Source organism: Sorangium sp. So ce363, assembly GCF_051520435.1.
Lineage (GTDB): Bacteria > Myxococcota_A > Polyangia > Polyangiales > Polyangiaceae > Sorangium > Sorangium cellulosum_B.
The window spans coordinates 11,225,562-11,283,232 of the sequence record NZ_CP150333.1 but is presented as its reverse complement, the minus strand read 5'-3'; the positions used below and the strand labels follow the sequence as shown (position 1 = coordinate 11,283,232).

Here is a 57,671-nt window from a genome sequence, read left to right as displayed (position 1 = left end):
TGATTTCTCACAACCTCGGGGCTGGTCACCCCTTGAACGTGACGACGTCTCGCTACGAAAGGGCGAGGCGCGCCAAGGTGGCCTGCGCCGCGGCGAGCGATGCCGGCGCTGTTGGAGCGGCGCGCGGCATCACGACAGCGCCGGATGCAATGCCGAGCGCAGCGAGCTCCCCCGCGTTCGTGCCGGTGGATGCATCGGGCACTGTCGGCGGGTTCAGCACGATCACGGCTGGGGCAAGACCAGGGGCGAGCGCGCGAAGGGCGAGCGTGCAGCAAGCGACCTCGTGAAGGATGCCTAGCCGGTCGAGGCCGACCAAGACGACGGCATCGGGCGAGAGTGCGCGCACGAGGTCTGCGTTCGTCAGTCCTGGTCCGAGCGGGGAGAGGAGCGCGCCGGCGCTCTCCACGATCGCGAGGGGAGCGGACTGCCTGTCGACCCACGCGGTGGCGACGTCCAGCGAGATGGCGTGTCCGCAACGGCGCGCTGCCAGGTGAGGGGAGAGCGGTTCAGCGAAGCGGTAGGGGGCTGGCTCGGGTTGGACCGAGCTGACGAGCGCCAGCTGCTCGGCGTCGGTCGTCGAGGTGCCGTCGATGCCCGATTCGATGGGCTTCAAGCCGCAGACCTTGTCGCCGCGAGCTGCCAGCGCTGCGACCAGCGCGATCGACACGTGCGTCTTGCCCACCCCGGTGCCGGTTCCGACCACGGCGACCCGGATCCGTCCTGTTTCACGTGAAACAGGATGTCCCCTCATCGCATCGCCTCCCGGAATCCTGCGAGGGCACGCTCGACGTCCGACTCGGAGAGCGACGCGTTCGCCACGATACGGAGCCGCGACGTACCCGCCGGCACCGTCGGTGGCCGGATCGCCTGGACGAGGACGCCCTCGCTCGCGAGGCGCCGAGACATCTCCACCGCGGCCCCCGGCGACTTCAGAAGCCAGGGGAGGATCGGGCCCAAGGAGCCAGGAAGCAGCTCGGCTCCCAGCGTCAGCAGACCAGAGCGAAGCCGGTGGGTGATCATCGCCAGACGCGCCCGAGCCGGGTCGTCCGCGGCGGCGCGGCGGACCCGCTCCACCGCAGCGAGCGCCACCACAGGGCTGATGCCGGTCGAGTAAACGAAGCTCCTGGCGCGGTTCCACAGGTAGGTTCGCAAGGTCGACGAGCCCGCGACGAAGGCGCCGTGGAGCCCGAGCGACTTGCCGAGCGTGCCAATGAGCACGTCGGGGCGAACCCCGGCCTCGGCGCAGAGGCCAGCCCCGCGCGGTCCGAAGACACCGAGGGCGTGCGCCTCGTCCACGATCAACGCGGCATCGTGACGATCGCAGAGCTCACGGAGGCGGCCGAGGTCGGGGGTGTCGCCATCCATGCTGAAGAGCGATTCGGTCACCACCCACCGGCGGCGCGCGCCCCTGGCCCGCACGAGGGCGCTCTCCACCGCCTCCACGTCGACATGGCCCACCACCTCGACGGTCGCGCCGGAGAGACGACATCCGTCGATGAGCGACGCGTGGTTCAGCGCGTCCGACACGACGACATCTCCCGGCCTGGCCAGCGCAGCGACGGTGCCGACGTTCGCCGCATACCCCGAGGAGAACAGCAACGTCGCTTCCACGCTCAGCCAGGCGGCGATCTCTCTCTCGGCCATCAGGTGGGCCTCGTGGGTCCCGCTCACCAGGCGGGACGCCCCCGCACCGCTCGCGGTCCCGACCTCGGAAGGCAAGGCGAGCCCGGCGTAGCCGAGGTAGTCGTTGGAGCACAGGACCAGCAGCCGGTCAGAAGCTGGGGCAGCAGGGGGCGTGCGAAGCAAGCCGGCGCGCTCCATCTCGGAGAGCTCGTCCTGGAGATGGCGAAGGGCGTTCATGCCTCCAGGCGTGGGGTCGAGGGCCTGGAAAGCTTCATCCATGGGTGCAGGCATGCCATCTCCAGACAGCGGCAGGGCCGCTCAGAGGGGACCTCGCCAGGTACGGGCACTCCAGCTCAGCGCGTGCTGTCGTTCGCTCCGCTGGACGAGGGCGACTCGGGACCGGCGCCGAGGACCGCGTCGACCCGCTGCAGGATACGGCCAAATGCGTCCCGCGCGCGCCCCGCGATGACCGACGCCCGGGTCCGCTCCTGCTCGAGATCGTGCGCGAGCGCGATGGCGGCGAGCAACATGGCCTGGGGGGTCACGGCGCGGCCGGCGGGCACAACGGTAGCGAGCTTCTGATCGACGACCGCGGCGAGCCGCTGGAGCTCTTCGTCGCTCGCGGACGTCACCACGCGGTAGGTCTGACCTCCTACCCGTAGCTGCACTGTGCGTCGCGCCATTGCCCCCGGACGCTACCATGAACGCCAGCGGGCGCGCAGGGCGGGCTGCGCGGCGCGAACGGAGGGACTCACCCGCGACGGACGCGACGGACGCGACGGACGCGACGCACGCGACGCACCGAAAACGAACTCCGGAGAGCCTCACGCAGGGCGGGGCTCCGTGCAGAAGAATTCAGGCGCGCTCCCCGCCAGCGCCCTGTAGCATCGCTCCATCATGGCCACCGCGGGCCGCCCAGCTGCCTTGGTTGCCGCGCTCCTCGGAGCCGTTCTCCTCCACGGCACAGCCCGCGCCGAGCCCCAGGCGAGCGCCGGCGTCACCGTTGGCCTTGCCGGCGTCGGCCTCGATCGCCAGCTGTGGGACTCCACGGTCTTCCACCTCGGGCTGCGCGGGGATGTCCTGTTCGGCCGCGCTGCCAACGACGACTTCGGCGTCGGTCCCTACGCCGAGGTGCTCACCCACGCGTTCGATGAGATCCAGACCGGCGCGGGCGTCTCCGTGCTCGCGCCCATCCACGACTCGTTCCCTCTGGTCCTCTCCACCGGCGCCTACGGCCGGTGGAGCGACGACGCCCGCGGCGTGGAGCCAGGGATCGCCGCCGCCATCTTCTGGGGTGGACGCAGCTACAACTTCCACTCGCGCTACGGGATGAGCACAGGGCTGCTCGCCCAGGGGCGGTTCGGGCTCGGCGGCTCGAAGGAGACCGCGGTCGTCCTCGCGGCGCAGCTCGATCTCGCGCTGCTCGCCCTTCCGTTCGTCTACCTCTTCGAGGCTGCGAAAGGGCCGTCGCCCGAAGCGGCCCCCGTGCACCGCGCCAGACCGGCGCGGTGACGGCGGCTCGGGCCTGCGGTGAGCGCTCTACAGGCCGAAGCTTGCGATGTGATCGGCGCAGGGCTGACCGAGGTCACGACAGTCCTGAGGGCCCCGGGCGCCAGGGCAGGCGCCCTCGAGCTCCTTGGCGTCCTCGCACTCCTCGTTCGCGGAGCTGTAGCAGCAGTCCGGCGGAGACGTGTCGACGCACCGGCTGCAGGCGAAGCAGACCCTGACGGGGTAGGTCCACTCCGTGGTCTCGACCTCCTGGCCGCCCAGCGTCCTGCCGCGCAACACCACCGTCGCCCACACCTGGATATCGCGCCGGAGCTGCGCGGCCTGCCCGCGCAAGGTGTCCATCGTGGCGCCGTCGATCAGGAGGACCTCGGTGCAGTTGTAGCCCGGGTCGCCGGACGAACCCGGGTCGACCGTGCCGGTGATCGGAACGACGTAGCCCGGCGTCACGTCGTTGCCCTCGATGTCAGCGACACGGACCTCGGCCTCGTAGAGCTGGACGCGGGATGTCTCCGTCCGGAGGACATCGGGGTCGCCGCGCTCCACGATCTGGTTGCCCACCAGGAGCAGCGCGCTGTGGCTGCCCGCATAGGCCGAGTCCACCGCATCCTCGGTCCAGAACGGTTCGCTGGGGCCGCAGCTCACGCTGCAGTCCCCCGTCTCTGCCATCCGCATGCGGATGAACACGCTGCTCTCGTTGTCGGCGCATGCAGACCCGAGCAGGCCACCCGACGTCGCGAGCAGCGCCAGCGCGCACAACCTCCTCGCGAGGCCGGGCGTTGCGTTCACGGACCCTTCTCCTTCATCAGTCATGTCCAACGCCTCCACCGCGGAAATGAACATCAGCAGCGAACAACGAGCGCCGCTGATGCAAGTCGACCTGCCGGATCGTACTGCGCGAGCCGACCCACGGCCGGGGCGAAAAGAGTAGCGGGTCAGGCCGCCGACCGGCAAATTCGCGATGGCCGGCGCCGTCCGAAGAGCGACATCACCGCGCCTCGCGGGAACCACGCGTGAGCTCCAGATACGCTACGATGCCGCCGGCCAGATGAGCAAACCCGAGGAGAGCGGCGCCGTCGGCGAGTGGAGTCGCCTCGCGATCACCGAGCGCGCCGAAGGCGTCCGCATCTCGGTCCAGGTGCGCCCGAAGTCGTCGCGCTCGGCCATCGTCGGGGTGCGCGAGGGCGCGCTCGACGTGTCGTTGACCGCGCCGCCCGTGGAGGGCGCCGCCAACGCGGAGCTCGTCAAGCTGCTCTCGCGCGCGCTCGACGTGCGCCAGAGCGATGTCCAGATCGCCCTCGGCGCGAGCGGCAGGAGCAAGGTCGTCGCCGTCCGCGGGCTCAAGGAAGCCGAGGCGCGAAAGCGGCTCGCCGAGGCGAAGCGATGAAGGAAAACGTCGTCCGGTTCGAGAAGTGGGAAGGTCTTGGCAACGACTTCATCCTGGTGGAGGCGGTCCCGATGACCGCCGAGGCGGCGCGGCGCCTCTGCGACAGGCGGTTCGGCATCGGCGCCGACGGCGTGCTCGTGATCGATCGCGAGCAGCCGCGCATGCAGGTCTGGAACGCCGACGGGAGCCGCCCCGAGATGTGCGGCAACGGGATCCGCTGCGTCGCGGCCTACCTCGTCTCCCGGGGGACCCCCCAGAAGGCGCTCACCATCGCGACCGACGCCGGCGACAAGCGGTGCGAGGTCACACGGGCGGGCGATCGCTTCGACGTGCTCGTCGGCATGGGCCGGGCCCGCATGGGCGAGACGCTCGTCGTCACAGCGCTCGGCGCGGAGCACCGGTTCGCCTGCGTCGACGTCGGCAACCCGCACGCGGTGACGTTCGATCCCTACACGGAGGACGCGATCGACGAGCTCGGGCCCATCGTCGCGACCACGCCGGCCGAGGGCATCAACGTCGAGTTCTGCCGCGTTCGACCGGCCGACCACGGCGAGGCCGCGCGCATCGACGTGACCGTCTGGGAGCGCGGGGTGGGCCGCACGCTGGCGTGCGGCACGGGCGCCTGCGCCGTGGCGGCCGCGGCGTGCGCCCAGGGCCGCGCGCCGTACGGAGCACCTCTCCGCCTGGCGCTGCCGGGCGGCTCGCTGCGCATCACCGTCGCCCCCGGATCCCTGGAGCTGCTCATGCAAGGCCCGGCGCGCCGGGCGTTCTCGGGCGAGGTGGTGATCGCGTGACCGCCTCGCTCGAGGGGGTCTGGAGTCCTGGCCGGGCGCCGGCCCACGAGTTCTCGCTCAAGGTGCTCGCCGTCATCGCCGACGAGGCGACCCGCACGCTGTTCTCGCGGGTCATCACGTCCGATGAGCTGATGCTCGCCGGCGATCTCGCCGAGGGGATCGTCCTCGCCGAGACCGCCGCGCCCGACGTCGCCTTCATCGATGTCGGGCTCGGGGACGGGGCCGGCCTCGCCATGGTCCACCACCTGAAAGCCCTCGCGTCCGAGGCCACCGTCTTCGCGCTGGCGACGAGGGCGGAGCTCGAGGCGGGCGCCCATGCGGTCGCGCTCGGCGGCGCCGGGCTCTTCCTGCTGCCGCTCGGTGGGGACGAGGTGCTGAACGCCGTCGGCTCGGTGCGCCTGCGCTTCGCCGAGCGGGCTCTCCGGATGCAGCTCGAGCAGGAAGCCGCGCGCAGCGCGCGCGCTGCCGGGTGGATCGCCCGCGTGGCCGAGCTCGCCGATGCGCGCGACCGCAACGCGGCGGCTCAGCAGCTCGCCGAGGTGTTCGTCGAGGCGACGGGCGCGGCGGCGGCCGCCGTCTACCTGGTCGCCGGAGAACGCTCCAGCGAGCTGGTCCGCTGCGCGGCGATGGGGCCGCTCGACCGCGCGCCCGCCTACGGGACCGAGACGGACATCCTCGATTTCGCCCGGCGCGAGCAGCTCATCGTCGTCCCGCTGGCGCTCCGCAAGCTCGCCGCGGGGCATCTCCTTCTCCAGAAGGAGCCCGGCCGCAGCTCCGCGTTCCCTTCGGTCAGGCGCCCGGACAGCGCGGCCTCGACCCCGCGGCGCGCCCCGCTCCTCGACGGCCTCGTCAAGCTGCTCGCCACGCAGGCGACGACGGCGCTTGCCCTCCTCGGCGAGCGCGAACGCTCGACAGGCGGCGCCGCGATGAAGGATCCGGCGTCGAGCGCCTACTCGTTTGCCTACTACGTCGACGTCGCCGGCCGGGAGATCGACAAGGCCAGGCGGTACGGCCGCCGGTTCACGATCGCGACCATCGTGATCGAGCCGGATGCAGCAGCCGCACCGGAGCGCCCAGGCGACTTCGCCTTCTGGAGGACCACGCCGGCGCCCCCTGCGAACACGCACAACCCGGGTCAGGTCGTCGAGCACCTGCTCCGCGCCGTGCGCGACACCGACATCCTGGCCCGCGTCGACGAGAACGAGTTCCACCTGCTCATGCCCGAGACGGCCGCGCTCGAGGCCCACGCCTGCCATCGACGGATGCTGTCCCACGTCGCCGAGAGCGAGAAGCGGGCCGGGTACCTGCCGAAGGGCCTGCTCGTCGGAGTCGCCACCTTCCCCCAGGACGGCCAGAGCCTCGCTCAGCTGCTCCGCATCGCCCGGCGGCGCGCCGACGCCACCAAGTCCTCGATCGTCCACCGCGTCCCTCAGGACCGGCGGAGCATCGGCGAGATCGTCAGCCTCCTCGTCCGGGAGTCCCCCGCGGCCGGCGGAGCTTCCGCGATCTCGGCGCCCCGCGCGCTCGATCTGTCGGTGTCCGATACGATCCTGCTTGCGACGTCGGTCGTCAGGAACGCGCTCCGCGGGGGCGCCGTGTTCCTGCTGGTCGCTCACCACGACGGGCTGAGCCTGGGAGCGCAGGTCAAGGCGCAGCTGGCCTCGCCGCGCGACGACGTGGTGGTGCACACCGTCGACCTCCGATCCTCGCCAGGGTGCGACGACATCGAGGCGCTCTGTGTCCTCGCGGAGCACGGCGCGTATGCCCTGGTAGGGCGTAATCAGGGGGGGTTCGTGAAGGGTATCCATGCCGCCGATCCGCTGCTCGCGGACTTCCTCGCCGAGCGGCTCGGCCGCGCGGCCGGGCTGCGGGTCTTCGGCTGACTCGGAGGGCGCCGATCCAGTGTCTCGCAGGGTGCTGTTGGTTGATTCGGACGTGGACGCGCTCGGCGCGCTCGCGTCGGCGCTCAGGGCGCGTGGTCTCACCGTGACCAACGCGAACGGCGCGTTCGAAGCCGTGGAGCAGGCGTTCAAGCGCCGGCCCGACGTCGTGCTCGCCGCCAGGGCGCTCGACGAGGACAACGCGCTCGCGGACGCGTTCGCCGCCGTCCCCGACCTCGCCGATACCCCGATCCTCTTCCTCGTCGACGGCGCCGAGGGCGATCTGGGCTTCGACGAGGTCCTGCGGGGCGACGTCGATCACATCGTCTCGCGGATCACCGAGGCGTCGCCGCGCGGCTCCAAGCCGACGGTGCCGCAGGAGATCCGCGGCGACCTCCAGCAGGTCCCGCTCGTCGACCTGCTCCAGCTGCTCGCGATGAACCGCCGGAGCGGCATCCTCGGCATCACCACGCCGACCGGGGCAGGGGAGCTGCGGCTCTCGGCAGGGGAGGTGATCGATGCCGTCTACCGCCGCCTCGAGGGGGAGAAGGCGCTTTACCGGCTGCTCGGCGAGCGGGACGGACACTTCGCGTTCTCACCCGGCGAACCGGCGAGCGCGCGCCGCATCATGGCGCCGACCTCGCGCCTCCTGATGGAAGCGCTCCGCCAGGTCGACGAGGTCCAGCGCCGGCGATCCGAGCTCGCGCCGGCCGGTGAGGCCTTCCTGGTGACCGAGCCCGCGAGCGACGATCTCGACCTGTCCCCGCTCCCGGACCACGAGACGTTCAGCGTCGACGCGACCTTCGGCGACAGCGCCGCGGCGGACCGAGGGAGCGCCGCGCCCCTGGCGAGCGCCATGACCTCGCTGCCCGACTTCACCGCCCCGCCGATGCCGGCCAGCGACGTGAAGGGCAACCGCGGCGGGTCGATGCCGCCGCCGCCCACGCTCCGCGCCGCGGAGCCGGCCGCGTTCAGGCTCGAGGCGCTGCGCACCCCGACGACCTCACCGCCGGCGCCCCTCGGGGAGCCGGCGGAGCGCGCGGCCGTGGCCGAGAAGCTGGCGGCGCTGCTCCAGATGCCGCACAACCTCGACGAGCTGCTCGACGAGATCAGCGGGCCGGATCTCCTGATCCTCGAGGTCCTGATGGAGCTCACGGCCTCCGGGAAGATCCGCCGCATCTCGCTCGCCGACCTCACGACGCCGTTCGCGCCGTCGGAGCACCTTCCGGTCCTCCGGTCCCTGGTGACCCGTCTGGCCCGGCCCGGCTTCGCCCCGCCGCCCCACCTCGTCATCGCCGCAAGCACGCGCCGCATGGCGACGCTCTCTCATGCGGTCCGCCGCATCGGAGACGCCATCGTCCCCGCCGAGCCTCCGCCGCAGGCGGCGATCCCGAGGCCGCTCGGCGTGATCCGGCTCGGCGACGGCGTCGAGCTCGCGCTGGTCGGCCTCCCCATCGAGGAGAGCTTCGCGCCAGCCTGGCCGCTCGCCCTGCACGGCGCGGCCGCGGTCGTCCGGCTCGGCGACGGCGGTGAGGACGCGCTGGCAGCGCACTGCGAGGCTCTGGAGCTCCTGCTGCTCGACGCAGAGGCCATGATGGGGCCGCTCGATCTCGCCTCGCCGGGACAGATCACGCTGCTCGTCCGCGCCGCGCTCGAGGCCGCCGCGGGCGTGTGACCGGCCGACGAAAACGTAGCTTCAGAACGGATCTTCCGGGTTTCTCGCCTCGGAAACCGGCGTTTGACTCGGTGGCTCACGGCGTTGCGAGGGCAGGTTTCTGCTATCGTCGCACACGCCTCGCTTCAGCAGTTCGGCGAGGAGAGGAGCGCGATCGTGCTTATCGGAGTCCCCAAGGAGATCAAGACACGTGAGTACCGCGTCGGCATGACGCCCGCGGGAGTCCGGGCCCTGGTCGGGCACGGGCACAAGGTCCTCGTGGAGTCCGGCGCCGGCGAAGGCAGCGGGATCTCCGACGAAGCCTACGGACGCGCGGGCGCCCTCATCGCGAGGTCGGCAGCGGAAGCGTGGAGCGCCGACATGGTCGTGAAGGTGAAGGAGCCGCTCCCCGCCGAGTACGGCCACTTTCGCCAGGGTCTCCTCCTCTATACCTACCTGCACCTGGCCGCCGAGCCGGATCTCACGCGGGAGCTCGCCAAGCGAGGCGTGACAGGCATCGCGTACGAGACCATCCAGCACGAGGACGGCTCGCTGCCGCTGCTGCGGCCCATGAGCGAGGTGGCCGGCAGGATGGCCGTTCAGGTCGGCGCCTCGTGCCTGGAGAAAGAGCGGGGCGGCAAGGGCGTGCTCCTCGGTGGCGTGCCGGGGACGCGGCGCGGCCGCGTGGCGATCCTCGGCGGCGGCGTGGTCGGCCGGAACGCAGCGACCATCGCGGTCGGGATGGGGGCGCAGGTCACCGTGCTCGATGTCCGCGCCGAGACGATGAGCTACCTCGAAGACGTGTTCGGGGGCGCGATCGAGACGCTCTACTCCAACGCGGAGAACATCGAGATGATGTGCGAGCGTGCCGATCTCGTGGTCGGCGCGGTGCTCGTGCCCGGCGCCAAGGCGCCCCAGCTCGTGACCGAGGAGCACATCCGCCGCATGGAGAGAGGGACAGTCGTCGTCGACGTCGCCGTGGATCAGGGCGGGTGCATCGCGACCTGCCGCCCGACGACCCACGACAACCCGACCTACGAGGTGCACGGGGTCGTGCACTACTGCGTCACCAACATGCCGGGCGCGGTCTCGCACACGAGCACCTGGGCGCTCACGAACACGACGATCGGCTACGCGGTGGCGATCGCCAACCAGGGCATCGTCGCCGCGGCCAAGGCCGACAGGTCCGTCGCCCTCGGCATCAATACCCACGGCGGCCACGTGACCTACGGCCCCGTCGCAGCGGCCCACCGGCTGGAGTACGTGCCGGTCGAACGCGCGCTCGGCTGACCCGGAGCGCGACCTCGTGGCAGCCAAAAAGAAGAAGAAAATCGCGATCATCGGCGGTGACGGCATCGGCCCGTCCGTCATCGCCGAGGCGAAGCTCCTGCTCGAGCTCTATCAGGAGCGAGCAGGGCTGCCGATCGACCTCTGGGAGCTCGATCTCGGCGCCGACCGGTACCTGCGCGACGGGACGACCTTCCCGAACCAGATCCAGATCGCCATCCAGCGCGAGTGCTCGGCGGTGCTGCTCGGCGCCCTGGGTGATCCCCGCGTGCCCAACTTGGAGCACGCGCGCGACATCCTCTTCGGCATGCGCTTCGGCTACGACCTCTACGCCAATGTGAGGCCCGTCCGCGCGCTGTCGGACCGGCTGGTGCCGCTCAAAGGCCGCACGGCGAAGGACATCGACTTCGTGGTGTTCCGCGAGAACACCGAGGGGATCTACGTCGGGATGGGCGGGCAGTTCAAACGCGGCACCCCCGACGAGGTCGCGATCAATGAGGACGTAAATACGAGGAAGGGCGTCGAGCGGATCATCCGCGCGGCGTTCGACTACGCGCGCGCGAACGGCCGGACGCGGGTCACGATGGCGGACAAGTCGAACGCGATGCGGCACGCGCACGAGCTCTGGCTGCGCGTCTTCCACGAGGTGCGCGCCCAGTATCCGGAGATCCAGTCGAACCACGTCTACGTGGACGCCCTCTGCCTGTACGTCATCCAGGATCCCGCGCAATTCCAGGTGATCGTGACGAACAACCTGTTCGGCGACATCGTGACCGATCTCGGCGCGGCGCTGCAGGGGGGGCTCGGCATGGCGGCGAGCGCGAACGTGCACGCGTCCGATCCGGCGCGGGTCGCGCTGTTCGAGCCGGTGCACGGGTCGGCGCCGCCGCTCGCCGGCAAGGACATCGCGAACCCGTTCGCGGCGATGCTCACCGCGGGGCTGCTGCTCGCTCACCTCGGGTGGCCCGAGGAAGAGCGCCGCATCGAGCGCTGGGTCTCCCTGGCGCTCGACCAGGGGATGTGCACGGTCGATGTGGGCGGCACGCTCGGCACGCGCGCCGCCGGCGCATGGGTCCGGGAGCAGATCGCCGCCGAGCTGGGGCCGCCGTGAGGTGACCTTGGGGCGCCGGCGCGCGGCCGGGAGCCACGGGCGCGGGGGCGCGATCGCCGAGAAGTTCGGGTGTCCGATCCTCCTGTGATACGGGACCGCCAATGGGCGTAGGATCGAGGGCAGTGGAGCACGCGGGGCCGCGCAGCAATCCAGCGAGCGAGGCTCGGCACGAGCGGCTGGGCGGAGCGCGCGCCGAGTTCGTGGCGAACCTGGGTCGCCGCGTGGCGGAGCTCCGCGAGATGGTCCGGCGGATCGAGGCAGACGGCGATGCGCCGCGGCTCGTCGAGGAGCTGAAGCGGCGCCTGCACTCGCTCGGCGCGGGGGCGCGCCTCCTGCGCTTCGTGCGGGTGGCCGAGCGGCTCGCCGAAGGGGAGTCGCAGCTCGTCGCCGCGAACGGCGCGCGGCTCAGCGGCGAGGCCGCGGCGGCCCTGCGGAAGCTGCTCGAGGAGCTGCCCGCCCTGGCCTGGGGGCAGTCGGCCATGGGCGAGCAGGCGCCGGCGCCCGCGCGCGCCGCCGCGCCGCCCGAGCAGGCGTCGGCGCCGCCACGCGCGCGCGCTGCCGCGGATCAGCCGAACGCACGCAGCGCCAGCGCGCGGCCGGAAGGCGCGGGTGTGGCCAAGGGCCAGGCCACGACGTGGATCGCGGGCGTGAGCAACGGCCGCGCGCTCGCCGCCGAGCCGCTCTCGCTCGAGGAGGAAGAGGAAGCGCGCGCGTCCTCGACGCGCGGCGTGGAGCAGGCGCCCCCCGCCGAGGCGCCCGAGGCCGCGCCGGCCGCGTCGATCGACGCGCCGATCACGGTCCTCGTCGTGGGCGCCGCGCCGCTCGCCGAGGCGCTCGACTCGGCGAGCGCCGACGTCGGGCCGTCGTTCGAGGTCGAGCGGACAGACGACGTGGAGACGGCGATCGATCTCGCGCGGGCCTTCGCGCCGGATCTGGTCCTGCTCGACGCGGACATGCCGGGCGCGCGCGGGCTGGCGGAGGCGCTGGCCGCCGATCCGCTGACCGACCTGGTCCCCGTCGTCGCCGTCGGCCGCTTCGCGCGGCCCGAGGACGCGGCTCCCTACGTGGCGCTCGGCGCCGCGCGCGCGCTGCCGAAGCCCGTGTCGCCGGACGCGCTCCGGCGCGCCGCCGCGGAGGCAGCGGTGGCCTGCGTGCGCGCTGAGACCGCGCGCGCCGCGCGCGGGCCGCTCGGGGCCGTCAACCTCGACGAGCTCGGGGCGCGCCTCGCCGAGGAGCTTCGCCGCGGCCTCTGCGACGCCGCCGAGCCGAGGAGCCGCGGGGAGCACGTCGATCTCGGCGACGGCGCCGAGGTCCTCGCGGCGCTCTGGGGCGCGGTGGCGCGCATCCGCGATCTCGTGACGATCCGCTCGCAGGGCGGCGTGCGGTTCTCGCCGAACGGGCCGGAGGGCGCGCTGCCGCTCGCCCCGTGGATGATCGCGCCGAGCGCGCCCGAGGGCGAGCGCTCGCGGCTGCACAGCGAGATCCGCGCGAAGTCGCCGGCGCGCACGATCAGCGCGTCGATCGCATCGAGCGCGGCGCCGGGCGACGCGGGGCTCGACGCGCTCGACATCGTGGTGGCGGACGACGATCCGGCGGTGACGTGGTTCCTCGCCGGCGTGCTCCGGGCCGCAGGCGCGAACGTGCACGAGGCGCACGACGGCGCGCGGGCGCTCGACCTCGCGTACCAGACGACGCCGGACCTTGTCGTGAGCGACGTGCTGATGCCGCGGCTCGACGGCTTCGCCCTCTGCCGCGCGCTCAAGCGCGACGTCGCGCTGCGCGACGTGCCGGTCATCCTGCTCTCCTGGAAGGAGGACCTGCTCCAGCGGCTCCGCGAGCTCGGCGCCCAGGCCGACGGCTACCTCCGCAAGGAGGAGAGCGCCGCGGCCTTCGTGCAGCGGGTGCACGAGGTCCTGCGGGGCAGGCGGCGCGTCGCCGAGCGCATCGCGACGGGCGGCGAGGTCCGCGGGCGGCTCGATGGCATGACGGCGCGGACGCTGCTGTCGCTCTCGTGCGCGCGCCGGCCCGACGCGCTCGTGTCGGTCCGGGACGCCGCGTTCCTGTACGAGGTGCTGCTCAAGGACGGCCGCCCCGCCGGCGCGACCCGGACGGCGCAGGACGGGACGTTCCACCGCGGCCCCTCCGTGCTCGCGGCGCTCCTCGGCGTCGGCTCCGGCCGCTTCGTGGTGGAGCCTCTGCCGGAGAGCGAGCTCGCGGCGCCGCCGCGCCCCGGGTTCGAGGGGACGCTCGCGGAGCAGCTCCTGCCCGCGATCGCGGCGGCCCGGGCCGCCCAGCGGCTGTTCCACGGGCCGCCGTTGATGCAGGTCGAGCGCGTCGTCCTCGACCTGGAGGGGATGGGCGCGACCGCCGACGCGACGCCCGAGCCGGCGCGCTCGCTCCTGAGAGCGCTCGCCCGCGGGACGTCGCCGCGATCGGTCATCACCTCGGGGGAGTTCGCCGCGGGCCTCGTCGAGGACGTGCTGAACGACGTCGCGGCGCGCGGCGGCGTGCGCCGGGTGATCAGCCGCGAGGGAGAGGACCTGCTCGCCCCCGCCGTGGCCTACGAGGAGGAGACGCTCCGCGGCGTGCGGCGCGTCCCGGAGCGGGCCGCCCCGGTCGCGGCGCTGCCGCCGGAGCTCGCCGGCGACGCCGCCGCTGCGTCGTCGCGCGCCTCGGTCGAGCTCACCGACGACCAGCTCACGGTGGTGCCCGGCTCGGTGGCGCCGCGATCGGCCATGCCGGCGCGCGGCTCGGCTGCGCCGAGCTCGGCGGTGTCGGGGCCGGGCTCGGCCATGTCTGTCCACGTGCTGTCCGTGGACGGCGAGGACGAGGACACGGCGTTCGCGAGCGCGCGCGAGGAGGAGGCGACGGCGCTCTCCAGCGCGCTGGTCAACGCACGGGTTCCGAGCGATCTCGCCGAGATTCAAGGCGATGTGGTCAGCGTGCGCGCGGCGCGGAGCCCCCAGGTGGACGCTGCTCTGCTGGCGGGCGTGACGCCGGCCGTGCCCGGCGTGGCGCCCGCGCCCCGCAGGCCGGAGGCCACGCTGCCCGCGCTGGAGTACCCGAAGCCCGAGCGGCTGCTGACGCTGGGCTCGCTCCCGCCGCCGCCGGTCGTCGAGGCGCCTGCGCCCGCCGCGCTCAGGGTCCCCGCGGCGCCGCCCGCCGCGCGGCTCGCGGCCCCCGCCCCGGCGCCCGCCATCGACGAGTCGCCCACGCCGCGCCGCGTGCGCCGGCCGTCGGCCTACGTGCCGACGCCGCAGCCGCCCGCCCGCGACAACCGCATGACGATGTGGGTCCTCTTCGCGGTGGCGGCGTTCGTCTTCGCGGTGGCCGCGCGGTTGTCGCGCGATCACGAGCTGCAGGCTGCCTCGCCGCCCTCCGACCAGCCGAGCCCGCCGGCCGCGGAGCCCGCGACCGCTGCCCCGCCCGGCGCTGTGCCCGCCGCCGCCGGCTCGTCGAGCGTGGTCGCGGCGGCGGTCGTCGCCACGCCGGCGCCGGCTGCCGCCGGGCCGATCGGCGAGACGACATCGAACCCCGTGCTCCCCGAGGATCTGCCGCTGGCCGCCGAGCACAAGGTGCCCGAGGGGCAGGGCATGCTGGAGGTGATCGCCGGCGCGGGCGACACGCTCTTCGTGGACGGGCGGAAGGTCGGCACCGGCAGCGTCAAGCTGCCGCTCGCGCCCAAGGACGGCGCCTACGAGATCCGGGCGAAGCTCCGGGACGAGGAGCGCGTGCGCTTCGCGGTCGTCAAGGCCGGCCGCCTCACCCGGCTCCGCGTCGCGCCGCCGTGGCGCCGCTGAGCGCGCCACGAGCGCTCCCCCAGGCAATCGAGAAGCCGGCGCTCGCCCCGGGGTGCCCAGCCACAGGCAGGGCACCCCGCTCGTGGTAGAGGACGCCCCGTGCGCGCCCGCGTGATCCGAACCCGCCATCCCTCCTTCGCGCTCACGCTCGCCTCCGCCGCGGCCGCGCTCCTCTCCGGTTGCACCGGGTGCGAGACGTCGACCCGCGATCTGCCTTCCGGCGCCCCGGCCGCAGCGTCCGCGAGCCCGCGGGCGACGCCTCCGCCGCCGGCGCGCGACGTCGTGCACCTCATCGACGAGCTGCCGAGCTGCGATCTCGAGCACCGAGGGCTCCTGTTCGATACCGGCGCGGGCGCGCTCCTCGGCCGCTTCGCGTGGCAAGGGACCGTGCCCACCGGCATCCAGGCGGTCGAGCACGATGGATCCACCTGGGCGCGGATCTCGGAGCGGCAGATCAAGCTCACGTTCGTCCTGCCGTCCGCGAGCCCCATCTTCGTGTCCGCCCGGGCCGTCGGGCTCACCTCCAAGTACGCCACCGTCTCCCTGGACGACCAGCTGCTCGGAACGCTCCGCCTCCAGCGCGACCAGATCCGCATCGCCTCGACCCCGACCACCACGCTCCCCGCCGACCCCGGCCTGCACACCCTCACGCTCCAGTTCTCCGGCCGGCTCCGCGAGGGGGAGTCGTTCGCCGACGTCGACTGGGTGCGCGTGGGCATCCCGGACGAGGACCCGGCCACGTACGGCCCCCCGACCCTGCGCGACGTCGTCGCGCCCGCCGCCGCGCTGTCGGGCGTCCCCCACCGGTCCATCGCGCTGCGCGCGCCGGGCGCGGTCCGCTGCGCCTTTCGCCCTTCCAGGGTGACCCGCCTCCACACCTCCATCGGCGCGCTGGGCTCGGGAGAAGGCGACGCCGAGATCCGCGTCCTCCGCGACGGCCAGGAGCCCCTCGTGATCCATCGCGTCCACGTCGAGGGCGGCGACAAGGCGAACTGGACCGACGTCGATCTGCCGCTCGCGCCCTTCGCCGGGTCCCTCATCTCCCTCGAGCTCCGCGCCGCCGCCGCGGCCCGCGGCGGACGCATCCTCTTCGGCGACCCCGTCCTCGCCGGATCGCCGGAGCCGCCTCCGTCCGTGCCCGCAGCGCGCGCCGTCGTGATCGTCGCCCTGAACGGGGTCGAGCGGCCCGATCTGCCCCCCTGGAGCGGTCGTCCGGAGCCGCACCTCGCCACGCTCTCGGAGCTCGCGACGTCAGCGACGACGTTCGATCACCACCGCGGGCCGAGCACGGTCGTGTCCGCCGTGGCCGCGTCGCTGCTCACCGGTCTTCCGCCGCCGGCCCACACCGTCGCCGACACCGGGGCCCGCCTCCCCGCCCACGTCACCACCATCGGCGCCATCGCGAGCGACAGCAGCATCCGCACCGGGTTCTTCACCGGCGTCCCCACCACGTTCCGGGCGTTCGGCTTCGGACCCGGCTGGTCCCGGGTCCTCGAGCACCCCCCGACGAGCGGCGAGCCGGCCACCACCCCGATCGACGCCGCCGCCACCTGGATCAGCGAGACCGTCCGCCAGGACGCTTCCAACCGCCTCCTCGCGTTCGTCCACGCGCGCGGCGGCCATCCGCCCTGGGAGGTCACCCCGAAGGAGCTGAACGCCCTCAAGCCCGCCGAGTACGCCGGCCCCGTCGAGCCGCGCCGCGCCGCCCAGGTGCTGGCCAGGCTGAGGAACCGGCGCCGCGATGTGCTCAGCCCCGAGGATCGCGACCGGATCCGCGACCTCTTCTCCATCGCCCTCGCCGGCCAGGACCGCGCCCTCGGCAACCTCATCGGGACCCTCAAGACCGCCGGCCTGTGGGACGAGACCCTCTTCATCGTGACCGGCGATCTGGCCAGCGGGCGCTCCGACGCCGTGCTCTACGGCGAGGGCATGGAGCTCCAGGAGCCCGTCCTGACGCTCCCGCTTTATGTCCACTTTCCCGGTGATCTGTACGCCGGCCAGCGCGTCGCTGCCCCGACCGAGATCATCGACGTCGCGCGCACGGCGATCGCCGCCCTCGGCCTCTCGTTCGCCCGCAAACCGCTCGGGAAGGATCTGGCGGCGGTCGCCTCCGGCCTCGAGGGCGTCGAGCGCGGCCCCCAGATCGCCGCCCTCGGCGATCGTTACTCCACCCGGTGGGGCAACCTCGTGCTTTCGGGTCGACTCGGCGTTCCCCCCTATCTCTGCGACCTCGACGTGGACCCGACCTGCGCCTTCAACCGTCGCGAGGTGATGCCCCTCGCCACCGTGTCGCTCTTCCGGCGTACCGTGACGTTCGACCTGTCCGTGCGCGCGCCCGCGGCGCAACGGGAGCCGGCCACGATCGACGCGGAAACGGCGGCCGTGCTCAACGTATGGGGCGCGAACTGAGGCCCACGCGATCGACCTGCGCCCGCGCCTGCGAGCCGACGAAAGCCCGCTGACGGCGCCCGGCGGCGCGCCGGCGCCCTGCGCGGGCGAAGGCGTCCGCGACATCGCGCAGGCCGCGCGCGATCACGCTCCAGCGGCGCCATGATGCCTCGCTGCGGGGCAGCACGCCCCGCGTCGCGCGCCGCGACGCCCCCGCGCGGGTTGGCCAAACGACGTACGCCCGCGCCCGCGCGTGCGCGTCGTGCGCTCGCTTCGCGCGCCCATTTCGCCTGGCATGCTTCGCGCAAACCCGCAGGCCGCACAGGCCAAGCGCCTCGACGGCGCTTCATCTTTCCGTGAGAGGAGTCCCCGCATGAAGGCGACCGACCTATTGAAGGAGCATCACCAGGAAGTCGAAGAGCTCTTCGAGCGCATGTCGCAGGCTGACAGCGACGAGATCAGCGCGCTCCGCGACGAGCTCGTGGCGACCCTCGTGAGCCACTCGGCCATCGAGGAGGAGCTCTTCTACCCCGAGAGCCGGGAGGCGCTCGGCGCCTCCCCCCTGATCCCGACCTCGTACGAGGAGCACGCGCTCGTCGACGTCATGTTGCAGAAATTGCTCAGCACCGAGCCGGGTGACGAAACCTTTCACGCCAGGCTCGGCGTGCTGAAGGAGCTCGTGCAGCACCACGTCGAGGAGGAGGAGAAGGAGCTCTTCCCCCAGGTCGAGAGCGCCATGGGCGCCGCGCGCCTCGAGGAGCTCGGCAGCCGCCTGGAGGCGCGCTTCGGCCAGGTGCGCGAGAGCGACGTGGAGGCGCTCCTCGCTCGGAACGTCGCGAAGAGCATGCCCGCCGCCACCGCCGGCCGCCGCGCGCGCACGGCGAAGCCGTCGGCGCGCAAGGCGGCGGCCAAGCGTCCACCCGCGAAGCGCGCGTCGACGCAGCGCGCCGAACCGGCGCGGGCCGCGCAGAAGGGGCGCCGCACCACCGCGACCGGACGGAAGAAGACAGCGGCCACGGCGCCCGCGAAGACCGGGCGAGCCGCGCCCGCGCGCAAGGCGAGCCGACCGGCGAAGACCAGCCGCACAGGCCGCAAGGGCGGTCGCGCGAGCAGCGCCTCCGCCCGCTGACCATCGCAAGCCAGCCAGCGCACATCAACGCACGTTGCCGTAGATCAGCGGCGCGAGGTCCGGCCGGAGGGGACGGCGGGCCTCGCGCTGCCATCGAGATCGAACAGCGGAAGCGTGCCGCCGGCCTTCGGGGCAGCGGCCTTCGGAGCAGCGGCCTCCGCCGCGAGCTCCTGGAGCAGGGCGGGGTCGTCGTGCGCGACCGAGTTGACCCGCGGCGAGACGGCGCGCGCCGTGAGGGCGCCGCGAGGCGCCGGCCGGAGCAGCGCCTCGGCCCGATCCGCGTCCGCGCCGTCGCCGAGGCCGAGCCAGAGGTCCACGTCCCCGGGGCCCAGCAGGACCGGCATGCGGTCGTGGATCGGCGCGACGTCGGCGTTCGCCTCGGTGGTCAGGATCGTGAACCGGAGGCCGGGCTCCCCCGTGTCGAGGTCCTTCGCCGGCTGGTACAGCCCCGCCAGGCGGAGCAGCCCGCCGTCCGCAGGGTGGAACCAGGTGGGCCGCCGCGCGCCCTTGGGTCCGGTCCACTCGTAGAAGCCGTCCGCCGGCACCACACAGCGGCGCGCCGCGAACGCCTCGCGGAACGTCGGCTTCGCCCGCGCGCTCTCGGCGCGCGCGTTGGCCAGGAGCGCAGGCCCGGCGCCGCCCCTGGCGAAACGCCCCACGAAGCCCCAGGTCGCCGCCACCAGCGCGCGCCGGCCGTCCCGCGCGCGCAGCACCGGGTGGACGGTCGCAGGTGCGATGTTGAAACGAGGCCGAAACCTTGCCGCTATCTCCGGATCAGCGGCAATCGACCGAGCCGGGCCGCCGCCTGCTCGGCCCGCGCCAGAGGACGACTCGAGCAGTGCGATGAGGGTCGCAAAGTCCGGAACGGCGAGGGTGAAGCGCGCGCACATAACACTAGATTAGCGGCTTCGGGGCGCCTACAAGGGCGCTCCGGACGTTGGAGGAGGCCGCATGGTCGACAGCTTTGGCACCAAGAGCACGCTGACGGTTCAAGCCGAAACATACACCTATTACAAGCTCACCTCGCTGGCGCAAGGCGGCGCGTCGATCGACAAGCTCCCCTTCTCGCTCCGCATCCTCCTGGAGAACCTCCTCCGCCACGAGGACGGGCGCGTCGTGCGCAAGGACCACGTGGAGGCCGTCCTCAACTGGGACCCGAAGGCCCGCCCCTCGCAGGAGATCGCCTTCCACCCCGCGCGCGTGCTGCTCCAGGACTTCACCGGCGTGCCCGCCGTGGTCGATCTCGCCGCCATGCGCGAGGCGCTCGCGAAGCTCGGCGGCGACTCGCTCAAGATCAACCCGCTCCAGCCCGTCGATCTCGTGATCGACCACTCGGTCCAGGTCGACCGGTTTGCGTCCTCGACGGCCGTGAAGGTGAACGCGGCGCTCGAGTTCGAGCGCAACGAGGAGCGCTATGCGTTCCTCCGCTGGGGAGCGCAGGCGTTCACGAACTTCCGCGTGGTTCCGCCCGACCAGGGCATCTGCCACCAGATCAACCTGGAGTACCTCGCGGGCGCCGTCATGCGGCAGGGCACGCTGGTCTACCCGGATACGCTCGTCGGCACCGACTCGCACACCACGATGATCAACGGGCTCGGGGTCGTCGGCTGGGGCGTCGGCGGCATCGAGGCCGAGGCGGCGATGCTCGGCCAGCCGCTCTCGATGCTCATCCCCGAGGTCGTGGGCTTCAAGCTCCACGGCAGCCTGCCCGAGGGCGCGACCGCGACCGATCTCGTCCTCACGGTGACGCAGATGCTGCGGCAGAAGAAGGTGGTCGGGAAATTCGTGGAGTTCTACGGCCCCGGCCTGAGCGCGCTCTCGCTCCCGGACCGCGCCACGATCGCCAACATGGCGCCCGAGTACGGCGCCACGATCGGCTTCTTCCCCGTCGACGACGAGACGATCGCGTTCCTGCGCTTCTCCGGCCGGCCCGCGCAGCTCGTCGCGCTCGTCGAGGCCTACTACAAGGAGCAGGGGCTGTTCCGCACGGACAGCACCCCGGACCCCGTCTTCAGCGACACCCTCTCGCTCGACCTCGGCGACGTGGTGCCGTCGATCGCCGGCCCGAAGCGGCCGCAGGACCGCGTCCCGCTGCGCGACGCGAAGCGCACCTTCCGCGCCTCGCTCCAGGGCATGCTCGAGAAGGAGTTCGCCGCCGCCGACGCGCCCGCGGTCAAGGCGTTCCTCGAGGAGGGGGCCGGCCACGCCGCCGCGCGCGTCCCCGCGCTCGAGAAGGTCATGCGCCCGGCGGAGATCACCGAGGGCGACACGCGCTACACGCTGCGCCACGGCTCGGTCGTGATCGCCGCGATCACGTCCTGCACCAACACGTCGAACCCGGCGGTCATGCTGGGCGCGGGCCTGCTCGCGAAGAAGGCCGTCGAGCGCGGGCTCACGGTGAAGCCGTGGGTGAAGACGTCGCTCGCCCCCGGGTCGAAGGTCGTCACCGACTACCTGCGCCAGGCGGGGCTCCTGCCGTACCTCGAGGCGCTCGGCTTCCACCTGGTCGGCTACGGTTGCACGACATGCATCGGCAACTCCGGGCCGCTGCCGGACGTGATCGGCGACACGATCCGCAACAACGATCTCGTCGTGGCGAGCGTCCTCTCGGGCAACCGCAACTTCGAGGGCCGCATCAACCAGCACGTGCGGATGAACTTCCTCGCCTCTCCGCCGCTCGTCGTCGCGTACGCGCTGCGCGGCGACGTCGACGCCGACCTCTTCAAGGAGCCGGTCGGCACGGATCGCAACGGCGAGCCGGTGTACCTCAAGGACATCTGGCCGAGCTCGGCCGAGGTCAACGAGGCCATCCGGACGGCCGTGCGGCCCGAGCAGTTCCAGGTGCAGTACGAGAACGTCTTCGCCGGCGACGAGGAGTGGCAGAAGCTCGCGGTCCCGGGCGGCCAGACGTTCGTGTGGGACGAGGGCTCGACCTACGTGCGCAGGCCGCCGTTCTTCGAGGGGCTGTCGAAGGAGCCGGCGCCGCTCACCGACATCCGGGCCGCGCGCGTGCTCGCGCTGCTCGGCGACTCGGTGACGACCGACCACATCTCCCCGGCCGGCAACATCGCCAAGAACAGCCCCGCCGCGAAGTACCTGGTGGAGCACGGCGTCGCGCCCGCGGACTTCAACTCGTACGGCGCCCGCCGCGGCAACCACGAGGTGATGATGCGCGGCACGTTCGCGAACATCCGCCTCAAGAACGCCCTTCGCCCCGGCGAGGAAGGCGGGATCACGGTGCACCTGCCCGACGGCGAGAAGACCACGATCTACGACGCGGCCATGCAGTACAAGGCCGAGGGCGTGCCGCTGCTCGTGATCGCCGGCGCCGAGTACGGCACCGGGTCGTCGCGCGACTGGGCGGCCAAGGGGACGAAGCTGCTCGGCGTGCGCGCGGTCATCGCGAAGAGCTTCGAGCGCATCCACCGGTCGAACCTGGTCGGCATGGGCGTGCTCCCGCTCGAGTTCGCGCCGGGCGAGGACGCGTCCACCCTCGGCCTCACCGGGCGCGAGGTGTTCGAGATCGACGGCATCTCGGACAACCTCACGCCGGGCAAGAAGCTCAACGTCGTCGCGACCGGGGAAGGCGGGGCGAAGAAGACCTTCACCGTCACCGCGCGCATCGATACGCCGAACGAGGTCGACTACTACCAGCACGGCGGCATCCTCCAGTTCGTGCTGCGCAGCCTGGGCGCCAGCGCCTAGCGCCTCCCTGCGCGCCGCTCCCCGCCGAGCGTCTGGCGGGGAGCGGGCCCATCCTCGGAGCGGCGCGTCGCGGCTGCTGACGCGCGTGCAGGCTTCGGCTAAACCCTGGGGTATGCTCGATCCTCGCTACGTCGCGGAGCACCTCGATGAGGTGCGCGCGGCGCTCGCTCTCCGCTCGCCCGCCGCCGCCGCCAGCCTCGGAGACGACTTCGCCTCCACGGTCAGCGCGAGGCGGTCCAACATCCAGGAGCTCGAGCGGCGGCAGGCGGAGCGCAACGCGGCGAACGACGCGATGGCGCGCCTCGACAAGAAATCTCCTGAGTTCGCGCAGAAGCGCGACGAGCTGAAGGCCCTGTCGACCCGGATCAAGGAGGCCGAGCAGGTCGTCTCCGAGCTCGAGAAGCGGATGACCGAGCTGCTCTCCATGGTGCCCAACCTGCCGGACCCGTCGGTGCCCGTGGGCGCGGGGGAGGAGGGCAACGTGGTCGTCCGGACGTGGGGCGAGAAGCCGAGCTTCTCGTTCGCGCCGAAGTCGCACTGGGACATCGGCACGGCCCTCGGCCTCCTCGACTTCGAGCGCGCGGCGAAGCTCTCGGGGGCGCGCTTCACCGTGCTGATGGGCGCCGCCGCCCGCCTCGAGCGGGCGCTCATCTCGTTCATGCTCGACCTGCACACGCGCGAGCAGGGCTACCTCGAGGTGCTGCCGCCCTTCCTCGTCAAGGACACGGCGCTGTTCGGCACGGGCAACCTGCCCAAGTTCGCCGAGGACCTGTTCAAGACGCAGAAGAGCGATCCGGAGAGGGCGTACGACCTGTACCTCATCCCGACGGCCGAGGTCCCGGTCACGAACCTCCACGCCGACGAGATCCTGGACGGCGCGTCGCTGCCGATCGCCTACGCGGCCTACACGCCGTGCTTCCGCAGCGAGGCGGGCAGCCACGGGCGCGACGTCCGCGGGCTCATCCGGCAGCACCAGTTCGACAAGGTCGAGCTCGTGCGGTTCTCGGCGCCGGAGGACTCCGCCCGCCAGCACGAGCTGCTCACCACGCACGCGGAGGAGGTCCTGAAGCGGCTCGGCCTGCACTACCGGGTGTCGGCGCTCTGCACCGGCGATCTCGGCTTCGGCTCGCAGAAGACGTACGATCTCGAGGTGTGGCTGCCCGGCCAGGGGGTGTACCGCGAGATCTCGAGCTGCTCGAACTTCGGCGACTTCCAGGCGCGCCGCGCCCAGATCCGTTACCGGCCGGAGCCGAAGGCGAAGCCGCGGCTGGTCCACACGATGAACGGGTCGGCGCTCGCGGTGGGGCGGACGGTCATCGCGATCCTCGAGCAGTACCAGCAGGCGGACGGCACGGTGGTCGTGCCGGAGCCGCTCCGTGCGTTCATGGGCTGCGAGGTCCTCCGCGGCAGGTAACAGCGATGGCAGCGGACGAGGAAGCCAAGCGTGAGCTTCCGGAAGCGAAGAGCGCGCATAACGGAGGGGACGGCGAGCGGCGCTCGCAGATCCCGGAGTCGAGGGGCGCGCGCGGCGGAGGGGACGGCGAGCGGCGCTCGCAGGTCCCGGAGTCGCGGGGCGGACGCAGCGGGGGGGACGGCGAGCGGCGCTCGCAGATCCATGGACCGCCGACCAACGCGGAGACGTCGATGGCGCTCGCGCGCCGGCGGCTGCTCGACCTCTGCAAGCGGCACAAGGACGAGCTCATCGACGACTGGATCGAGAACGTGCTGGCGCTGCCGCCGGAGCGGGGCCGGTACACCGATCGGCCCGTGGGCGAGGTCACGGAGAACGTGCGCTCCTGGCTCGCCGCGTTCACCAGGATCCTCGAGGACGGCAGCGAGACGCTGCTCGACGAGTTCATCACGCACCTGGTCGAGCAGCGCTACGCGACCGGGTACTCCATCAGCGCTCCGCTGATCGCCGCGTCCGAGTTCCGCACCGCGGTCGCGGGCGTCCTCGACACGACGCACGACGACGCCGAGGCCGACGGCTCGTCCTCGATCGACGTGCTCCGCGCCGTCGACGCGCTGCTGCTCCAGTTCGAGCACCGCTTCGCCGAGGCGTACGCCCAGCGCTCGCTGTTCGCCTCCGAGGAGCGCTACCGCGAGATCGTCGAGCTCTCGTCCGACGTCCTCGCGACGATCGACCAGGAGGGCATGCTGACGCGGCTGAACGTGCGGTTCGAGGCGCTCTTCGGGCACTCGCGGCAGGCGTGGATCGGCCGGCCGATCACCGCGCTCGCGGTCGCGGCGGACGTGCCGGCCCTGCGCACGCTCGTGCTGTCCGCGTCGCGGGCCGAGGCGCCGAGGGAGGCCACCATCCGCTGCGGGACGCGCGCCGGCCTGACCAAGGTGATGACGGTCCGGATCACGCGGCTCTACGGCGAGGACGCCTCGCTCGCGCTCATGCGCGACGTCACCGAGGAGGTCGCGCGCCGCGCGCAGATCCTCCACAGCGAGAAGCTCTCCTCGATCGGCCAGGTCGCGGCGAGCGTCGCGCACGAGCTCAACAACCCCATGGCGTGGGTGATGGCGAACCTGGAGCAGATCCGGAGCGGGGCGCACAAGCTCGTCTCGGCGGCGCGCCCGGTCGCCTCGGGCTCGTTCGAGGACCTGCTGCGCGCCATCGACCTCATCGATCGCTCGTGCCACGAGGCGCTCGCCGGCGTCGAGCGGATGCGGGACATCGTGACGGACCTCAACCTCTTCTCGAGCAGCAGCGAGCGCAAGCCCGAGCGGGTCGATCTCGTCGACGTGATCGAGCTCGCGCTGCGCATGACGGGCCCGCAGCTCAGCCAGCTCTGCCGCATCGAGCGCAGCTACGGCGAGATGCCGCCGTTCGTCGGCTATCCGGGCAAGCTCTCGCAGGTGTTCGTGAACCTGTTCATCAACGCGGCGCAAGCGATGCCGAACCGCCCCCGCGACGAGAACATGGTGCGCGTGACGACGCGCTTCGACGCCGGCGTCCACCACGTCGAGGTGGAGGACAACGCGCGCGGGATGACCCCGGAGGTCGTCGAGCGGATCTTCGACCCGTTCTTCACGACGAAGGAAGAGAGCGCGCGCCCGGGCATCGGGCTCTGGGTGTCGCGCAACATCGTCGAGGAGCAGCACGGCACGATGACGGTGTCGAGCACGCCCGGCGTCGGGACCGTCTTCACGATCCGCCTGACCGGCCTCAACCCCACGGATCTGCCCGCGCCGCGGCCGCCGCCGGAGCCGCCGCGCGCGTCGTCGCGCGGGACGATCCTGTTCGTCGACGACGAGCCGATGCTGCTCAACGCCTTCGCGCGCGCGTTCGAGGAGCGGCACGAGGTGCTCGTGGCGAAGAGCGGCCACGAGGCGCTCGACCTCCTGCGGGACCGCGGCGGCCGGATCGACGCGATCGTCTGCGATCTCCTGATGCCGCAGATGAGCGGGATGGCCCTGTACGACGAGATCTCCGAGCGGTTCCCGCAGCTCTTGCCGAAGATGGCCTTCATGTCGGGCGGCGCCTTCACGCCGAGCGCGCGCGAGTTCGTGGAGCGGGTGGACAACCCGAAGATCGCGAAGCCGATCTCGCTCGACGATCTGGAGCGGGTGATCGCCGATCTTCTCAGCGGCGGGTCGAAGCGGGGGCACTAGGCTGGAGGAGCGGGGGGCTCGATGGCGGTCGCGAAGGCGAGGACGATCCGGGAGCAGGCGAACCACGCGCGTTACCGGCCGGGGCAGCGGGGCGGCTTCTACGAGAGCTTCTTCCAGCGCGCGAACCACCCGACGCGGCCGCTCGCCTTCTGGATCCGGTACACGCTGTTCAGCCCGGCCGGGCGGCCCGAGGCCGCGGAGGGTGAGCTCTGGGCGGTCTACTTCGACGGCGAGTCGGGGCGCCACGCGGTCGCCAAGCGCGAGGTCCCGTTCGCCGGGCGCTGCTCGTTCGCCCGCGACAGCCTGGCGGTCGCCATCGACGGCGCCCGGCTGAGCCTCGGCAGGCTCACCGGCGCGGCGGGCGAGGGGGAGCACGCCATCACCTGGGACCTCGCCTACGAGGGCGGCGGGGAGCCCCTGCTGCTGCTCCCGGCGGCCCTCTACGGCGCCCCGCTGCCGAAGGCGAAGGCGCTGGTCGGCGCGCCGATGGCCGTCTACAGCGGCCTCCTCCGCGTCGCTGGGCGCGAAGTGGGCGTCTCGGGCTGGGTGGGCAGCCAGAACCACAACTGGGGGACGAAGCACACGGACCTCTACGCCTGGGGGCAGGTCGCCGGGTTCGACAGCCACCCGGACAGCTTCCTCGAGGTCGCCACGGCTCGACTGAAGGTCGGACCGTTCTGGACGCCGAACATGACGCCGCTGGTCCTCCGGCACCGCGGCGAGGAGATCGCGCTCAGCTCGCTCGTCCAGTCGGTCCGCGCCGATGCCTCGTTCGACTACTACACCTGGCGCTTCCGGACGGAGACCGATCGGCTGAGCGTCGAGGGGGAGATCTCCGCGTCCGCCGGCGATTTCGTGGGCCTGGCCTATAGGAACCCTCCTGGCGGCGTGAAGCATTGCCTGAACACCAAGATCGGGGCCTGCACCGTCACCCTGCGGCGGAAGAGCCTGGGCCGCGAGGTCGGGATCGAGACCCTGACGACGGCGCGGCGCGCGGCGTTCGAGATCCTCACGGACGACCGAGGCCATGGCGTGATGATCCGCGCCTGATCCACGCTGGACGCACCGTCCGCGGTGCTCGGCGCGGGCGGCCGGGCCGGCGCGGAGGCGCGGGGCGCCGCCGCCGAGCGATGCGCTGCGCGTCCGGCGCCAGGTCGGCTAAAGAAGGTGCGGTACGTCACCGCACGAAAGGCGGACGCCATGAGTCTCAAGCACCCCCGGACCATCCTCGTTGCACTGGACAGCTCCCCCAAGGCGTCGCTCGTCCTCGCGGAGGGCGTCGATCTCGCGCAGAAGCTCGGCGGCAAGCTCGTGCTCGTGCGCGGGATCGGGCTGCACCACAGCCTGCCCGCGGAAGCGTTGAACGAGTCGCCGACCCGCGTCCCCGAGATCCTGGAGCGGAGCGACCGCGAGGAGCTCTTGCAGCTCGCGCGCGACGTGCCGCCCGAGCTCCTCGCGAAGGTCGTGATCCACGTCGGCGTCGCCTGGGAGGTCATCTGCCGGACGGCCGACGAGGAGAACGCGGATCTCATCGTCATCGGGTCGCACGGCTACTCGGGCATCGACAAGGTGCTCGGCACGACGGCGGCGAAGGTCGTGAACCACACGAACCGGTCGGTGCTCGTGGTGCGCGACAAGCCGTCGGACTGACAGCGGCTCGCCTGCCTCAGCGCAGCCTGGCGATGAGCTCGTCGCTCAACGTGGGCTGATCGATCTTGCCCAGCCAGATCCGCCAGGTGGCCTTCATGAAGTCGACGCCTGCCACGGTCGCCGTCCCGCCGCCGGCGACCGTGACGGTGGTCGCCTTCGCGCGCGGGTCGTACGCGATGGTGACCTCCGCTCCCGCCTTGAGGTCTCCCTCGAACGCCGCCACGAACCTCTCGATCTTCGGCGTGTCCGTGTATCGATTCAACGCATACGCCTCCCGCAGCGCCTTGACGATGCTCGCGCGGTCGACGTCGCGAAGCATCGTCCAGACGAACTTCTTCCCCGTGTCCATGTCGATGACGGCGTCCTTGGACCTGGTGGCAGGGAGCTGCTCCATATAATGGCTGATCCGATAGACATCGACGTGGAGCACGCCGATGGTCCTCACGCGGACGCCCGTGCCGGTGAGCGTGTAGCCCGGCAAAGCAAGGAGGCTCCCGACAGCGAGGAAGACCGCCGCGAACGCGGCGAGAAGAGCTGGAGATTTGCTTCGCGCGAGTTGCATCGGATCGACCTCCTCCGGCATCGCCGCTCCGTGCGGCGCATCGTGTCTGGGCGCCGCGGTCCGGCGATCGCCCATCGACGGTCGTGAATGAGCAAGACCTGAACCACCGACAGAGGGACGTCGGGAGTCGCAGATCTCGCGAGATCTCGAGATGGGCCCTGGAGTCAGGCACAGACGACCCATGGATGTGTGCTCGGAGGGGGCTCCGGGCGCGGAGCGGCGGCCTTTCGCCGGTGCGAGGACCGGCGGCGGTGATGCCGACGCCGGCTCTCCCGGAGATCTTTTTTCGGCCCGGTCCGTAGAAGCCGCGCGCTGCGGAGCCCGGGAGATCGCGGCGGAGGGACGCGGGTCCCCCCGTGGGCCGCGCCATGGCTTGCGGCGGAAGGAGCTTCTCGATGCGGACGATGCTCGCTGGATTGCTGATGGGATGGGCGGCCCTGGGCTGCACGGCCAGCGCGGCGGCGCCTCCGGGCGCGACCGCCGCGGCGGTCGCGCCGGGCGCAGCGGCGCGGGAGGAGGCGGCGAAGCCGGTCGCCGTGGCCGCGGCCCCGGCGGAGCCGGCCGAGCCCTCGGCGGCGGCGGCCGAGGCGCCGTCGTCCCGGCCGGAGCCGGCGCCCGCGGGGAACCAGGGCGTCTGGATCGGCGCCGCGGGCGCGAGCGCGTTCGCGCTGCCGGGGACGCGCGAGACGCAGCTCGGCGTGTGGGTCGATGTCCCGGCGGCGCGCGCGGCCCGCGGACAGCCGCGCGCGCCGGCGGCGGTCGTGCTGCTCGTGGACGCCTCCGGCTCGATGCAAGGCCCCAAGATGGAGAACGCCCGCGCGGCGGCGCAGGCGTTCGTCGACAGGCTCCCCGACGGCGACCTCGTCTCGGTCGCGTCGTTCGCCGACACCGCGCAGGCGCGCGTCTCGCCGACGGTGCTCGGCCGGTCGACGCGCCCCGCGGTGGCGCGCGCCATCGCCGCGCTCGGCCCCGACGGCAGCACCAACCTCTTCGCTGGCCTCCAGCTCGCGGAGCAGCACGCGCTCACGGCGCCGTCGACGCACGCCGTCCGGCGCGTGGTGCTCATCTCGGACGGCCAGGCGAACATCGGGCCTTCCTCTCCCGACATCCTCGGAGCGCTCGCCCAGCGCGGCGCCGCGCACGGGGTGCAGATCACGTCGATCGGGGTGGGGGCCGACTACGACGAGCGCACGCTCAACGCGCTCGCCATCGGCTCCAGCGGCCGGCTGTACCACCTCACCGAGGCGCGGGAGATGTCCTCCGTCCTCGAGCGCGAGCTCGCCCTGCTCCAGACGACGGCGGCGACGGGCGCGTTCGTCGAGATCGTCCCGGCGCCCGGCGTGGAGCTGCTCGACGTCCCCAACGAGCGCACCGAGCGCTCCGGGGACGCGCTCCGGGTGCTGCTCGGCACGATGTTCGGCGGGCAGCACCGCGAGATGCTCGTGCGGGCGCGGGTCACCGCGCCGGCGGCCGGCTCCCACCCGCTGGCGAGCGTGCGGCTCCACTTCCGCGACGCCGAGAGCGGCAATCTCCCGCGCGTGCAGGAGGTGGTCGCCCGCTACGATGTGACGAGCGATCCGGCCCTCGTCGCCGCGCACCAGAACGAGAAGACCCAGACCATCGCCGCGGTGATGGACGCGGGCATGATGCAGCTCGACGCGGCCCAAGAGGTGAGCGCAGGCAACTTCGGCGCGGCCGAGGCGAAGCTCGCGGCAGCGGAGGACCGGCTCCGGCAGCAGGCGGCGCGCGCCCGGTCGGACAAGGAGAAGGAGCGCGCCGTCCAGGCGGCCTCGGCGGTGGCGAGCGCGCGGAAGACCGCGCGCGCGGCCGCGGCGGCTCCGCCCTCACCCGCGGCGCGGCGCATGGATGCGCTCGAGATGAACAGCGCCTCCCCTGTCTGGTCGGGCCGCTGATCCGGCGCCGCGGCCGAGGCGCGCCGCCGGCGCCTGCCCGTTGCGGATGCCTGCCTGTCGCCGCTGACGCCTGGCCGTTGCGGATGCCTGCCTGCCGCCGCTGAGGCCTGCCCGCGGCTGATGGCTGCCCGTCGATGATGGGCCGTCATGGTGGGCGGGCGCGGCGTCCATTATGAGAGGGCAGGTGCGGTGTCCATCATGGGACCGAAGATGTGATGTCCATCGTGGGATGGCAGGTGCGGTGTCCATCATGAGAGGGCAGATGGGATGCCCGTCATGGACGACCGGACGCGATGTCCATCATGGACGGGTTGACCGGCTCTGCACGACCGGCGGCACCCGGTCATGGTTGATCCATGAATCAACGTTGATGATGCAATCCATCATGGATTTGGAGATGCTCCTCGCGTGGCCCTCGACAGGGGTCGGAGCCCGCGCGACATTGTTCCGGGCCCTCCGGCACGTCGCCTCCTCGGGGCCCGCTCCTCGCCATGAACCCGAACGCCTTCCCGGAGTCGCGCGCCGCCGCCGTGCGCGAGCTCTGGTCGCTCGACCCGGCCGTCACCTTCCTGAACCACGGCTCGTACGGCGCCTGCCCGCGCGCGGTGCTCGAGGCGCAGCAGCGCTACCGCGAGCAGATCGAGCGCGAGCCCGTCCGGTTCTTCCTTCGCGAGCTGGAGCCGCTGCTCGACGCGGCCCGAGGCGCGCTCGCCTCGTTCGTCGGCGCTGACCTCGACGACCTCGTGTTCGTCCCCAACGCGACAATCGGGGTCAACACGGTGCTGCAGTCGCTCTCGCTGCGACCCGACGACGAGCTCTGCATCACCGATCACGGGTACAACGCCTGCAACAACGCGGCCGAGGCGGTCGCGGCCCGCGCTGGTGCGCGCGTCGTGGTCGCGCCGGTGCCGTTCCCCATCGAGGCGCCCGAGCAGGTGGTCGACGCGGTGCTCGCGCGCGTGGGGCCGCGGACCCGGCTCGTCCTCGTCGACCACGTGACGAGCCCGACGGGGCTCGTGTTCCCGGTCGCCTCGCTGATCGCCGCGCTCGCGGAGCGCGGCGTCGACGTCCTGGTCGACGGCGCGCACGCGCCCGGCATGGTGCCGCTCGATCTCCGCGCCCTCGGGGCGGCCTATTACACCGGCAACTGCCACAAATGGCTCTGTTCGCCGAAGGGCGCGGCGTTCCTCCACGTGCGGCGGGACAAGCAGGGCGCGGTCCGCCCTCTCTCCATCAGCCACGGCGCCAACTCGCCGCGCACCGACAGGTCGCGCTTCCTGCTCGAGTTCGACTGGACCGGCACGGCCGACCCCAGCGCGGCGCTCTGCGTCGCGGACGCGCTCCGCGCCATGGCCGCGCTCATGCCCGGCGGCTGGCCCGCGCTCCAGGCGCACAACCGGGCGACGGCGCTCGCCGCGCGCGACCTCCTGTGCGAGGCGCTCGGCTGCATGCCGCCGAGCCCCGACGCGATGATCGGCGCGCTCGCGACGGTGCCGCTCTCCGACGCGCCGTCGTCCCGGCTGCGCCTCGATCCGCTCCAGGACGCGCTGCTCGAGCGATGGGGGATCGAGGTGCCGGTGTTCGCCTGGCCCGCGTCGCCCCGGCGGCACCTCCGGATCTCGGCCCAGATCTACAACGACAGGCCGCACTACGAGCGGCTCGCGGCCGCCCTCGCCGCGCTGCTGTAGCGGCGCGCGGCAGGGCCCGGCCCCGCGCCGCTGCTCCGCGGCGAAGCGCCGCGCGGCGCTCGCCGCTGCCTCCGGGTCGCCCCATGCCCGTGTCGCTGCGGGATGGCGCTGGCGCTGCGGGATGGCGCTGGCGCTGCGGGGCGGCGGTCGCGCCACCCGAGGCGCGTCCAGCGCTCGCCGGAGCAGACCGCGCGCGCCCGCCGAGACGATAGGATGCGCGCTCCAAGGAGACACGATGCCACGTCGAATCCTGGTCTTGTCCTCGCTTTCCTGGCTGGCGGCGACCCTCGCGGTCGCGTCGTCCGCTGCGCAGCCCGCGACGCCTCGCCCGGCAGCGAGCCCTGCGCCCTCCGCGTCGGCGGGAACCCCTCCGGCACCTGGTGCACGGCAGCCGCCCGCGACGCCGGCGCCGGGCACACCGCAGCCGCCGGCGTCGGGCACACCGCAGCCGCCCGCGACGCCGGGCGCACCGCAGCCGCCGGCGCCGGGCGCACCGCAGCCGCCCGCGACGCCGGCGCCAGGCACACTGCAGCCGCCCGCGGCGCCGTTGCCCAGCGGGCCGCCGCAGCCCCCGGCGCTCGGCGCGCCCGAAGCGGGCGCACCTGAGCCGGACGCCTCGCCGCTCGCGCCGGAAGGGGCGCAAACCGCGCCGGGGGCTGCCGGGCCGCCCTCGGACCCGGCGCCGCCTGACCGGAAGCCGGGCGGGGTGGAGGCGGGCCGCAAGGGCAGCACGCCGGCGCCCTGGGCCCTGTCCCTCTCGGACACCGAGCTGGGGCCGCCGCCCGCGCGCGCGTCGGGCGGCAGGACAATCGACGAGGGGACCGTCCCGCTGAGCCAGCGTGGCGCGATCGGCCTGGAGACCTCCTCGTTCACCGGCGGCGACGGCGCGGTCTCCGGGCTCGCGGTCGCCCTCTTCGCCCGCATGCCGTTCGCCCAGCACACGTTCCTCGATGTCCGACTCCCGTTCGGGCTCGCGATGGCCGAGCGCACCGACGCCGTGCTCGGCAACGTGACGCTCGGCGCCCATCACGTCGCCCGCGTCGGCCGGACGTTCTGGCTCACGGTAGGCGGCGACGTCGGGCTCGCGACGCTCTCGGGCAAGACCCACCACCACGCCAGCTACGAGCCCGTCAGCGCCAGCCGGGCGTACTGGGATCTCCACGAGTACTTCCCGAGCATCCTCCCCATCCACGCGCGCCTCGGCGCCGAGGCCCACGTCGGCTCACTGGTGATCGGGCGCTTCCAGCTCGAGCCGGTGCTCTACATCCCGCTCGGCCGCAACAAGGAGTACGAGGTCGCGATCCAGCACGCCGCCGAGCTCCAGATCGGCCACGGGATCGGCGGCGGCGTGCGCGTGCAAGGGATGGCGCTGCCCACGTTCGACAACGTGAGCATCCGGCACGCCGTCGCACGCAATCTCTACGTCCTGGCCATCGAGCCTTTCCTCGCGATCGAGCGCAACCTCGCGTTCCTCCGGACGGGCCTGCTGCTGCCCTTCGACGAGGAGCTCGGCCCGCCGCTCGACCACACATGGGGCTTCCACTTCACCGCGGGCGTCCGCGTCGACTGAGGCCCGCGGCCGGGGCGCCCGGCGGCGGGCCACGCCTGCCCGGCGGCCGATCCCGCAGCGCACGAACCTGCACCCCCGCTCTACAGCGGTTTCCGCCCACCTCTGCACCATGCAGAGCAGAGCGGCGGTCTCCCGCACAGGAGACGGGCCCAGATCGGCGTTTTCGGCGCGCAAGCGCACTCCGGTGCGCTGAGCACCGAAAACGTCGAGGTGGGCCCGTATCCGAAGCGGGTGACCGTCGCTCTAGGCGCCGCGCGCGCGGCTCGCTTCGCCGATCGCGTGCGTGATGTGGCCCTCCAGCTCGCCCGCGGGCAGCTGCTCGGACTCCACGACGACGAGGCGTGCTCCCGCGTCCTCCGCGAGCAACTCGAAGGTCTTCGGCGCACGATCGTGCAAGTGGCTCGGCAAGACGATGGCCAGCGGGCGGAGGCGGACGGCCACCCCCCACGCCGAGCCCGCATCGCAGGAGCGGACGAGGAAACGAGCCCGCGCTGCAACCCTCCGGCAACGAGCCAGAAAATGGGGGCTGCAGTCGAGCGCCAGCACCATGGGTATCCGGATCAACTGACTGCTACTAGGGGGCTCCGACATAGGAAGATGCTACTCCAGCGAAGCGCGATTGCGCGTCCTCTTATCCCGCATAACCGATACAGAGCCTTCCCGAAATAGAAAACAACAAGCTCGCCAGCTCATGTAAGCAGTCACGCGTGATTTTGGTGTATTGGGTAACGTTCTGTGAGCGCAGGATATTTGAAATGAACGCTGCGAGAGGGGGAGGCGCCAGCGCACGAGAACCCCCGCGGGACCGCGCGTAAAATCGCCGAGAATTCGGCCCTCCTTGCGCTGCAACAGGAGCGCGTGATGCCCTGAGCGATCGCGCGTTGATGAAATGATGCACCATGGACGGAGAAGGTCTCGGCGCACACCAGTGAAAGCAACATGGCGATCGGGTGTCAGGAACGCCCGGACGGGTGAAGTCAGCGCACACGTGGTAGACGCCGCTCGGGACGTAGGTTGTGAAGGCAGCGTCCACGAGAGCGTCGCACAAGATGGCTCGTGTTCACCCCTGACGCTGCCCAGATCGCCGCAGCGGCTCCACGCCTCCAGCCCGTCGAGGCCGGTACGCCGCAAAGGAGTTGGCGAGCACACGTAATGGAGATCGTGTGTCATCGCCACGCGGCAGGTGAGCCGCGCCAGCGCCGCCGTCGGCCGGACCACCAACCACCCAGCGCCCGCCGCTCGCCGCGGCGGCGCTGAACCGGTTACGTTCCTCACAGAAGCTCGGGGGCGCCACCCACCCAGCCCCCTCCGAAATGTTTCCGCCAGGTTACGGGGAGCGCCGACGACGGAGGCGGCCGCCGGCGGCGCGATGGCCCCGCCGGCAGAGAACCGGACCCTCTCCGAGGCCGGTGGCTGCAGGGAAGGAGCACCGGGGAGAGGTCGAGAGAGGTGGCGGTGTCGAGCTGGCACCTGCAATAAGGTTCCAACTATATCATCTCGTGGCCCGGATAGAAGAGAACAGCGTCGGGGTTGTGATCGCAAAGGCGTCGGCCGTCGCGGTGAGGCGACGACCTCGCGTCCAAGGTCGGAGTCGGCGCTGTAGCGGAGCTGTATTTTTACAGCAACGCCCTGCGAAGGGGGGTTATCCTTCTCGGCGGTCGGATAGCCGACCTGATCGGGCGATAGCGTGAATCACCGGTCAGGGAGGCGGCGCGCGCGCCAGCAAGCGGGTGGTGCTCTGATCCCGAGAGAGCTCAGACGAGGTCGGGAGGTTAGGAAGAACACTTGCCTACCATCCGGACAATGGGGGTTTCAGGCGGACACGACCCCCCAGCTCCGGTGATGTTTCGAGGAGTGGACACCTCGACGCGGCGCCGCAGCGCGACGGTCATGCGGCCGTCGACGCGTGGCCCGGGGCTCGTCCCCGGAGCGCCGGCTCGGGGCGCCGAGCGGCCCGGGCCGGCGACGTGGCCGGGGCGGCGCGCTCGCGGCACGGGCGGCGGCGCGAGCCGACCGCTCGCCGGCAGGACGCTGGGTCGCACATGGTATATGCCGGCCCCATGGCGCAGGTGCACGGCGGCAGGCTTGTCTCGAAGGCCCTCGCGAGACACGGGGTGACGCACCTCTTCACCCTGTGCGGCGGGCACATCCAGGCGATCTACGACGGGTGCCTGGATGACGGCATCCGGGTGGTCGACGTGCGACACGAGCAGACAGCCGGACACGCCGCGGACGGGTACGCGCGGGTGACCGGGAGGCCGGGGGTGTGCGCCGTCACCGCGGGGCCGGGCGTGACGGACGTGGTGACGGCCGTCGCCAACGCCCAGCGCGCGGGCGTCCCGATGGTCGTCCTCGGGGGCGCCGGTCCGCGCGCCCTCGCCGACATGGGCTCGCTGCAGGACATGAACCACGTCGAGCTGATGCGCCCCATCTCGAAGTGGAGCGTCTCCGTCCCCTCGACCGATCGCATCCAGGAGTACGTGGACTCGGCCTTCCGCATCGCCCAGGCGAACGTGCCAGGCCCGGTCTTCCTCGAGATGCCGCTCGACCTGCTGATGAACTACGCCGGCGACGACGCGCCCGCCACCGCGCCCGCGGCCCCGCCTCGCCCCGGGGGAGACCCGGCGGCCGTCGCGCGGGCCGCGGCCCTGCTGAGGGACGCCGAGCGGCCCATGTTCATCGTCGGGAGCCAGCTCCGGTGGTCGCCGCGGCGCGACGCGCTGCGCCGCTTCGCCGACGCCGTGAAGGCGCCCTTCTACCTGAACGGCATGGCCCGCGGCGCCCTGCCCCACGCGCACCCGGGGCTCATGAGCCGCTCGCGCCGCTTCGCGCTCTCGCAGACCGACCTCTGCGTGGTGCTCGGGACCCCCTTCGACTTCCGCCTCGAGTACGGCCGCGCCATCAGCCCGGCGGCCAAGGTCGTCCAGATCGATCTCGACGGGAGCGAGCTCGGCAGGAACCGCCGCGTCGACGTCGGGATCGACGGGGACAGCGGCGTCGTCCTGGAGCAGCTGCTCGCGGAGGTGCCCGACAAGACGGCCGCGGCGTGGCTCTCGGCCGTGCGCGAGGCCGAGGAGCGATCGCGCGCGAAGATGCTGGCGGAAATCGCGAGCGACGGCGACCCGCCGAACCCGCTGCGCGTCTGCGCGGAGATCGGCAGGCGCCTCGGCAAGGACGACATCGTCATCGGCGACGGAGGGGACTTCGTGGCCACGGCCGCGAACGTGCTGAAGCTCGAGTGGCCGCAGCTCTGGATGGACCCCGGCCCGCTCGGGACCCTCGGGGTCGGTCCCGGCTACGCGATGGCGGCCAAGCTCGCGCGGCCAGAGGCCAACGTGGTCCTCGTGTACGGCGACGGGTCGTTCGGCTTCCACGCGCTCGAGTTCGAGGCGATGGTGCGCCAGGGCATCCCCGTCGTGAGCGTGATCGGGAACGACGCGGCCTGGACGCAGATCCGCCGGGGGCAGGTGGAGCTCTACGGCGAGGGCCGCGCGCCGGCGACGTCGCTCGACTTCACCCGGTACGACCGCGTGGTCGAGGCGCTGGGCGGCTTCGGGGCCTGCGTGGAGCGCGTCGAGGAGCTCGGGCCCGCGCTGGACGAGGCGTTCCGGTGCGGCAGGCCCGCTTGCGTCAACGTGAAGATCGCGAAGAGCGACTTCCGCAAGGGCGCCATCAGCGTCTGATCCACGTGGAGCTACGGTTCATCTCCCCCGACCTGCAGAGCCTCGACGAGCTCGACTCGGAGGTGCTCGCGTGCGCCCCGTTCAGCGACGCGCGGCCGGCCCACGGCGTGGCCGGCCTCTGCGACTGGCGGCTCGGCGGCCGGATCTCCGAGCTGAGGCGGCAGGGCCTGATCACCGGCGAGCTCGGCGAGGTCGTCATGATCCCGTGCAAGCCGCGCATGGCGTTCGACAAGCTCGTCCTGTTCGGCGCCGGCGAGCGCGACGCGTTCGACGAGGCGGTCTTCCGCGAGATCGTGCGCCGGATGCTGGCCACGATGGGCGGGCTCTGCACGCGCGCCGCCGTGGTGGAGCTCCCGGGACGACACGACGGGCTCATCCCCGCCGAGCAGGCGGCCGACGCGCTCCTCGACTGCGCGGGCAGGGAGCGCGGCGACAACGTGTGGACGCTGGTGGAGCGCGCCGAGGGCAGGCAGCAGATCACCCAGCACATGATCGAGCAGCGCCGCCGGGTGCGGCGGGCGCTCTAGCCGCGCGGCGCGGAGGGCGTCAGGCAGGCTCCTTCGGCAGGTCGACGGTGAAGGTCGCCCCCTCGCCCGGCCGGCTGTCGACCTGGATCGTCGCCCCGAGCGCGTCGGCGATCTGCCGCACGATCCACAGCCCCATGCCGAAGCCGCTGTAGTTCTCGCTGGAGACGGCGCGCTCGAAGCGCTCGAAGATGCGGGCCTGCTGCTCCGGGGCGATGCCGATGCCGCGATCCCGCACCGTCAGGCGGGCGCGGTCCGCGAGGTCCTCCAGCGTGACGTCGATGGGCTTGCCGGCGCCGTATTTGACGGCGTTCGAGAGGAGGTTCGTGACGATCTGATCGAGCCGGAGGCGATCCCACCGGCCGACGATCGAGGCGGGGGCCGACAGGTTGACGGGGCAGCCGGCGGCGCAGAGCTCCTCGCGGAACCGCTCCAGCGCCTCGTTCACCGTGGCCGCGAGATCGACGTCCTCGAGCTCGATCTGCAGGCGGCCCGCGGAGATGCGCGAGATGTCGAGCAGGTTCGTGATGAGCCGGGCGAGCCGCTCGACCTGGCGCTTGATCATCTCGAGCCGCGGCGTGGCGCGCTCGGCGGTCAGGCCGCCGCGCTTGCCGGCGCGCAGGAGGCCGTCGACCTGCAGCTGCATGGGCGTGAGCGGCGTGCGGAGCTCGTGCGAGGCGATCGTGAGGAAATCGTCGCGCGCGCGCACCGCGAGCTGCGCCTCCCGGTAGAGCCGGGCGTTGTCGACGGCGAGCGCCGCGCGCCGCGCGAGATCCTGCGCGAGGTCGAGATCGACCGCGTCATAGCGCCGGTGCGTCGAGGCGAACGAGAGCGTGCCCAGCGTGCGGCCGCGCGCCGTCAGCGGGACCGTGAGGTGCGAGGCGAGCGAGAGCGAGCGCAGCGCCTCGTAGTGCGCCTGATCGAACGAGATCGCGCGGACGAAGGAGTCGGTCACCTTGGGGATGAGCTCCGGCTGCGCCGTGCGCAGGACCCTGCCGATGCCCCGCCCGGCAGAGTCGGCCGTGATCCTGCCGAGGAGCTCGGTCGCCATCGCCATCGACGGATCCGCGTGGGCGGTCACCTGCCGATCGATCGCGCCGGACTCGTCCTGCAGCAGGAGCACGCAGATCGACGCGAAGTCGGGGAGCGCGACGCGGACCACGCGCCGCAGCGTCTCCTCGAAATCGAGCGACTCGCCGAGGATCTGCCCGGCGGAGACGAGGATGCGCTGCGCCTCGTGGACGCGGCGGCGCTCCGTCACGTCGCGGGTGACCTTCGCGAAGCCGCGCAGCTGCCCGGCCTCGTCGAAGAGCACGCTGATCACCTCGTTCGCCCAGTAGCGGGTGCCGTCCTTGCGGACGCGGTAGCCCTCCTGGATCGAGCGGCCGGTCTCCACGGTGGACTCGAGCTCCGCGGCGGGCCTGCCGAGCTCGACGTCCTCCGGCGGGAAGAGGACCGAGCAGTGGCAGCCGATGATCTCGTCGGCGCGGTAGCCGTTGATGCGCTCGGCGCCCGGGTTCCAGCTGGCGATGCGGCCGGCGGGGTCGAGCATGAAGATGGCGTAGTCCTGGACGCCCTCCACGATGAGTCGGAACCGCTCCTCGCTCTGCTTGAGGCGCCGGTCGGCGCGCGCCTCCGCCGCCTCCATCTCCCGGCGCAGGAGGAGCTCGCGCATCCTGCGGTTCTCGTCCTCGTAATGCTTCCTGCGCAGCTGGGCGCGCAGGCGCGCCTTCAGCACCGTGAGCTCGCCCGTCTTCGTCACGAAATCGTCGGCGCCGGCCGAGAGGGCGTCGAGGATCGCCTTGTGGTCGTCGCGGCCGGTGAGCATCAGCAGCGGGATCGGCCGCCACGAGGCGTTCGCCTTGATGCGGAGGCACGTGGCCGGGCCCGACAGACCCGGCATCACCATGTCGAGCAGAATGCCGTCGACGCGCGCCACCGTGAGCCGCGCGAGCGCCTCCTCCCCCGAGTGGGCGAGCACCGGCAAGTAGCCTTCGTCGCGCATCGCCGCCGCGACCTGGTTCAGGTACGTGGGGCTGTCGTCCACGATGAGGATGCGATGGGACGGCGTATCCGCTGGGCGGTTCACGGGAGCCTCCGGGGCGGGCTCCTGTGAGCGAGGCGAGTCGCCAGGACGGGACGCGTAGGGCTGGTTGAACCGGTGCAACACCCGCCGATCACCCCCCGTGGCGCCTCCACCCTCATTGGCCACCCATACAGGTTGGCATGCGTTCTCCCCCGGTCGACGCGAAAAGGCTACCTGGCCCGATGCACTTTGCGTACAGCATCCTTTTTCTACCAGCCGCCAGGCGCTCGCAACGTTGCTTCCCCCACCGAGAACCGGAATCACCGGGGAAGCGCACACGATGCGCTCTGTGGGCTTCGAGCGCCCGGCGCCGGCAGAGGGGGGCTTCCCGCGCGACAAACCAGGGAAATGACGCTTGACAAGCGGCGTGACGATCCGAGTTGCGCGTGACTCGAGCGACCCGAGATCCGCGCTTGGCGAGTCGCGGCCTCGCAGCGGCGCGCCGGCGTCGAGGAGGGCGTGAGCGCGCGGCGAGGAGCGGAGCTCATCACCACGCTGGCTCCTCGGCGGAGCCAGGCCTGGGCGGCGCGGAAGATAGGAGACGCGCGAATCCGTCAGCCCTCGTCGATGAGCTCGATCATCGTGGCCCGGGCGGGCCCGCCCGCGGGAATCCAGCGGCAGAGCTCGTCGACGCCGACGTCATCGACCACCCGGCGGAGCTCCGCGCGCGCCGCGGCGGGCTCGCCGAGCGCGGTGAACGCGTGCGCGCGGGTGATGCGGTAGCGCTGGCGCACCTCGGTCGGCTCTTCTCGCTCGCCATCGCGGAGGCCGATCAAGGAGAGCGCGCCCTCGACGTCGCCGGTGCGCACGAGCACCGCGGCGCGCGCTCCCCGCACGAGCGGCCGCACCGACGCCGGCGCGCGCTCCTCGTCCAGATCCGGGAGGAGCCGCCGGGCGGACTCGATGTCGCCGGCGCAGAGCTGCCATTGGGCGAGGTTGCTCATGACGAGCACCCGAACCTGCGGAGGTATCCAGTCGCGAGGCACGTCGCGCAGCGAGGCGGCCGCCGCCTTGTAGCTCCCCTCCCAGGCGAGCGACTGACCGACGGCCTGGGCTGCAAAGGCGTAGATGCTCCGCGGATCGTCGAGCTCGGTCGGCGGCGTCGAGGCGCGCTCCGCGGGGCGCGCGGCCGGCTGCCCCGTCCGCGGGAGCCGAGGCGCCGCGGGCGCCTGGCGCCAGGATCGACCGGGCCTCGCGGCGAAGCGCCGCCGGACGACGCCGCCGAGGACGACCAGCAGCGCGATCGCGGCGGCGGCCGCGCAGGCGGCGCCGAGCGAGAGCGACCCATCACGCCACCGCGCGAGCGCGCCCCACGCCAGCAGCGGCGCCGCGGCGCCGGCCGCCGCGAGCAGGATGGGCCGCCGCGTCACCGGCGGGCTCCGGCGCCGATCGGCGCGGGTTCGGCCGTGCGCTTCGCTGCCATCGGTCCTCTTCAGCGCTCCCTGAGCATTCTTCGAGGATCCGCGCTCGTCCCGCCCTTCAGCGTGTCGGCGATCGCCTGGTGGAAGCGCTCGAGCCGCTGGTCCGCCGCGTGGAACACGGTCCCCTCCGGGTACCTTCCGTCCGCGTCGGCGACGCCCGCGGGGACGCCGGTGATGATCTCGATGCCCTCCTCGACGGAGCTCACCTCGAACACGTGGAAGCGGCCGGCCTCGATCGACGTTACGACGTCGCCCCGCAGCATGAGCGCGTCGCGGTTCGCGCTCGGGATCAGCACGCCCTGCTCGCCCGTCAGGCCCTTGGCGGCGCACAGATCGAAGAAGGCCTCGATCTTCTCGTTGATGCCGCCCACGGGCTGGATGCTCCCCTGCTGATCGATGCTGCCCGTCACGGCGAGCTCCTGCCGGATCGGGACGCCGGAGAGCGCGGACAGGAGCGCGTACAGCTCGCTCGACGAGGCGCTGTCGCCCTCGATGGGCTCGTAGGTCTGCTCGAAGACGAGCGAGGCGCCGAACGAGAGCGGGCGGTGCTGGGCGAACCGGGCCGCGAGGAAGCCCGTGAGGACCATCACACCCTTGCTGTGGAGCGGGCCGGACATCTCGACCTCGCGCGCGATGTTCACCGGGCCCTCGCGGCCCGGGTAGACGACCGCCGTCACCCGGCACGGGCGGCCGAACGTCTGCGGGCCGTCGGACAGGACCGAGATGGCGTTGACCTGCCCGACGCGCCGGCCGGTCACGTCGATGCGGATCGTCCCGTCCGAGAGCAGCTCGTGCACATGGTCGCGGAAATGGCTCCCGCGGCGCCGCGCCGCCTCGAGCGCCTCGTTGACCTCGGGGCCGTCGACCACCTTGCGGCCGCGGCGCTGGGCCCGGTAGCCGGCCTCGGTCGCGACCTCGGCGATGAGCCCGATCTGGGCGCTCACCTTGGTCTGGCTCTCCGCGAGGCGGCCGCCGTGGAAGAGGAGCGCGGTCACGCCGTCGGCCGTGATCGGCGGGAGGCCGCGATCGTGCGCGAAGCCGGCGAGGAACGCGGGGTACGTGAGCAGCGCCTGATCGAGCGAGATCGTCGTCTCGAAGCGCGCCTGCACCTTGAAGAGCTGCGAGAACTCCGGATCGGCGTCGTGCAGGTCCTGGTAGAGCTGCGGGTTCGTGACGAGGACGACCTTCACGTCGATCGGGATCGGCGGGAAGAGCAGCTCCTCCGCGGTGCCGCGGAAGTACGACGGGTTGTGCTCGGGCACGATGAACTTGCCCGCGAGGAGGCAGGCCTTGAGCTGCTCGTAGAGCGCCTCGTTCTTGAGGAGCGCGCCCGCGGGCAGGATGAGGAAGCCGCCGGCCGCCTCGTGGAGGGCGCCCGCGACGGCGAAGCCGGGCTCCGGCGGGAAGCCGGAGTCGGGCGGCGCGTGGGTGCGGCCGAACAGGGCGGTCAGCGTGGGGTAGGGGACCTCGACGACCGGGGCGCCGGAGTCGGGCGTGTGCTCCGTGAGGAGCGTCGGGACGACCACGCCGCGCGGGAGGGTGGCGCCGCCCTCCTCGCCGCGCGCCTCGTCGACGAGCAGGCGGAACTCCTTCGACACGACCGTCTCGACGTCCGCGAGGAAGGCGCTGATGTCATTGCGCCCCTCGAAGCGCGCGCGCACGGGCTGGAAGCAGCCCTTCACCCCGTCGCTGAGCAGCTGCTTCACGACGCCGCGCAGCTCGACGTCGGCCTCGTCCTGCACGGTGGCGAGCCGCATCTCGAACTCCTCGATGGAGCCGGCGATGGCGAGCAGGGCCTCGCCGTCCGGCGCGTTGGCGGCGTCCTCGATCGAGGTGATCTGCACCTCGTCCTCGCCGCGCACGAGGTCGAGGCCGAGCTCGCGCGCCGCAAACTTGAGCTGCTCCTCGAGCCGCCGCTCCTCCGCGTTCACCCGGCGCTGGATCTTGCCGCGCGCCTGCTTGAAGCGCTCGCCCTCGGTCGCGCCGCGCAGGGCGTCGACCAGCTTCTCGTGGAGCTCCTCCATCGCCTCGACGAAGGGGCGCCCCTCGCCCGGCGGCAGCGACAGGACCGTCGGCTCGCTCGGGCGGTGCGGGTTCGGCAGGAGGAGGATGTCGTCGGGCGTGGGGCGGCTCGCCGCGATCCGCTTCGCGACGGCGCGCGCGCAGAACGTGCGGCCCGTGCCGGGCGCGCCGACGACGACGACGTGGAAGCGGGGCTGTCGGATGTCGAGGCCGAAGGCGAGCGCGGCGAGGGCGCGCTCCTGCGAGCCGATGCCCGCCGACAGCGGCGCGACCTCCTCCGTCGTGGAGAAGCGGAAGCTCTGCGGCTCTACGATCTTGCGACACTCGCTGGGGGGCAGCTTCCGGGAGACCATGGCGGCGCACCATAGCGCCTTTCGCCGGCCGTTGGCGTGGAGCCCGCTCGCCGGCGCGCTCGCCGACGGGCGGATTTGCGCCGATTCACGTCGATTCACGTCGATTCACGCGGATTCGCGCCGGTGAGCGCGCTCTATCGGCGCAGGACCATCACCGGGCACGGGGCGCCGCTCAGCACGTCGCGGAAGACGCTGCCGTGGTGATCCTCGAGGTGCCCGTGCCAGACCAGCACCACGAGATCGCTCGCCAGCTGCTCGGCGAACCGCAGGATCTCCGCCGCCGGCTCGCCCTTGCCGAGGAAGAACCGCGTTGCGACGTCGTGAGGGCAATGACCGATCGCGCTCAGGAATCGGGCCAGGAACTCCTCGGTGAACGCGGCCCACTCGTGCTGAGGCTGGTCGACGTAGAGGGGCGCCACCATCGTGCCCGGCTCGAAGGGCACCGGCGTCGAGACGGGCGGTCCGTCGTTCGTCGCCTCCTTCCGCGGCGAGGCGCAGCCGACCATCACGATGTCGAGCTCCGCGCCGAGCCTGCGGGCGAGCTCTCCGGCGGGGGTGATCGAGGCGGCCGTGCTGGGGGTGCCGTCGAGCGGAAGCAGGATGCGCCGTAGCCGAGTCGACGGTCGGTTCGTCGGGGCGATGACGACGACGACGCCGCTCATGACGGCCTCCAGCGCGCCCGCGGCGAGCCGGCCAACGCCTAGGCGCTCGTCCATGAGCTCCTCCGGCTCGGGCGCCACGACCAGGACTGCGGCGCCGCGGCTCTTCGTCGCCGACGCGAGCGCGCCCGGGGGATCCTCGCTCGCCTCGACGTGCAGCACCACGCCCCGCAGCGCCTCCGCGGCGATCCCGAGGTGGGCAGGCACCTCGCTCGCCTCGATCGGGCCTGCGCCGACGATGAGCCCGTGCAGCGGCGCGCGGAACGCGCCCGCGATGAGCCGCCCGAGCTCGAGGGCGCCGAGGTGGCCGCGGCGGCCGTGGAGCGCGACGAGCACGTTCCTGCTCCGCGCGCCGCTCTCCGGCGCGGGCTCGTCGCGCTCGTCGCGCGCCCCCCCGTGCGCTCCGGGGGGCGGCTCGGCCGTCGAGGCCGGCTCGGACATCGCTCCGCGTTCGCCGAGGATCCCATCGCGCGCAGCGCTCAGCATGTCGTGACCTCCTCCCATGGCGTGACGCGGTCACCCAGCCGCCGCGTCGCATAGCGGCGGCCCGGCTCCGCCAGCACAGCGCAGGCGGGCGTGCCCGCGTCGAGCAGGCAGATCGGCAGCGGCGCGCTCCCCTCCAGCGCGACCTCGACCGCCCCATCCTCCACGTGGATCTCGAGCGCGCGGCCTCGCCAGGTGATCGGGATCTTGAGGTGGCGCCAGCCCGGCAGGAGGTGTGGCTCGATCCCGATCGCCTCGTCCTCGTCGGGGCACGGCGGCGCGTGGGGGAGCGCCTCCGAGAGCGCGCTCCGCGGCACGCGCGTGACGCCGGCGACGCCGAACGCGACGGCTTGCCAGAGGCCGCCCATGGCGGCGATGTGCACGCCGCCCGCGGAGTTGCCCATCGTGTTGCCGAGGTCGATGTCGGCGGTCTGCTCGAAGTAGCGCTCGGCGTGGGCGTGGAGATCGAGCCGGGCGGCGACGAGCGCGTGGGCGCTGGGGCTCAGCGAGCTGCCGTGGGCGGTGCGCGGCTCGTAGTAGAGGAAGTTGTCGCGCCGGGCGCTCGCGGGCACCGCGCTCCAGAGCAGCGCGATGAGCTGCACGACGTCCGCTTGCTTCACCACCTGGCAGGCCTGCGTCCGCTCGCGCCCGAGCAAGACGTCGACCGGCGCGCTGCGCACGGCGTAGTCGGCGATGGAGAACGGCGCGAGGCCGAAGTAGCCCGCGAACTGCTCGATCAGGCCGGTCTGCGGGTCGATCCCGAGGAACATGCGGTCGGCGATGTCGCACCAGCGGTCGGGCTCGTCGGGCCGGAGGTCGAGCCGCGCGAGCACGTCCGCGCGCGCGACGTTGCGCTGGACGATCGCGGCGGCGACGCGGAGGTTGTACCGCGCCATCCAGTTCGTGAACGCGTTGTCGTCCACCGTCTCGTGGTACTCGTCCGGCCCGATCACCCGCCGGATGTGGGCGTGGCCATCCGGTCCGAGCTCGGCGCGGCTCGCCCAGAAGCGCGCCGTCTCGATCAGGATCTCGGCCCCCTCGCCGCGCTGGAAGTCGAGATCGCCGGTCGCGCGGACGTACGCGTGCACGGCGTACGCGATGTCGGCGCTGATGTGGTGCTCCTGCTCGCCGGAGAGCACCCGGACCACCTCGCCGAACGGCGTGACGACCAGCGGCGGCGTCGTCTCGTCGCCCGTGTCCGCCGACTCCCACGCGTAGAGCGCGCCCTCGTAGCCGAGCGCCTTCGCCTTGCGGCGCGCGCCGGCGAGGGTGCGGTGCCTGTAGAGCAGCAGCGCGCGGGCGGCCTCGGGGTAACAGTGCGTGTAGAACGGGACGAGGAAGGTCTCGGTATCCCAGAAGACGTGGCCGCGGTACGCCTCCCCGCTGAGCCCGCGCGCGCCGATGGAGCAGCGCGGGTCGTCCGGGTTCGCCGCGCCGATGAGGTGGTACAGGGCGAACCGGAGCGCCCGCTCGATCCTGGGAGCGCCGTCGATCTCGACGTCGGCGTGGCGCCAGCGCTCCGCCCACGCCCGCGTGTGCTCGCCGAGCAGGCCGGCCGTGGTGCGGCTCGACAGCTCGGCCTGGAGCGCCTCTCCCGCCTCGCGCGGCGTGGGCGTGTCGCGCGACGTGTGCAGCGTCGTCGTCCGGAAGAGGCGGCGCGGCTCGGCGACGCGGACGCCGACGTCGCAGCGCTCGGCGATCGATCGCGCGCCTGTGGTGCGCTCGCAGCGCGCGCCCTCGAGGAGCTCGGGCGGGGACGAGCACTCCGCGGCCTGCTCCGGGAGCTCTCGCAGGTGCGAGGTCATCGCGGTCACGAGCCCGCCGTGCGTGTGCCCGACGAGGAGCAGGCTCTTCGCGCTTGCGTCCGCCGCGAAGCCGGCCCAGTGCGCCGCGCCGCTCGCGCTCTTCACGTCGCCGCTCAGGATCGCGTCGACGCGGATCGTCCCGGTGAAGTTGAGGGGGGCGATGCTGAGCGCCTCCATGAGGACGTGGCGGTTCGCGAGGGACGCCGCGTGGAGCGTGTGCAGGTGTATGAGGTGGCCTCCCTCGTCGCGCCGCAGGACCTCGCGCAGCAGCACGCCGCGCCGCATGTCGAGGGCGCGGTGGTGGTGCAGCACGCCGCTCGTCTCCGCGGAGAACGGCTCGCCCTCGATGGCGACGTTCAGCCGGCCCCAGTCGGGGGCGATGACGAGCTCCGGCACGCGGCTCACGTCGGCCGAGGGCTCGAAGGCGCCCGCGATGAACGTGGCCGGCCGCGACACCCTCGACCCCTCCGGCAGCGACGCGCGCGAGCCGAGGTAGCCGTTGGCGATCGCGAGCAGCGACTCGATCTCGTGCTCGCGCGCGACGTCGAACCCCGGCTCCTCGATGATCCACGCGGCGTCGCGGGGCGCCGCGAGCGGGCCGAGCTCACGGTCGAGATCCCGCTGGAGCGCGAGGATCTCGGACAGCCGCTGCGCGCCGGCCGTCGCGTGGACGGCGCCCGCGAGCTCCGGCGCGTCGCGGAGCCCGCGCGCCCCTCCGGCCGGCGCGCCGTCGCGCGATTCCCTCGATTCCGGCGAGATCGCGAGCCGATCGTGCGGCTCGATGCGGAGCGGCGCGATCACCTGATCAATCAGCGCGGCGATGGCGGAGCGCCCGTCCGGCTCCGCGCGGGCGACGAGCGCGACCGCGGCGCCGCGGCGATCGAAGCCGTGGAGCTCCGCGCCGTCGAGCGCGCCGAGGAAGAGCCGCCTGCGGTTCTCGGCGCGCACGCCGCGCTCGAGCCGCCGCGCGAGGTGGGGCACGGCCTCGCCGGCGAAGAGCGCCACGCGCACCCCCATCGCGAGCAGCACGTCGAGCAGCGCCGCGGCGCCGTCGGCCGCCTCGGCGAGGAGGCCCGCGTCGATCGCGATGAAGCGGAAGCGGTGGTGCAGCTCGGCCGGCAGCTTGATCGCGGCCGCCGGCGCGTTCGCGCTGGCGGGGCCGCCCGATCCGCCTCGCGCGAGGACGGCTGGCCCGGTGGCGCTGTCTTCTGCGAGCAGCGACGACATCCTCGGCTTCTCCTGGGGCCAGCGAACGCGAGGAGCGTGCCGCCGCGCCTGTGCGAGCCGGGATCGGGGGGCGGCGGCGTCGGTGCGCTAGCGTTGCACGGCGCCGGTCAGGCGATCGAGCACGACGAGGAGCCGGTCGACGTCGAAGGGCTTCGCCAGCACGCCGGCCACGACGCCGCGGATGTTGGGCTCGTTCACGCCGGAGAGCAGGAGGACGGGCACCTCGATGCCCGCGGCGGCGAGCGCGGCGAGGAACTCCTCGCCGGTCATCTCGGGCATCACGTAGTCGAGCAGGACCGCCCGCGGCCGCGCGCCGCGGGCGAGGCGATCGAGCGCTTCCAGCGGCCGCGTGAAGCCCTGAACCCGGTAGCCCTCGTCGGAGAGCAGGTCGAGCAGCGACTCGACAAGCGCGGGGTCGTCATCGACGACGAAGATCTCCGCGGGCGAGCGCGGCGAGGTGGCGGCCGGGCCGGGAGCGGGGACCGGCGAGCTCATCGTATTTCCCTGGATCGCTGGCCATTCCGGCGCATGAGGCGCGCGAAGAATACCAGACGGTTGCCGCGACCGCATGCGCAGGCCGCTCTGGACGCATCGTTGCACCGTCCGTCACGTCCACCGTTGCGCATTCCACGTCGCGCGGATCTCCGTCGAGCTCCGAAACTCGCTCTGGACGGAGTTTTCCTCACCAATTGGGCTTGCCGCCGCGCCGCTGCTTGCAGATCGTTGAGCACCTGATACCCCTGTAAGGTTCCTCCCAGGACGACCCGAGCAGCTTGACTTGAACTGCTCATGGGTATCGAATTGTGGTCTGAAGGACACTCCAATCCCCCTGCGGTCACCATGGCGGAAACCCCTGCTAGCAAGCTGCACATCTATCTGATCGACGATCACCCCGTCGTTCGCGAAGGCTTCGCTCGAGCGCTCTCGGACGAGCCCGACATGGTCGTCGTGGGCCAGGCCGGGACGGCGGCCGATGCCCTGCGCGAGACGGCGAGCTGCAAGCCGGACGTCGTGCTCGTCGATCTCAACATCCCCGACCGAGACGGCATCGAGCTCCTCGGGGCGCTGAGAGCGCAGTTGCCGCAGGCGAAGCTCCTCGTGTTGAGCGGCTATGACGACGAGTTCCGCGTCGCCGAGGCGCTCCGCGCGGGCGCGCAGGGGTATCTCGTGAAGACCTCGAAGCTCGAGGAGGTCATCGAGGGCATCCGCCGGATCGCGACCGGGGGAGCGCCGCTCTCCTCGAGCATCGCGGGGGCCGTGGTGCGCGCGATGCGCAAGCCGGCGAGCGAGGGCTCCGGTGGTCTCGACGCGCTGACACCGCGCGAGCGCCAGGTCCTGCGGCTGCTCGCGGCCGGCGTGTCGACGCGCGAGACGGCCGCGCGGCTGACGATCAGCCCGAAGACGGTGGAGACCCACCGCGTGCGCATCTACGCGAAGCTCGGGTGCAAGAGCGCGGTCGAGCTGACCCGCATCGCGGTCCGCACCGGGCTCATCGAGGCGTAACCGCCCGCGGTCGCGCGGGGCGCTGCCCGCTCGCTCCGCGGGTGGGGCGCTACGGTTTCCGCTCCTTTCTCGGTTTCTTCGGCGGCACTTCCTTCTCGGTGGCCTTCGGGGCCTGGCCCGCGCGTGATCGATCCTTCGCCTCCTCGAGCAGGCGATCGATCCGCACGCCGTCGATGGTGAGCCCGTCGATCGCGCAGCCGACGATCTCGACCTCGCGGAGGTCCGACCCCTCGAAGCGAGCGCGGCGCAGGCTCGCGTCGGACCAGCGGGTCGCGGCGGCGTCGGCGTCGTTCAAACGCGCGCCGGCGAGCGAGATGTCGTCGAGCGAGGCGCCGGCGAGGGTCGCGTTGTGCAGGCGCGCGCCGCGCAGGTCGATGTCGTCGAGCTCGGCCTCCGCGAGCGAGACGTTGTGCAGTCGCGCGTTGCGCAGGTCGACGTCGTCGAGCTCGGCCTCCGCGAGCGAGACGTTGTGCAGGCGCGCGTCGCGAAGGTCGACGTCGTCGAGCTCGGCCCCCGCGAGCGAGGCGTTGTGCAAGCGCGCGTCGCGAAGGTCGACGTCGTCGAAGCTGGCCCCGGCGAGCGCCGCGCCGTGAAACCGCGCGGGCTTCGCCGGCTGGGTGCCCTCGTCTTCTGCGGCGTCCGCGCTCGGCGGCGCGATGGGGGGCTTCTTGGCCATGGGGCCATGCTAGCGCTAGGCGCAGGCCGCGCGCTCGCGCGGTCCGGAGAGCCATGAACGCACACGCCGGCTTCGTGCCCCACCACGCCCTCGTCTCCGCCCCCTCCGCGGCGCCTGCCCGCTGGATGCTCGTGCTGCACGGCATCTTCGGCTCGGGCGCCAACTGGCGCACCTTCATCCGACGCCTCGCCGAGGCGCAATCCGCCGAGGGCGCGCCAGGCGCAGCCGCCCGGCCGTGGGGCTTCATCCTGGTCGACCTGCGGGCCCACGGCATGTCGCAGAGCCCGCCTGCGCCCCACACCATCGCAGCGGCCGCGGAGGATCTGCTCCGGCTGGGCGACCGCCTCGGCCTCGATATCCGCGGCGTGATGGGCCATTCGTTCGGCGGCAAGGTGGCGCTCGCCTACCTCGAGCGCCGGCCGACGGGGATCGAGCGCGGCTTCATCCTCGACGCCGATCCGAGCGCGAGGCCCGCCGGCGAGAGCGGATCGGAGAGCCCCGGCGTGCTCGCGATGCTCCGCGCGATCCCGCAGCCGATCCCGTCGCGCGAGGCGTTCCTCGAGGCGGTGCACGCCGCCGGGTTCAGCCGCGGCATCGCGGACTGGCTGGCGATGAACGTCCGCCGCGAGGGCGACGGCTTTCGCATCCGGCTCGACCTCGACATCCTGGACGCGCTGCTCGCCGACTATTTCGCCCGCGATCTGTGGCACGTCCTGGAGGACCCGCCGGCGCCGGCCGGCCCGGGCGTGCCGGGCGTGGAGCAGCGGCGCATCCATGTCGTGCTCGGCGGCAAGTCCAAGTCGATCTCGCCGGCCTCGCGCGACCGCTTCGAGGCGCTCGCGGCGCGCGCGCCCTGGCTCTCGGTCCACGTCCTTCCGCGCGCCGGCCACTGGCTCCACGTCGACGATCCGGAGGGCCTCTTCGACGTGATCCGGGCGGCCTTGTGACCGGGCGCCGTGGACCCCGCGCGTGCCCCTGGACCAGGCTTCCCGCCTGGCTCTTCATCCGCTATCGCCCGGAGGACCTATGCGCATCGCGTCCTGGAACGTGAACTCCATCCGCACGCGGCTCGAGCAGCTCACGAGCTGGCTGGTCCGCGCCGCGCCCGACGTCGTTTGCATGCAGGAGACGAAGGTCGAGGACGGCAGCTTCCCCGAGGCCGCGCTCTCCGAGGTGGGCTATCGCTCGGTCATCTTCGGCCAGAAGTCCTACAACGGGGTCGCGATCGCCACGCGCTTCGGCCTCTCGGTCGACGACGTGAAGAAGGGCCTCGACGGCGACGAGCAGGACGTCGCCCGGCGGATGCTGGCGGCGACGATCGAGGGGATCCGGGTCATCAACGTCTACGTGCCCAACGGCCAGGCGGTGGGCACGCCGGCCTTCGCCTACAAGCTCGCGTGGCTGGGGCGGCTGCGGAGCGAGCTCGAGGCCCGCTACCGCCCGGATCAGCAGATCGTGATCTGCGGCGATTTCAACGTCGCGCCCGAGGCGATCGACGTCGCCGAGCCGAAGAAGTGGGAGGGGCAGGTGCTCTTCCATCCGGACGAGCGGGCCGCGCTGGGCCGCCTGATGGAGTGGGGGCTCGTGGACGCCTTCCGCGCCTGCCACCCCGCCAAGGAGGCGTACAGCTGGTGGGATTACCGGATGGGCGCGTTCAGGCGCAACAAGGGCCTCCGCATCGATCTCGCGCTGGTGACGCGCCCGCTCGCCGCGCGGTGCACCGATGTGTCGATCGACACGCGCCCGCGGGAGCTGCAGCGCCCGTCGGATCACGCGCCGGTCGTGGTGGAGATCGCGGACGGCGACGCGCCGCCGGGAGCCGTGCCGGCGGCCTGAGCGCGGGCGGACGTCAGCGGGGCGCGGCGGTCTGGCGACCGCCTGAGGCCGCGCCGGGCGACGCGTTCGCGGCCGCCGGTGCGGCTGTGGGGCGCGCTCCATCGGTCACCGTCGGCGCCGCCGTGGAAGGCACGCCGTAGATGTCCGTGTCCGTCGCCGCGGGCGCCGCGGTGGCGAGCGGCTGCTTCGCTTCATCGGCGGCGCACGCGGGGCGGGCCAGCGACTCCTCGATGCAGGCGCCGCGCATCGACGGGGGGCACATCACGCGGATGTGGAAGTGGTCGTTGTGCAGGTCGGCGTCCCTCGGGCTCATCATCGCGGCCGCGGCCCGGGCCCGGAGATCTGCCGGGACGCGCTTCTTCGCGGCGTGGGCGAGCAGCCGCGCCCGCAGCGCGTCGGTCACGAAGAGGTATTTGACGCCCGCCTGCCGATCCTCGAGCAGCGCCTGGACGAGCGCCCAGTTGCGGGCGTCGTCGAACCGCGCGCCGGGGAGGCCGATGGCGTTGCCCTCATCGTCGAACGCCACGAACCGGTCCGTGCGGAGGTTCTTGCCCTTCGAGTTGACGACGTAGAAACCGACGTCGGCGTCGCGCCCCGTCTGGTGGGAGTTGTGCCCGTCGAGCGCGCCGCCCGTCCTGGCCGAGAGGTCGCCGACGAGCAGCGCGGAGTCGCCGTGCTTCTTGGCCACCTGGAAGGCGGCGCGCCGCAGGGTCTTCACGAGCACGGGCAGCCCCCATGTCCTGGCGCCCTCGCGCGTCTTGAGGTGCCTCGACGATCGAAGCCGCACGGCGCCGGTCAGCCGTCCACGGTTGGGAGCGCCCTTCGACAGCAGCTTCCGCTCGTCGGCGTCGGCGTCGGTGCCGCCGCGCTCCGCGCGGGAGGCGTCGTCCCGCCTCGCCGCGCGCTTCTTGCCGTCGCGCTCCTGGGCCTTCTCCTTGGATCGGGCGCTGCGCGCTGCCCGCGTTTCACCTTTGCCGTCGGCCGAGCTCCGCCGCGCGGCGTGGCGCTTGTTCTGCGGGCTCTTGCCCGGCTGCTGCTCGGCCGCGGCCGGCTGCGCGCCCGTGGCGGGGGCGCCCTGGGCCGGCGCAGCGAGCGAGAGGGCGAGGAGGAGCGCGGCGAGGGGGCCTCGCGACGCAAGGCAGCGCCGAGAGAGCGGGCGGAGCAGCGGCATGACGGGGCAGGACCCTACCTTGCGGCGCCGCGGACAGAGAACTTCTTTCGCAGCCGCGCGGGGCCAGGTGCGGCCGTGCCGGGCCGAACGCCGTCGTGTCGGACCAGGCGCGCGCCCCGAGGGCGCTGCGCTGCCCGCGGCCGGTGCCGGTGGACGGTGCGCTGCCGATGGCGGGAGTGACGGGGTGCGCCCGTCGAGCGCGTCCGTCCGGGCTCGGCGAAGGTGGCGGCCTAAAAATTGCGCATCATGTCGCTACAACGCCTTGACATATCGCCGCCGGTGCGGTTAGAAGCGTTCCGCGAGCCCCGCCGAGGGGCGCGCAGGAGCGCCCGTAGCTCAGCTGGATAGAGCGTCGGACTTCGAATCCGAAAGTCGCCTGTTCGAATCAGGCCGGGCGTGCCGGGCTCAACGGGCGACTCAAGCGTTCCGGCGAGATCCCGGGAGCCGTTCCAGGTTCAGTCGGTTTGACAATTCACTCGGGCCATTAGCTCAATTGGTAGAGCAGTGGACTCTTAATCCATTGGCTGAAGGTTCAAGTCCTTCATGGCCCACCAAGGATACGATGAGGATTTCGCGATCCTCATCAAGACCGAGCTGCTCCGCTGGGCGATTCGTGGACGATTCGCCGAGCGGACCGACCAGCTCGGTCGGTGATTCAGGAAACGCCTCGCCGAAGCCGACGCGTACCTGCTCGGCCTCGCGGAGGTAGCCCTCCGTCGTCGGGAACGACGTGTGGCCGGCCCGGCTCTTGAGCTCGAGCGGGTAGTCCCCGCGCACGGCCATCCAGGGGATGCTCGCCGGGCGCAGGTCGTAGAACGTGATCGGCTTCCGCGTTTTGTCGTTCGCGACGAGGTCGGGCCGCGTAACGCCAGCACGCTCGAGGTGCTCGCGGAGGCGCCGGGAGAGGTTCGTCACCTCCGGCATGTCCTCGACGACGCGCCCCTTCCCGTCAGCTTCGGCGTGCATCACCCGCAGGAGCGGGAGCCGCTTCGGCTCGACTGGCTGTTCGTGGGAACCCGGGCCGGATGGCTGGGCGGCCCTCTGACGAAGAACATAGCAAGAACACGATGAATTCAACCGCAGCTTCTCATGCTCACGAAGATGCTTCTCGGCACTGGAAACAGCGCCTCTCGTGAACGATTGAACTGTGCGGTTGAGTTGACCGGGCGAGCGGCTATCGGGTGCCGACAGCGGCGAGCCTGGGGCTCGTCGCCTTCACGTACGAGTCCCGCTGGATGAAGATGGAGCGATCCAGCCGGCCGGCGTTGAAGACGAGCTCGTCGTGCTCCAGGAGCTTCGGATCCACGACGAGCTCGAGCTCGGGGTTGAACGAGACCGGGGGGACGGCGCCCATGACGCACCCCGAGAGCTGCTCGGCGACGTCCTGCGGCGCGAACGTGGCGTGAGTCCCGCTCCCCAGCGTCTTGACCGCCTCCATGTCGACCCGGCAGTCCCCGGGGACGACGCAGAGGTAGTAGCGCCGGCTCTTCTTGCCCTGCTTCACCATCAGCACCATGGCCTTCGCGGCCTGCGGCAGGCTGTTGCCGCGGATCTGCGAGATGAGCTCCGTGCGGCCCTCGGCCGGGTGCTCCACCACGCGGAACACGGCGTTGCTCTCCTGGAAGAGCGTCACCAGACGATCGTGCACGTCCGAGCTCATCATTACACCTTCGCTGCTCCCATCGGTCGGTTCGCCGGAGCGATCATGTTGATGACCCGAGGCCCGAGAACGACGGTGGCGAGCCCGAGGAGGACCAGGGCCGCCGCCGCCACCCCGGCGCCGCTTTGCTCCTCATGCAGCAGGAGCGCCGAGAAAGCCATCCCGAACACGGGCACGAGCAGCGCGAACGGCGCCACCAGGTTGGCCGAGTAGCTCCTGAGCAGATGGCCCCAGATGCCGAAGGCCACGACCGTCGCGATGATGCCCGTGTAAAGAACCGCCCCGAGGCCCCCGAGCCCGATCCGTGACACCGCGGCGACCTGCCCCTCCTCGAGCAGGAGCGAGAGGCCGAGGAGCGGCAGCGGCGGGATCAGGCTCATCCAGACCATCAGGCGAAAGGCGTCGAAGCCCCCAGCCCGCTTGATGAGGATGTTGGCGAACGCCCAGGCGACAGCGGCGCCGAGCACCAGCGCGAACCCGGTGAGGCTCACGCTCCCGGCTCGCGTGTAGCCGATGAGCGCGATCCCAGAGAGCGCGATCACGATCCCCGCCTTCTGCACGCGCGAGGGCGCGTCCTTGAGGAAGACGGCCGAGAGGATCAGCGTGAAGAGCACCTGTGCCTGGACCGCCAGGGACGAGAGCCCCGCCGGCATCCCGGCCTTGATCCCCGCGAAGAGGAGCGAATATTTGACCACCCCCAGCACGAGACCCACTTGGAGGATCACGCGCCATGGGATCTGCTTCCGATCGATGAAGAACACAGCCGGGATCGCGGCGCAGGTGAAGCGAAGCGCAGAGAACAGCAGCGGTGGAAACGAGTCCAGACCGACCTTGATGACGACGAAGTTCAAGCCCCAGACGAAGGCAGTCAGCACCGCCATGAGAACGTGACGAAAGCGCATTTTAGCTCCACACGACTGCATTCCTGAGCTCATCATCGTAGAACCCGATGAAGAAGCCCAGTGTAATCCGGTCCTTTCCGCCGACACGCTCGATCTCGTGGTAATTTGTGGGATTGATTACATAGACATCGCCCGTCTGTGGCCGGAAGACCGTGCGCGGCACGTCGCGGACGACGCTCCTATCATAACCGAGGCCACCCTTGATCTTGAAGGCCTCGTCCTCCTCGTTCCACGTCTTGCGGTAGCTGATCAGCTCTCCTCCCTGATCGCACTCCTGGATGCAGACGATGCAGCTCAGCTGGTGCTTCAGCTTGGCGAGCGAGAGGCCGGTCGACGCCGCATCGCGCATGATGTTGTCGTTGTGCAGCGGGTTGCACACGCCGTCCGCGTGGACGCGCACGATCGAGTCCGCGTAACGCTGGCCGTCGGGCTCCTCCTGGACCTTCATGCTCTGCAGCCCGAAGAGCGACTTCAGCCTGTCCCGCACGATGTGGCGGAGATCGAAATCGGGCTCGGGGAAGACCTCATCGATGATGCTTGCGTTCGCGAAATACTCCTCCGGCCGCGAGAGGTGCTTCGCCAGGTAGGGGCCGATCGTCGTCAGCGTGCCGTTCACGTACTGCGTCGCGAGCTTCTTCCCGTAGTGGTCGCGGATCTGCCTGAGGCCGTTCTGGAGGAGCTTGTCCCCGAGGAGGTCCTTGCACACGACGACCGCGACCTCGCTGTCGACCAACCCGCGGAGCAGCTTGCGGCCGGAGGCGCGATCGTCCGAGGGGAGGGAGACCTGATTCCAGTGATGATCGTTGTTCATGATAGACCTCTTCAGTGAGCGTTGAGCTTGATGGGTACGATGTGGCGCTGCGGCAAGGGCGCCCAGCGCTCGCGCGGCGCCAGCGCCGGGATGATCTCCGAGGCGTAAATGGTGCAGTCTTCCAGCGCGAGCTGGTGCATCGAGAAGTAACGGCGGTACGGGACCTCCGTAGGTGTCCAGTGGATCACGTACGCCCACTCCGCGTTCAGGAGGATGGCGTTGGCCGAGGTGCCCCCGGGCGGGATGGCGCGCAGCTTGGACAGCGCAGCGTCGATGTCCAGCGTGTGGGCGTTCTCCGGGACGAGGTACTCGAGGTACTCGGCCGAGTCGAACTCGGAGCGCTCCTTGCCGAGCCTCTGGTGGACGGTCGGCAAGAAGCCGTTGTGGAGGAGGTACCACGGCCCCTTCGCCCCCGCGCGCGCCAGCGGGTGCGTGCACTGGAGCCCCTGGTTGCGCGCGAGCGTCGCGTGCCGCACGTGCACCGCCAGGAGATCAGTCTCCACGCCCCGGAGCGGGGACTCGTCGGCCGTGTCGTTGATCCTCCGCGGGTCGCGGTGGATGCTCAGGCCGCCCCCCGGATCCCGCCACACCGCGCCCCAGCCGTTGGGGTGCTGCTGCGTGGGCCCTTCGTGGTCGGCCGTCTGGCCCGAGCTCATCATGATGGCCGCGTCGAGGATCGCTGAGCTCGAGAATCTACCTTTGGCGAGGATGAGCCGGCACATGTCAGTCCTCCAGGCGGGCGGCGATGCAGTGGCGCAGGTTCGCGCGTGCCTCGTCGCGGTGTCGCGCGTACAGGACGACCCTCCCCACAAAGCCCGTGTGGCGCAGCCGGTCCGAGGCGAGGCTCGCGTCATCGCCCGCGTCGTCAGGGTCGCTCGCCGGGGCCGCGAAGCGCAGGATCTCCGCGCGGACGCCGCGCGAAAGGAGCTGCTCCGCCGCGCGGAGCTCGTCCTCGGAGGCGAGCGTCGCCTGACCGATGACGGCGCCCTCGCCCTGCGGCGGCCTGGTCAGCGCGGGCTCGCGCCCGTCCAGGTGGCTCGCGACCGACAGCTCTGCCCAGTCCATGTCCGTCACGCGCCGGACCAGCGCCACGATGCCGCCCCCCGAGAGCCGGAATCCCATCTCCACGAAGTGGACGCCTCGCGCGTTCTCGATGAGGTCGACGTGGAACGGACCGCTCCTGTACCCGGTCGCGTCGATGCACCGCTGCGCGAGCTCCTGGAACGCCTGGGGCGCCTGCGCGCCGTGACTCGCGATGTGGGCGACTTCGCGAAACCCGACGAGCCGGCCGGCGTCCCGCGAGCGCTCGCGGAGGATGATCTTCTCGCACGTCGTGAGCACGACGGCGCGGCCGCCGTGCGCGACCGCCTGGATCGAGTGCTCCGTCCCCTGGACGTACTCTTCCAGGACGATCTGCGAGAAGGCCCCTCCATCATAGTTCGTCATGGCCCGGATCTGGGCGATGGCATCGTCGCGCTGCGCCGGCTCGTCGACGACGAAGACGCCAAGGCCACCCCCCCCGTCGGCGGGCTTGATCACGAGCGGTAAGCCGAGGTGATCAAGCGCCTGTCCTCCGGCGCT

Annotated in this window: 43 protein-coding genes and 2 tRNA genes (1 of these 45 only partly in view); 25 read left to right on the top strand and 20 right to left on the bottom strand. The window is 72.2% G+C overall.

Features of this window, described 5'->3' with window-relative positions:
- Nucleotides 1-52: 52 nt before the first annotated feature.
- The 3 genes from bioD to zapA all read right to left on the bottom strand — a co-directional run bounded on the left by bioD (nt 53) and on the right by zapA (nt 2,306).
- Entirely contained in the window at nt 53-703 is a 651-nt protein-coding gene (gene bioD / locus WMF12_RS42485) for an ATP-dependent dethiobiotin synthetase BioD (protein WP_437854416.1), read from the bottom strand.
- 44 nt (nt 704-747) lie between these two features.
- Nucleotides 748-1,902 carry an aminotransferase class I/II-fold pyridoxal phosphate-dependent enzyme gene (locus WMF12_RS42480; protein ID WP_437854414.1) on the bottom strand — a complete coding sequence of 385 codons (1,155 nt, stop codon included), beginning with the start codon at nt 1,900-1,902 and terminating at the stop codon, nt 748-750.
- 74 nt (nt 1,903-1,976) lie between these two features.
- Entirely contained in the window at nt 1,977-2,306 is a 330-nt protein-coding gene (zapA, locus tag WMF12_RS42475) for a cell division protein ZapA (protein WP_012240768.1), read from the bottom strand.
- Between the two features lie 214 nt (nt 2,307-2,520).
- On the opposite strand from zapA, the gene WMF12_RS42470 reads away from it, so the two are divergent.
- A complete protein-coding gene (locus tag WMF12_RS42470) occupies nt 2,521-3,135 on the top strand; it encodes a hypothetical protein (protein ID WP_437854413.1) in 615 nt (204 codons plus the stop codon).
- Nucleotides 3,136-3,162: 27 nt separating this feature from the next.
- Here WMF12_RS42470 and WMF12_RS42465 read toward each other — a convergent pair whose 3' ends face one another.
- Complete coding sequence (locus WMF12_RS42465) at nt 3,163-3,918, bottom strand: hypothetical protein (protein ID WP_437742424.1); 756 nt, start codon at nt 3,916-3,918, stop codon at nt 3,163-3,165.
- 259 nt (nt 3,919-4,177) lie between these two features.
- On the opposite strand from WMF12_RS42465, the gene WMF12_RS42460 reads away from it, so the two are divergent.
- From WMF12_RS42460 to WMF12_RS42420, 9 genes are all read left to right on the top strand, one after another.
- A complete protein-coding gene (locus WMF12_RS42460) occupies nt 4,178-4,516 on the top strand; it encodes a DUF167 domain-containing protein (RefSeq protein WP_437742423.1) in 339 nt (112 codons plus the stop codon).
- Nucleotides 4,513-5,310 (top strand): diaminopimelate epimerase, encoded by a 798-nt coding sequence (gene dapF / locus WMF12_RS42455; protein WP_437742422.1) that lies wholly within the window; start codon nt 4,513-4,515, stop codon nt 5,308-5,310. The genes WMF12_RS42460 and dapF overlap by 4 nt, the downstream gene beginning before the upstream one ends.
- Nucleotides 5,307-7,193 (top strand): diguanylate cyclase domain-containing protein, encoded by a 1,887-nt coding sequence (locus tag WMF12_RS42450; RefSeq protein ID WP_437854412.1) that lies wholly within the window; start codon nt 5,307-5,309, stop codon nt 7,191-7,193. Before dapF ends, WMF12_RS42450 begins: the two co-directional genes overlap by 4 nt.
- Nucleotides 7,194-7,224: 31 nt before the next feature.
- The gene (locus tag WMF12_RS42445; RefSeq protein ID WP_437854411.1) at nt 7,225-8,865 is read left to right on the top strand and encodes a DUF4388 domain-containing protein; all 1,641 of its coding nucleotides are present in this window, start codon (nt 7,225-7,227) and stop codon (nt 8,863-8,865) included.
- Between the two features lie 156 nt (nt 8,866-9,021).
- Nucleotides 9,022-10,134 carry an alanine dehydrogenase gene (gene ald / locus WMF12_RS42440; RefSeq protein WP_437854410.1) on the top strand — a complete coding sequence of 371 codons (1,113 nt, stop codon included), beginning with the start codon at nt 9,022-9,024 and terminating at the stop codon, nt 10,132-10,134.
- Nucleotides 10,135-10,150: 16 nt separating this feature from the next.
- The gene (locus WMF12_RS42435; protein ID WP_437742418.1) at nt 10,151-11,242 is read left to right on the top strand and encodes an isocitrate/isopropylmalate dehydrogenase family protein; all 1,092 of its coding nucleotides are present in this window, start codon (nt 10,151-10,153) and stop codon (nt 11,240-11,242) included.
- A 101-nt stretch (nt 11,243-11,343) separates the two neighbouring features.
- Entirely contained in the window at nt 11,344-15,042 is a 3,699-nt protein-coding gene (locus WMF12_RS42430) for a response regulator (RefSeq protein WP_437854408.1), read from the top strand.
- Nucleotides 15,043-15,141: 99 nt separating this feature from the next.
- Nucleotides 15,142-17,451 carry a sulfatase-like hydrolase/transferase gene (locus tag WMF12_RS42425; protein WP_437854407.1) on the top strand — a complete coding sequence of 770 codons (2,310 nt, stop codon included), beginning with the start codon at nt 15,142-15,144 and terminating at the stop codon, nt 17,449-17,451.
- 352 nt (nt 17,452-17,803) lie between these two features.
- Nucleotides 17,804-18,559 (top strand): hemerythrin domain-containing protein, encoded by a 756-nt coding sequence (locus WMF12_RS42420; protein ID WP_437854406.1) that lies wholly within the window; start codon nt 17,804-17,806, stop codon nt 18,557-18,559.
- Nucleotides 18,560-18,603: 44 nt separating this feature from the next.
- Here the strand turns inward: WMF12_RS42420 and WMF12_RS42415 are convergent, their stop codons facing one another.
- Entirely contained in the window at nt 18,604-19,449 is an 846-nt protein-coding gene (locus tag WMF12_RS42415) for an SOS response-associated peptidase (protein ID WP_437854405.1), read from the bottom strand.
- 61 nt (nt 19,450-19,510) lie between these two features.
- Between WMF12_RS42415 and acnA the strand changes: the two genes are divergently transcribed.
- The 5 genes from acnA to WMF12_RS42390 all read left to right on the top strand — a co-directional run bounded on the left by acnA (nt 19,511) and on the right by WMF12_RS42390 (nt 27,535).
- On the top strand, nt 19,511-22,264 hold the full coding sequence (gene acnA, locus WMF12_RS42410; RefSeq protein WP_437854404.1) for an aconitate hydratase AcnA: 2,754 nt from the start codon (nt 19,511-19,513) through the stop codon (nt 22,262-22,264).
- Between the two features lie 112 nt (nt 22,265-22,376).
- Nucleotides 22,377-23,678, top strand: coding sequence for a serine--tRNA ligase (gene serS, locus WMF12_RS42405; protein WP_437854403.1), 1,302 nt, complete (start codon nt 22,377-22,379; stop codon nt 23,676-23,678).
- 5 nt (nt 23,679-23,683) lie between these two features.
- A complete protein-coding gene (locus tag WMF12_RS42400) occupies nt 23,684-25,885 on the top strand; it encodes an ATP-binding protein (protein WP_437854402.1) in 2,202 nt (733 codons plus the stop codon).
- A gap of 21 nt (nt 25,886-25,906) precedes the next feature.
- Nucleotides 25,907-26,935, top strand: coding sequence for a hypothetical protein (locus WMF12_RS42395; protein WP_437854401.1), 1,029 nt, complete (start codon nt 25,907-25,909; stop codon nt 26,933-26,935).
- 150 nt (nt 26,936-27,085) lie between these two features.
- Nucleotides 27,086-27,535, top strand: coding sequence for a universal stress protein (locus WMF12_RS42390; protein WP_437712908.1), 450 nt, complete (start codon nt 27,086-27,088; stop codon nt 27,533-27,535).
- Nucleotides 27,536-27,551: 16 nt separating this feature from the next.
- On the opposite strand, the gene WMF12_RS42385 is transcribed toward WMF12_RS42390, so the two are convergent.
- The gene (locus WMF12_RS42385) at nt 27,552-28,097 is read right to left on the bottom strand and encodes a chalcone isomerase family protein (protein ID WP_437742409.1); all 546 of its coding nucleotides are present in this window, start codon (nt 28,095-28,097) and stop codon (nt 27,552-27,554) included.
- A gap of 395 nt (nt 28,098-28,492) precedes the next feature.
- Here WMF12_RS42385 and WMF12_RS42380 point away from each other — a divergent pair, with 395 nt between their 5' ends.
- From WMF12_RS42380 to WMF12_RS42370, 3 genes are all read left to right on the top strand, one after another.
- The gene (locus WMF12_RS42380; protein ID WP_437854400.1) at nt 28,493-30,010 is read left to right on the top strand and encodes a vWA domain-containing protein; all 1,518 of its coding nucleotides are present in this window, start codon (nt 28,493-28,495) and stop codon (nt 30,008-30,010) included.
- A gap of 491 nt (nt 30,011-30,501) precedes the next feature.
- Nucleotides 30,502-31,698 (top strand): aminotransferase class V-fold PLP-dependent enzyme, encoded by a 1,197-nt coding sequence (locus WMF12_RS42375; protein WP_437854399.1) that lies wholly within the window; start codon nt 30,502-30,504, stop codon nt 31,696-31,698.
- Nucleotides 31,699-31,933: 235 nt separating this feature from the next.
- A complete protein-coding gene (locus WMF12_RS42370; protein ID WP_437854398.1) occupies nt 31,934-33,268 on the top strand; it encodes a hypothetical protein in 1,335 nt (444 codons plus the stop codon).
- 243 nt (nt 33,269-33,511) lie between these two features.
- Here WMF12_RS42370 and WMF12_RS42365 read toward each other — a convergent pair whose 3' ends face one another.
- Nucleotides 33,512-33,832, bottom strand: a complete 321-nt coding sequence (locus WMF12_RS42365) for a hypothetical protein (RefSeq protein WP_437295945.1) — start codon at nt 33,830-33,832, stop codon at nt 33,512-33,514.
- A 1,496-nt stretch (nt 33,833-35,328) separates the two neighbouring features.
- On the opposite strand from WMF12_RS42365, the gene WMF12_RS42360 reads away from it, so the two are divergent.
- Both WMF12_RS42360 and WMF12_RS42355 read left to right on the top strand, forming a co-directional pair.
- Entirely contained in the window at nt 35,329-36,951 is a 1,623-nt protein-coding gene (locus tag WMF12_RS42360; RefSeq protein WP_437742405.1) for a thiamine pyrophosphate-binding protein, read from the top strand.
- A gap of 5 nt (nt 36,952-36,956) precedes the next feature.
- Complete coding sequence (locus WMF12_RS42355) at nt 36,957-37,478, top strand: M17 family peptidase N-terminal domain-containing protein (RefSeq protein WP_437295943.1); 522 nt, start codon at nt 36,957-36,959, stop codon at nt 37,476-37,478.
- 19 nt (nt 37,479-37,497) lie between these two features.
- Here WMF12_RS42355 and WMF12_RS42350 read toward each other — a convergent pair whose 3' ends face one another.
- From WMF12_RS42350 to WMF12_RS42325, 6 genes are all read right to left on the bottom strand, one after another.
- On the bottom strand, nt 37,498-39,564 hold the full coding sequence (locus tag WMF12_RS42350; RefSeq protein WP_157907273.1) for an ATP-binding protein: 2,067 nt from the start codon (nt 39,562-39,564) through the stop codon (nt 37,498-37,500).
- A 551-nt stretch (nt 39,565-40,115) separates the two neighbouring features.
- Nucleotides 40,116-40,931, bottom strand: a complete 816-nt coding sequence (locus WMF12_RS42345; RefSeq protein WP_437854397.1) for a hypothetical protein — start codon at nt 40,929-40,931, stop codon at nt 40,116-40,118.
- 62 nt (nt 40,932-40,993) lie between these two features.
- Nucleotides 40,994-43,357 carry an AAA family ATPase gene (locus WMF12_RS42340; protein WP_437854396.1) on the bottom strand — a complete coding sequence of 788 codons (2,364 nt, stop codon included), beginning with the start codon at nt 43,355-43,357 and terminating at the stop codon, nt 40,994-40,996.
- Nucleotides 43,358-43,491: 134 nt separating this feature from the next.
- Nucleotides 43,492-44,502 (bottom strand): universal stress protein, encoded by a 1,011-nt coding sequence (locus tag WMF12_RS42335; RefSeq protein WP_437854394.1) that lies wholly within the window; start codon nt 44,500-44,502, stop codon nt 43,492-43,494.
- On the bottom strand, nt 44,496-47,531 hold the full coding sequence (locus WMF12_RS42330) for a glycoside hydrolase family 65 protein (RefSeq protein WP_437854393.1): 3,036 nt from the start codon (nt 47,529-47,531) through the stop codon (nt 44,496-44,498). Before WMF12_RS42330 ends, WMF12_RS42335 begins: the two co-directional genes overlap by 7 nt.
- Before the next feature lie 87 nt (nt 47,532-47,618).
- Complete coding sequence (locus tag WMF12_RS42325; RefSeq protein WP_437742399.1) at nt 47,619-48,026, bottom strand: response regulator; 408 nt, start codon at nt 48,024-48,026, stop codon at nt 47,619-47,621.
- Nucleotides 48,027-48,371: 345 nt separating this feature from the next.
- On the opposite strand from WMF12_RS42325, the gene WMF12_RS42320 reads away from it, so the two are divergent.
- Nucleotides 48,372-49,034 carry a response regulator gene (locus WMF12_RS42320; RefSeq protein WP_044970202.1) on the top strand — a complete coding sequence of 221 codons (663 nt, stop codon included), beginning with the start codon at nt 48,372-48,374 and terminating at the stop codon, nt 49,032-49,034.
- A gap of 49 nt (nt 49,035-49,083) precedes the next feature.
- On the opposite strand, the gene WMF12_RS42315 is transcribed toward WMF12_RS42320, so the two are convergent.
- Complete coding sequence (locus tag WMF12_RS42315) at nt 49,084-49,710, bottom strand: pentapeptide repeat-containing protein (RefSeq protein WP_437854392.1); 627 nt, start codon at nt 49,708-49,710, stop codon at nt 49,084-49,086.
- A 53-nt stretch (nt 49,711-49,763) separates the two neighbouring features.
- Here WMF12_RS42315 and WMF12_RS42310 point away from each other — a divergent pair, with 53 nt between their 5' ends.
- Together WMF12_RS42310 and xth are read left to right on the top strand one after the other, a co-directional pair.
- Nucleotides 49,764-50,657, top strand: coding sequence for an alpha/beta fold hydrolase (locus tag WMF12_RS42310; RefSeq protein WP_437854391.1), 894 nt, complete (start codon nt 49,764-49,766; stop codon nt 50,655-50,657).
- A gap of 79 nt (nt 50,658-50,736) precedes the next feature.
- Complete coding sequence (gene xth / locus WMF12_RS42305; RefSeq protein ID WP_437854390.1) at nt 50,737-51,546, top strand: exodeoxyribonuclease III; 810 nt, start codon at nt 50,737-50,739, stop codon at nt 51,544-51,546.
- A 13-nt stretch (nt 51,547-51,559) separates the two neighbouring features.
- On the opposite strand, the gene WMF12_RS42300 is transcribed toward xth, so the two are convergent.
- A complete protein-coding gene (locus WMF12_RS42300) occupies nt 51,560-52,717 on the bottom strand; it encodes a penicillin-insensitive murein endopeptidase (RefSeq protein ID WP_437854389.1) in 1,158 nt (385 codons plus the stop codon).
- A gap of 325 nt (nt 52,718-53,042) precedes the next feature.
- Between WMF12_RS42300 and WMF12_RS42295 the strand changes: the two genes are divergently transcribed.
- Both WMF12_RS42295 and WMF12_RS42290 read left to right on the top strand, forming a co-directional pair.
- Nucleotides 53,043-53,116, top strand: a tRNA-Arg gene (locus WMF12_RS42295).
- A gap of 79 nt (nt 53,117-53,195) precedes the next feature.
- A tRNA-Lys gene (locus WMF12_RS42290) sits at nt 53,196-53,271 on the top strand.
- Between the two features lie 620 nt (nt 53,272-53,891).
- On the opposite strand, the gene WMF12_RS42285 is transcribed toward WMF12_RS42290, so the two are convergent.
- The 5 genes in view from WMF12_RS42285 to WMF12_RS42265 are tightly spaced (at most 14 nt apart) and all read right to left on the bottom strand, a layout consistent with a single transcriptional unit that may run on beyond the window.
- Entirely contained in the window at nt 53,892-54,365 is a 474-nt protein-coding gene (locus tag WMF12_RS42285) for a YbaK/EbsC family protein (RefSeq protein ID WP_437854388.1), read from the bottom strand.
- Nucleotides 54,366-54,379: 14 nt separating this feature from the next.
- Nucleotides 54,380-55,300: an EamA family transporter gene (locus WMF12_RS42280; RefSeq protein WP_437854387.1), complete on the bottom strand. Its 921-nt coding sequence runs from the start codon at nt 55,298-55,300 to the stop codon at nt 54,380-54,382.
- Complete coding sequence (locus tag WMF12_RS42275) at nt 55,281-56,090, bottom strand: 2OG-Fe(II)-dependent halogenase WelO5 family protein (protein WP_437854386.1); 810 nt, start codon at nt 56,088-56,090, stop codon at nt 55,281-55,283. The genes WMF12_RS42280 and WMF12_RS42275 overlap by 20 nt, the downstream gene beginning before the upstream one ends.
- An 11-nt stretch (nt 56,091-56,101) precedes the next feature.
- Complete coding sequence (locus WMF12_RS42270; RefSeq protein ID WP_437854385.1) at nt 56,102-56,812, bottom strand: class II glutamine amidotransferase; 711 nt, start codon at nt 56,810-56,812, stop codon at nt 56,102-56,104.
- A 1-nt stretch (nt 56,813) separates the two neighbouring features.
- A protein-coding gene (locus tag WMF12_RS42265) for an ATP-grasp domain-containing protein (RefSeq protein ID WP_437854384.1) crosses the window boundary here: on the bottom strand, nt 56,814-57,671 show its 3' portion. Its footprint extends 432 nt past the window's final position; only the last 858 of its 1,290 coding nucleotides appear in the window; its start codon lies off the right edge, out of view — the gene reads right to left on this strand; it ends in the stop codon at nt 56,814-56,816.

Bases quoted from the DNA above. Each gene is read 5' to 3' on its own strand.
- acnA (WP_437854404.1), top strand. From the start codon at position 19,511: ATGGTCGACAGCTTTGGCACCAAGAGCACGCTGACGGTTCAAGCCGAA.
- WMF12_RS42415 (WP_437854405.1), bottom strand. From the start codon at position 19,449: ATGTGCGCGCGCTTCACCCTCGCCGTTCCGGACTTTGCGACCCTCATC.
- WMF12_RS42375 (WP_437854399.1), top strand. From the start codon at position 30,502: ATGAACCCGAACGCCTTCCCGGAGTCGCGCGCCGCCGCCGTGCGCGAG.
- WMF12_RS42480 (WP_437854414.1), bottom strand. From the start codon at position 1,902: ATGGATGAAGCTTTCCAGGCCCTCGACCCCACGCCTGGAGGCATGAAC.
- WMF12_RS42280 (WP_437854387.1), bottom strand. From the start codon at position 55,300: ATGCAGTCGTGTGGAGCTAAAATGCGCTTTCGTCACGTTCTCATGGCG.
- WMF12_RS42460 (WP_437742423.1), top strand. From the start codon at position 4,178: ATGAGCAAACCCGAGGAGAGCGGCGCCGTCGGCGAGTGGAGTCGCCTC.
- WMF12_RS42385 (WP_437742409.1), bottom strand. From the start codon at position 28,097: ATGCAACTCGCGCGAAGCAAATCTCCAGCTCTTCTCGCCGCGTTCGCG.
- WMF12_RS42370 (WP_437854398.1), top strand. From the start codon at position 31,934: ATGCCACGTCGAATCCTGGTCTTGTCCTCGCTTTCCTGGCTGGCGGCG.
- WMF12_RS42335 (WP_437854394.1), bottom strand. From the start codon at position 44,502: ATGCTGAGCGCTGCGCGCGATGGGATCCTCGGCGAACGCGGAGCGATG.
- WMF12_RS42390 (WP_437712908.1), top strand. From the start codon at position 27,086: ATGAGTCTCAAGCACCCCCGGACCATCCTCGTTGCACTGGACAGCTCC.
- xth (WP_437854390.1), top strand. From the start codon at position 50,737: ATGCGCATCGCGTCCTGGAACGTGAACTCCATCCGCACGCGGCTCGAG.
- WMF12_RS42400 (WP_437854402.1), top strand. From the start codon at position 23,684: ATGGCAGCGGACGAGGAAGCCAAGCGTGAGCTTCCGGAAGCGAAGAGC.
- WMF12_RS42325 (WP_437742399.1), bottom strand. From the start codon at position 48,026: ATGAGCTCGCCGGTCCCCGCTCCCGGCCCGGCCGCCACCTCGCCGCGC.
- WMF12_RS42320 (WP_044970202.1), top strand. From the start codon at position 48,372: ATGGCGGAAACCCCTGCTAGCAAGCTGCACATCTATCTGATCGACGAT.
- WMF12_RS42420 (WP_437854406.1), top strand. From the start codon at position 17,804: ATGAAGGCGACCGACCTATTGAAGGAGCATCACCAGGAAGTCGAAGAG.
- serS (WP_437854403.1), top strand. From the start codon at position 22,377: ATGCTCGATCCTCGCTACGTCGCGGAGCACCTCGATGAGGTGCGCGCG.
- WMF12_RS42340 (WP_437854396.1), bottom strand. From the start codon at position 43,357: ATGGTCTCCCGGAAGCTGCCCCCCAGCGAGTGTCGCAAGATCGTAGAG.
- zapA (WP_012240768.1), bottom strand. From the start codon at position 2,306: ATGGCGCGACGCACAGTGCAGCTACGGGTAGGAGGTCAGACCTACCGC.
- WMF12_RS42395 (WP_437854401.1), top strand. From the start codon at position 25,907: ATGGCGGTCGCGAAGGCGAGGACGATCCGGGAGCAGGCGAACCACGCG.
- WMF12_RS42330 (WP_437854393.1), bottom strand. From the start codon at position 47,531: ATGTCGTCGCTGCTCGCAGAAGACAGCGCCACCGGGCCAGCCGTCCTC.
- WMF12_RS42470 (WP_437854413.1), top strand. From the start codon at position 2,521: ATGGCCACCGCGGGCCGCCCAGCTGCCTTGGTTGCCGCGCTCCTCGGA.
- WMF12_RS42310 (WP_437854391.1), top strand. From the start codon at position 49,764: ATGAACGCACACGCCGGCTTCGTGCCCCACCACGCCCTCGTCTCCGCC.
- WMF12_RS42275 (WP_437854386.1), bottom strand. From the start codon at position 56,090: ATGAACAACGATCATCACTGGAATCAGGTCTCCCTCCCCTCGGACGAT.
- WMF12_RS42360 (WP_437742405.1), top strand. From the start codon at position 35,329: ATGGCGCAGGTGCACGGCGGCAGGCTTGTCTCGAAGGCCCTCGCGAGA.
- WMF12_RS42300 (WP_437854389.1), bottom strand. From the start codon at position 52,717: ATGCCGCTGCTCCGCCCGCTCTCTCGGCGCTGCCTTGCGTCGCGAGGC.
- WMF12_RS42430 (WP_437854408.1), top strand. From the start codon at position 11,344: ATGGGCGTAGGATCGAGGGCAGTGGAGCACGCGGGGCCGCGCAGCAAT.
- WMF12_RS42315 (WP_437854392.1), bottom strand. From the start codon at position 49,710: ATGGCCAAGAAGCCCCCCATCGCGCCGCCGAGCGCGGACGCCGCAGAA.
- WMF12_RS42270 (WP_437854385.1), bottom strand. From the start codon at position 56,812: ATGTGCCGGCTCATCCTCGCCAAAGGTAGATTCTCGAGCTCAGCGATC.
- WMF12_RS42380 (WP_437854400.1), top strand. From the start codon at position 28,493: ATGCGGACGATGCTCGCTGGATTGCTGATGGGATGGGCGGCCCTGGGC.
- dapF (WP_437742422.1), top strand. From the start codon at position 4,513: ATGAAGGAAAACGTCGTCCGGTTCGAGAAGTGGGAAGGTCTTGGCAAC.